At 59.5% G+C, this 56,470-nt stretch carries 52 protein-coding genes, 4 tRNA genes and 1 riboswitch (1 of these 57 cut by a window edge); of the genes, 22 read left to right on the forward strand and 34 right to left on the reverse strand.

The window, feature by feature from the left end; all coding sequences use genetic code 11:
* The first annotated feature begins 279 nt into the window (after window positions 1-279).
* From ACZRMS_RS08165 to ACZRMS_RS08175, 3 genes are all read left to right on the forward strand, one after another.
* On the forward strand, window positions 280-798 hold the full coding sequence (locus ACZRMS_RS08165) for a sigma-70 family RNA polymerase sigma factor (RefSeq protein ID WP_463994902.1): 519 nt from the start codon (window positions 280-282) through the stop codon (window positions 796-798).
* 7 nt (window positions 799-805) lie between these two features.
* Window positions 806-1,792 (forward strand): FecR family protein, encoded by a 987-nt coding sequence (locus tag ACZRMS_RS08170; protein WP_463994903.1) that lies wholly within the window; start codon window positions 806-808, stop codon window positions 1,790-1,792.
* Between the two features lie 76 nt (window positions 1,793-1,868).
* A complete protein-coding gene (locus ACZRMS_RS08175; RefSeq protein WP_463994904.1) occupies window positions 1,869-4,307 on the forward strand; it encodes a TonB-dependent siderophore receptor in 2,439 nt (812 codons plus the stop codon).
* A gap of 215 nt (window positions 4,308-4,522) precedes the next feature.
* Here the strand turns inward: ACZRMS_RS08175 and ACZRMS_RS08180 are convergent.
* From ACZRMS_RS08180 to ACZRMS_RS08195, 4 genes are all read right to left on the reverse strand, one after another.
* Window positions 4,523-4,599, reverse strand: a tRNA-Asp gene (locus ACZRMS_RS08180).
* Window positions 4,600-4,618: 19 nt separating this feature from the next.
* Window positions 4,619-4,694: transfer RNA gene (locus tag ACZRMS_RS08185), tRNA-Val, on the reverse strand.
* 217 nt (window positions 4,695-4,911) lie between these two features.
* Window positions 4,912-4,988 (reverse strand) — tRNA-Asp (locus tag ACZRMS_RS08190).
* A gap of 19 nt (window positions 4,989-5,007) precedes the next feature.
* Window positions 5,008-5,083: transfer RNA gene (locus ACZRMS_RS08195), tRNA-Val, on the reverse strand.
* A 160-nt stretch (window positions 5,084-5,243) separates the two neighbouring features.
* Between ACZRMS_RS08195 and rdgC the strand changes: the two genes are divergently transcribed.
* The 3 genes from rdgC (at window position 5,244) to sugE (ending at window position 7,712) form a co-directional block, all read left to right on the forward strand.
* Window positions 5,244-6,164 carry a recombination-associated protein RdgC gene (gene rdgC, locus ACZRMS_RS08200; RefSeq protein ID WP_463994905.1) on the forward strand — a complete coding sequence of 307 codons (921 nt, stop codon included), beginning with the start codon at window positions 5,244-5,246 and terminating at the stop codon, window positions 6,162-6,164.
* Between the two features lie 149 nt (window positions 6,165-6,313).
* A complete protein-coding gene (locus ACZRMS_RS08205; RefSeq protein WP_463994906.1) occupies window positions 6,314-7,279 on the forward strand; it encodes a bile acid:sodium symporter family protein in 966 nt (321 codons plus the stop codon).
* Between the two features lie 118 nt (window positions 7,280-7,397).
* On the forward strand, window positions 7,398-7,712 hold the full coding sequence (gene sugE, locus ACZRMS_RS08210) for a quaternary ammonium compound efflux SMR transporter SugE (protein WP_048358856.1): 315 nt from the start codon (window positions 7,398-7,400) through the stop codon (window positions 7,710-7,712).
* Between the two features lie 99 nt (window positions 7,713-7,811).
* Here sugE and ACZRMS_RS08215 read toward each other — a convergent pair whose 3' ends face one another.
* The gene (locus tag ACZRMS_RS08215; protein ID WP_463995075.1) at window positions 7,812-9,686 is read right to left on the reverse strand and encodes an MFS transporter; all 1,875 of its coding nucleotides are present in this window, start codon (window positions 9,684-9,686) and stop codon (window positions 7,812-7,814) included.
* A 134-nt stretch (window positions 9,687-9,820) separates the two neighbouring features.
* Entirely contained in the window at window positions 9,821-10,972 is a 1,152-nt protein-coding gene (locus ACZRMS_RS08220) for a TDT family transporter (protein ID WP_463994907.1), read from the reverse strand.
* Window positions 10,973-11,212: 240 nt separating this feature from the next.
* Here ACZRMS_RS08220 and ACZRMS_RS08225 point away from each other — a divergent pair, with 240 nt between their 5' ends.
* Window positions 11,213-14,683 carry a hybrid sensor histidine kinase/response regulator gene (locus tag ACZRMS_RS08225; protein ID WP_463994908.1) on the forward strand — a complete coding sequence of 1,157 codons (3,471 nt, stop codon included), beginning with the start codon at window positions 11,213-11,215 and terminating at the stop codon, window positions 14,681-14,683.
* Between the two features lie 21 nt (window positions 14,684-14,704).
* Here the strand turns inward: ACZRMS_RS08225 and ACZRMS_RS08230 are convergent, their stop codons facing one another.
* On the reverse strand, window positions 14,705-16,069 hold the full coding sequence (locus tag ACZRMS_RS08230) for a DNA recombination protein RmuC (protein ID WP_463995076.1): 1,365 nt from the start codon (window positions 16,067-16,069) through the stop codon (window positions 14,705-14,707).
* 172 nt (window positions 16,070-16,241) lie between these two features.
* Window positions 16,242-16,565 carry a sel1 repeat family protein gene (locus ACZRMS_RS08235; RefSeq protein ID WP_463994909.1) on the reverse strand — a complete coding sequence of 108 codons (324 nt, stop codon included), beginning with the start codon at window positions 16,563-16,565 and terminating at the stop codon, window positions 16,242-16,244.
* A 992-nt stretch (window positions 16,566-17,557) separates the two neighbouring features.
* Here ACZRMS_RS08235 and ACZRMS_RS08240 point away from each other — a divergent pair.
* From ACZRMS_RS08240 to ACZRMS_RS08250, 3 genes are all read left to right on the forward strand, one after another.
* Window positions 17,558-17,782, forward strand: coding sequence for a hypothetical protein (locus tag ACZRMS_RS08240; protein ID WP_048358860.1), 225 nt, complete (start codon window positions 17,558-17,560; stop codon window positions 17,780-17,782).
* 265 nt (window positions 17,783-18,047) lie between these two features.
* Complete coding sequence (locus tag ACZRMS_RS08245) at window positions 18,048-18,527, forward strand: hypothetical protein (protein WP_463994910.1); 480 nt, start codon at window positions 18,048-18,050, stop codon at window positions 18,525-18,527.
* 146 nt (window positions 18,528-18,673) lie between these two features.
* Window positions 18,674-19,954, forward strand: a complete 1,281-nt coding sequence (locus ACZRMS_RS08250) for an OmpP1/FadL family transporter (protein WP_463994911.1) — start codon at window positions 18,674-18,676, stop codon at window positions 19,952-19,954.
* A gap of 86 nt (window positions 19,955-20,040) precedes the next feature.
* Here ACZRMS_RS08250 and ACZRMS_RS08255 read toward each other — a convergent pair whose 3' ends face one another.
* The 13 genes from ACZRMS_RS08255 to cobO form a co-directional block, all read right to left on the reverse strand.
* Window positions 20,041-20,592: a glutathione peroxidase gene (locus ACZRMS_RS08255; RefSeq protein WP_463994912.1), complete on the reverse strand. Its 552-nt coding sequence runs from the start codon at window positions 20,590-20,592 to the stop codon at window positions 20,041-20,043.
* Between the two features lie 173 nt (window positions 20,593-20,765).
* Complete coding sequence (locus ACZRMS_RS08260; RefSeq protein WP_463994913.1) at window positions 20,766-21,974, reverse strand: MFS transporter; 1,209 nt, start codon at window positions 21,972-21,974, stop codon at window positions 20,766-20,768.
* Window positions 21,975-22,026: 52 nt separating this feature from the next.
* Window positions 22,027-22,440 carry a MarR family winged helix-turn-helix transcriptional regulator gene (locus tag ACZRMS_RS08265; RefSeq protein WP_463994914.1) on the reverse strand — a complete coding sequence of 138 codons (414 nt, stop codon included), beginning with the start codon at window positions 22,438-22,440 and terminating at the stop codon, window positions 22,027-22,029.
* A 31-nt stretch (window positions 22,441-22,471) separates the two neighbouring features.
* The gene (locus ACZRMS_RS08270) at window positions 22,472-23,233 is read right to left on the reverse strand and encodes an adenosylcobinamide-GDP ribazoletransferase (protein WP_463995077.1); all 762 of its coding nucleotides are present in this window, start codon (window positions 23,231-23,233) and stop codon (window positions 22,472-22,474) included.
* Window positions 23,233-23,811 carry an alpha-ribazole phosphatase family protein gene (cobC, locus tag ACZRMS_RS08275; RefSeq protein ID WP_463994915.1) on the reverse strand — a complete coding sequence of 193 codons (579 nt, stop codon included), beginning with the start codon at window positions 23,809-23,811 and terminating at the stop codon, window positions 23,233-23,235. Before cobC ends, ACZRMS_RS08270 begins: the two co-directional genes overlap by 1 nt.
* Window positions 23,808-24,863: a nicotinate-nucleotide--dimethylbenzimidazole phosphoribosyltransferase gene (gene cobT, locus ACZRMS_RS08280; RefSeq protein WP_463994916.1), complete on the reverse strand. Its 1,056-nt coding sequence runs from the start codon at window positions 24,861-24,863 to the stop codon at window positions 23,808-23,810. Before cobT ends, cobC begins: the two co-directional genes overlap by 4 nt.
* Window positions 24,860-25,381 (reverse strand): bifunctional adenosylcobinamide kinase/adenosylcobinamide-phosphate guanylyltransferase, encoded by a 522-nt coding sequence (gene cobU, locus ACZRMS_RS08285; RefSeq protein ID WP_463994917.1) that lies wholly within the window; start codon window positions 25,379-25,381, stop codon window positions 24,860-24,862. Before cobU ends, cobT begins: the two co-directional genes overlap by 4 nt.
* Window positions 25,382-25,474: 93 nt before the next feature.
* Window positions 25,475-26,926 (reverse strand): cobyric acid synthase, encoded by a 1,452-nt coding sequence (locus tag ACZRMS_RS08290; RefSeq protein WP_463994918.1) that lies wholly within the window; start codon window positions 26,924-26,926, stop codon window positions 25,475-25,477.
* Window positions 26,923-27,915 (reverse strand): threonine-phosphate decarboxylase CobD, encoded by a 993-nt coding sequence (cobD, locus tag ACZRMS_RS08295; protein ID WP_463994919.1) that lies wholly within the window; start codon window positions 27,913-27,915, stop codon window positions 26,923-26,925. Before cobD ends, ACZRMS_RS08290 begins: the two co-directional genes overlap by 4 nt.
* Window positions 27,908-28,816 (reverse strand): adenosylcobinamide-phosphate synthase CbiB, encoded by a 909-nt coding sequence (gene cbiB, locus ACZRMS_RS08300; RefSeq protein WP_463994920.1) that lies wholly within the window; start codon window positions 28,814-28,816, stop codon window positions 27,908-27,910. The genes cobD and cbiB overlap by 8 nt, the downstream gene beginning before the upstream one ends.
* Window positions 28,813-29,463, reverse strand: a complete 651-nt coding sequence (gene bluB, locus ACZRMS_RS08305) for a 5,6-dimethylbenzimidazole synthase (protein ID WP_463994921.1) — start codon at window positions 29,461-29,463, stop codon at window positions 28,813-28,815. Before bluB ends, cbiB begins: the two co-directional genes overlap by 4 nt.
* On the reverse strand, window positions 29,460-30,773 hold the full coding sequence (locus tag ACZRMS_RS08310) for a cobyrinate a,c-diamide synthase (RefSeq protein WP_463994922.1): 1,314 nt from the start codon (window positions 30,771-30,773) through the stop codon (window positions 29,460-29,462). The genes bluB and ACZRMS_RS08310 overlap by 4 nt, the downstream gene beginning before the upstream one ends.
* Window positions 30,774-30,783: 10 nt before the next feature.
* Window positions 30,784-31,395: a cob(I)yrinic acid a,c-diamide adenosyltransferase gene (gene cobO / locus ACZRMS_RS08315; protein ID WP_463994923.1), complete on the reverse strand. Its 612-nt coding sequence runs from the start codon at window positions 31,393-31,395 to the stop codon at window positions 30,784-30,786.
* Window positions 31,396-31,477: 82 nt separating this feature from the next.
* Window positions 31,478-31,722: riboswitch (cobalamin riboswitch) on the reverse strand.
* A gap of 130 nt (window positions 31,723-31,852) precedes the next feature.
* On the opposite strand from cobO, the gene ACZRMS_RS08320 reads away from it, so the two are divergent.
* Window positions 31,853-33,160: a PQQ-dependent sugar dehydrogenase gene (locus ACZRMS_RS08320; RefSeq protein WP_463994924.1), complete on the forward strand. Its 1,308-nt coding sequence runs from the start codon at window positions 31,853-31,855 to the stop codon at window positions 33,158-33,160.
* 52 nt (window positions 33,161-33,212) lie between these two features.
* Here ACZRMS_RS08320 and ACZRMS_RS08325 read toward each other — a convergent pair whose 3' ends face one another.
* The 5 genes from ACZRMS_RS08325 to ACZRMS_RS08345 form a co-directional block, all read right to left on the reverse strand.
* On the reverse strand, window positions 33,213-33,752 hold the full coding sequence (locus ACZRMS_RS08325; RefSeq protein ID WP_463994925.1) for a C40 family peptidase: 540 nt from the start codon (window positions 33,750-33,752) through the stop codon (window positions 33,213-33,215).
* A 145-nt stretch (window positions 33,753-33,897) separates the two neighbouring features.
* The gene (locus tag ACZRMS_RS08330; protein ID WP_463994926.1) at window positions 33,898-34,524 is read right to left on the reverse strand and encodes a C40 family peptidase; all 627 of its coding nucleotides are present in this window, start codon (window positions 34,522-34,524) and stop codon (window positions 33,898-33,900) included.
* Window positions 34,525-34,749: 225 nt separating this feature from the next.
* On the reverse strand, window positions 34,750-35,454 hold the full coding sequence (gene hda, locus ACZRMS_RS08335; protein WP_463994927.1) for a DnaA regulatory inactivator Hda: 705 nt from the start codon (window positions 35,452-35,454) through the stop codon (window positions 34,750-34,752).
* Window positions 35,455-35,678: 224 nt separating this feature from the next.
* Complete coding sequence (locus ACZRMS_RS08340; protein WP_463994928.1) at window positions 35,679-36,752, reverse strand: AI-2E family transporter; 1,074 nt, start codon at window positions 36,750-36,752, stop codon at window positions 35,679-35,681.
* Window positions 36,753-36,787: 35 nt separating this feature from the next.
* Entirely contained in the window at window positions 36,788-37,822 is a 1,035-nt protein-coding gene (locus ACZRMS_RS08345; RefSeq protein WP_463994929.1) for a DUF2066 domain-containing protein, read from the reverse strand.
* A 383-nt stretch (window positions 37,823-38,205) separates the two neighbouring features.
* Between ACZRMS_RS08345 and purM the strand changes: the two genes are divergently transcribed.
* The 4 genes from purM (at window position 38,206) to ACZRMS_RS08365 (ending at window position 41,090) form a co-directional block, all read left to right on the forward strand.
* Window positions 38,206-39,264: a phosphoribosylformylglycinamidine cyclo-ligase gene (gene purM / locus ACZRMS_RS08350; protein WP_019827729.1), complete on the forward strand. Its 1,059-nt coding sequence runs from the start codon at window positions 38,206-38,208 to the stop codon at window positions 39,262-39,264.
* The gene (gene purN / locus ACZRMS_RS08355) at window positions 39,264-39,914 is read left to right on the forward strand and encodes a phosphoribosylglycinamide formyltransferase (protein WP_463994930.1); all 651 of its coding nucleotides are present in this window, start codon (window positions 39,264-39,266) and stop codon (window positions 39,912-39,914) included. The genes purM and purN overlap by 1 nt, the downstream gene beginning before the upstream one ends.
* A gap of 8 nt (window positions 39,915-39,922) precedes the next feature.
* Window positions 39,923-40,636: a DUF3108 domain-containing protein gene (locus ACZRMS_RS08360; protein ID WP_463994931.1), complete on the forward strand. Its 714-nt coding sequence runs from the start codon at window positions 39,923-39,925 to the stop codon at window positions 40,634-40,636.
* A gap of 271 nt (window positions 40,637-40,907) precedes the next feature.
* A complete protein-coding gene (locus ACZRMS_RS08365; RefSeq protein WP_019827733.1) occupies window positions 40,908-41,090 on the forward strand; it encodes a hypothetical protein in 183 nt (60 codons plus the stop codon).
* A gap of 132 nt (window positions 41,091-41,222) precedes the next feature.
* Here ACZRMS_RS08365 and ACZRMS_RS08370 read toward each other — a convergent pair whose 3' ends face one another.
* The 5 genes from ACZRMS_RS08370 to cysM all read right to left on the reverse strand — a co-directional run bounded on the left by ACZRMS_RS08370 (window position 41,223) and on the right by cysM (window position 47,367).
* A complete protein-coding gene (locus ACZRMS_RS08370; protein WP_048358883.1) occupies window positions 41,223-41,768 on the reverse strand; it encodes a DUF2058 domain-containing protein in 546 nt (181 codons plus the stop codon).
* 22 nt (window positions 41,769-41,790) lie between these two features.
* Window positions 41,791-42,624: a nucleoside triphosphate pyrophosphohydrolase gene (gene mazG, locus ACZRMS_RS08375; RefSeq protein WP_463994932.1), complete on the reverse strand. Its 834-nt coding sequence runs from the start codon at window positions 42,622-42,624 to the stop codon at window positions 41,791-41,793.
* 116 nt (window positions 42,625-42,740) lie between these two features.
* Complete coding sequence (gene relA, locus ACZRMS_RS08380) at window positions 42,741-44,993, reverse strand: GTP diphosphokinase (protein WP_463994933.1); 2,253 nt, start codon at window positions 44,991-44,993, stop codon at window positions 42,741-42,743.
* A gap of 119 nt (window positions 44,994-45,112) precedes the next feature.
* A complete protein-coding gene (gene rlmD / locus ACZRMS_RS08385) occupies window positions 45,113-46,465 on the reverse strand; it encodes a 23S rRNA (uracil(1939)-C(5))-methyltransferase RlmD (protein WP_463994934.1) in 1,353 nt (450 codons plus the stop codon).
* Window positions 46,465-47,367 carry a cysteine synthase CysM gene (cysM, locus tag ACZRMS_RS08390; RefSeq protein WP_463994935.1) on the reverse strand — a complete coding sequence of 301 codons (903 nt, stop codon included), beginning with the start codon at window positions 47,365-47,367 and terminating at the stop codon, window positions 46,465-46,467. The genes rlmD and cysM overlap by 1 nt, the downstream gene beginning before the upstream one ends.
* A gap of 153 nt (window positions 47,368-47,520) precedes the next feature.
* Between cysM and ACZRMS_RS08395 the strand changes: the two genes are divergently transcribed.
* Window positions 47,521-48,276 carry a hypothetical protein gene (locus tag ACZRMS_RS08395; protein WP_463994936.1) on the forward strand — a complete coding sequence of 252 codons (756 nt, stop codon included), beginning with the start codon at window positions 47,521-47,523 and terminating at the stop codon, window positions 48,274-48,276.
* Here ACZRMS_RS08395 and ACZRMS_RS08400 read toward each other — a convergent pair.
* Complete coding sequence (locus ACZRMS_RS08400) at window positions 48,271-49,626, reverse strand: histidine kinase sensor domain-containing protein (protein ID WP_463994937.1); 1,356 nt, start codon at window positions 49,624-49,626, stop codon at window positions 48,271-48,273. The two genes, ACZRMS_RS08395 and ACZRMS_RS08400, sit on opposite strands and share 6 nt — an antisense overlap.
* The gene (locus tag ACZRMS_RS08405) at window positions 49,616-50,344 is read right to left on the reverse strand and encodes a response regulator transcription factor (RefSeq protein WP_463994938.1); all 729 of its coding nucleotides are present in this window, start codon (window positions 50,342-50,344) and stop codon (window positions 49,616-49,618) included. Before ACZRMS_RS08405 ends, ACZRMS_RS08400 begins: the two co-directional genes overlap by 11 nt.
* Window positions 50,345-50,546: 202 nt before the next feature.
* On the opposite strand from ACZRMS_RS08405, the gene ACZRMS_RS08410 reads away from it, so the two are divergent.
* The 4 genes from ACZRMS_RS08410 to ACZRMS_RS08425 all read left to right on the forward strand — a co-directional run bounded on the left by ACZRMS_RS08410 (window position 50,547) and on the right by ACZRMS_RS08425 (window position 55,269).
* On the forward strand, window positions 50,547-53,312 hold the full coding sequence (locus ACZRMS_RS08410; RefSeq protein WP_463994939.1) for a response regulator: 2,766 nt from the start codon (window positions 50,547-50,549) through the stop codon (window positions 53,310-53,312).
* A 77-nt stretch (window positions 53,313-53,389) separates the two neighbouring features.
* Window positions 53,390-54,379: a 2-hydroxyacid dehydrogenase gene (locus ACZRMS_RS08415; RefSeq protein WP_463994940.1), complete on the forward strand. Its 990-nt coding sequence runs from the start codon at window positions 53,390-53,392 to the stop codon at window positions 54,377-54,379.
* A 51-nt stretch (window positions 54,380-54,430) separates the two neighbouring features.
* Complete coding sequence (locus ACZRMS_RS08420; RefSeq protein WP_463994941.1) at window positions 54,431-54,868, forward strand: hypothetical protein; 438 nt, start codon at window positions 54,431-54,433, stop codon at window positions 54,866-54,868.
* Window positions 54,865-55,269 (forward strand): META domain-containing protein, encoded by a 405-nt coding sequence (locus ACZRMS_RS08425; RefSeq protein WP_463994942.1) that lies wholly within the window; start codon window positions 54,865-54,867, stop codon window positions 55,267-55,269. The genes ACZRMS_RS08420 and ACZRMS_RS08425 overlap by 4 nt, the downstream gene beginning before the upstream one ends.
* 76 nt (window positions 55,270-55,345) lie before the next feature.
* Here the strand turns inward: ACZRMS_RS08425 and ACZRMS_RS08430 are convergent, their stop codons facing one another.
* On the reverse strand, window positions 55,346-55,810 hold the full coding sequence (locus ACZRMS_RS08430; RefSeq protein WP_463994943.1) for a redoxin domain-containing protein: 465 nt from the start codon (window positions 55,808-55,810) through the stop codon (window positions 55,346-55,348).
* 126 nt (window positions 55,811-55,936) lie between these two features.
* Here ACZRMS_RS08430 and arsC point away from each other — a divergent pair, with 126 nt between their 5' ends.
* Both arsC and wrbA read left to right on the forward strand, forming a co-directional pair.
* Window positions 55,937-56,290, forward strand: a complete 354-nt coding sequence (gene arsC / locus ACZRMS_RS08435) for an arsenate reductase (glutaredoxin) (RefSeq protein ID WP_463994944.1) — start codon at window positions 55,937-55,939, stop codon at window positions 56,288-56,290.
* A protein-coding gene (gene wrbA, locus ACZRMS_RS08440; RefSeq protein ID WP_463994945.1) for an NAD(P)H:quinone oxidoreductase crosses the window boundary here: on the forward strand, window positions 56,287-56,470 show its 5' portion. It continues 422 nt past the right edge of the window; the window shows 184 of its 606 coding nt (coding positions 1-184); the start codon lies at window positions 56,287-56,289; its stop codon lies off the right edge, out of view. Before arsC ends, wrbA begins: the two co-directional genes overlap by 4 nt.

The following is a 56,470-nucleotide window of genomic DNA, read 5'->3' on the forward strand; positions in this document are numbered from 1 at the left end:
CAGGCGCCACAGCTACAACGGATACCACTCTCCAGTAGCAGCGGAAAAGATGGCGGCGTGAGAACCGAAAAGAATGTCCGAAATTACTGGACCAGTTCAGCTTGCTCGCGATAACGTCACCCGGTTTACCTGACAGGCCGCGTCGATATCATCGCGAGCAAGCCCGCTCCCACGGCTGGCCAAGGTGCCACCTCCTGCTTTTCATCGCCCAACTTGCGTTTACCCCGGACTTTCGTTAAGAATTGGTAATTATTCTCAATAACGTTTAGGCAAAGTCCTATGTCATCGGGTGAACCCTCCTACCAGACAGCTATCACCGAGCTGTACTGCGAGCACCACGGCTGGCTGTTTGGCTGGTTACGCAGAAAGCTCGGTTGTGCGCACAACGCCGCCGATCTGGCGCAGGACACCTTCACCCGAATCCTCAATGCCCGCGAATCCGTGGCTACCCTGCGTGAACCCCGGGCCTTTTTGAGCACCACTGCGCGCCGGCTGATTATCGACCAGGTACGCCGCAAGCAGATTGAAAACGCCTACCTGCAAGAGCTTGCCCTCACCGCGCAAGCGCTCGAGGGCTTTCAATCGCCCGAGCAAATCCTCACCACCCTGGAAGCCCTGGAACAGATCGCCTTTATTCTCGAAGGCATGCAGGACAAGCCGCGCCAGGCTTTTGTGCTGTATTACCTGGACGGCCTGACCCAGAGCGAAATCGCCCGGCAACTGGAGCTGTCTGACCGCACGGTGCGCAAGTACCTGATCCAGGCTCTGCTGCATTGCAGCCACAGCCTGGACACCTGACCGAGCCATGTCCGAGCAGCCCCAAACGATAGATGAACAAGCCGCCGACTGGATTCTTCGCCTGCATGAGGAAGGTTTCAATGACGGGCTGCGCCTGGAATTCGAGCACTGGAAACGACAAAGCCCGCAGCACGCGGCTTCAGCCCTGCGCATGCAAGATGTCATCAGCCGCCTGCAGTCCCTGCGCGAACACTCTGCCCCGGCAAAAGCGGCGCTCAACGCAGCATTCCGCGGGCGAAAGGCTGCACCCTCGCGCAAACACCACTTGCGCGCCCTGCTGATTGCCGGTTGCCTGGCCTTGCCGCTCACGTTGCTTCTGAAAAGCCATTACCCCGAGCGGTGGCTGGCCGATATCAGCACCGGCCCCACCGACTGGCAAACCCGGCGCCTTGCCGACAACTCAAGCATCACCCTCAGCGGCACCAGCGCAGTCAATGTGCATTTCGACGGCAAGGAGCGCCGTATCGAACTGCTCCAGGGTGAAGTACTGGTCGACGTCGCCCACGACAGCACCCGCCCGTTTTTTGTGCAGACGGACCAAGGCAGCATGCGCGCACTGGGCACCCGCTTCGTGGTCAAACGCCAGGGCGACACCACGGTGTTGAGCATGTTGCAGTCGCGTGTTGCCGCGCAAAGCGTAGACGAACAACAGACCCTGGAAGTGGATGCCGGCTCGCAGGCACTGATCCGCCGCGGCTCGGTCGTGCTCAGCGGCAGCGTCTCCCCGGCCAGCATTGATGAGGCCTGGCGCCGTCATCAACTGGTGGTTGAAAACCAGCCCCTGACCCGGGTGCTCGATGAGATTTCACGCCATCGACGCGGCCATCTGCAGTTTGACCGTACCGCCCTGGCCGGCTTGCGCGTCTCGGCCGTGCTCCCCCTGGACGATACCGACTGGGCACTGCAACTGATCGCCGAAACCCTGCCCCTGCAGATCAAAACCTACACCCCGTGGCTGATTGTGATCAGCCAGCTGCAACAATCTAAAAAATAATAATTCGCATTCGTTCCGCTTTTTTCGAGTCAGCCGTCAAGGTAGATACAACGACTCATAAAGGACTGCGCTCTTCATGTCGACCTCCTACAACCTGCGCCGGCGCTTTGGCCCGCGCACTTGCACGCCTCTGGCCCTGGCCATTCACCTGATTGCAGCATCGGCGACTGGCGTGTTCTGCACCTCGATCGCTCAGGCGCAATCGGCGGCCGTGCAAACCTATGACATTCCCCCAGGCCCATTGAGCAGCGCGTTGAATCGCTTTGCGCAACAGGCCGGCGTGGCAATCATCTTTCAGTCGAACAATCTTGACGGGCTGAGCACCCCCGGGCTGCACGGTGCCTACAGTGAACATGAGGGCTTCGAGATGCTCTTGCGCGGCAGCGGTTTTACTGCGGTCAAAAGCGCCAACGGCTACATGCTCGATGCTCTGCCTGCCGCGGGCGGCGCCATGGAACTGGGCGCCACACAGGTGAGCGCCAACCAGTTGGGGACCATCACCGAAGGTACTGGCTCATATACCCCGGGCTCCATCGCAACCGCCACCCGGATGGTGCTGACACCGCGTGAAACGCCGCAGTCCATTTCCGTGGTGACACGCCAGGCCATGGACGACTTCGGCCTCAACTCGATCGATGACGTGATGCGCCACACCCCCGGCATCACCGTGGCTACCTATGACAGTGACCGCACCAGCTATTACTCCCGTGGTTTTGCGATCAAAAACTTTCAGTACGACGGCATCCCGATCCTGCAAGACCCGCAATACTCGGCCGGGCACACCCTCACCGACACGGCCATTTACGACCGGGTCGAGATCCTCAAGGGCGCAACCGGATTGCTCACAGGCGCAGGCGGCCCGGGCGGCACCATCAATATGGTGCGCAAAAAACCCACTCACGAATTCAAGGCTCATATCGATGTGGGTGCAGGTTCATGGGACAACTATCGCTCCGAAATTGATGTCAGCGGGCCATTGACCGAGAGCGGCAATGTGCGTGGTCGCGCCGTGGCGGCGTATCAGGACAAGCGCTCGTTCATGGATCACTACAAGCGTGACAGCGAGGTCTACTACGGCATTCTCGAGGTAGACCTGAGCCCCGACACCCTGCTGACCCTCGGCGCCGACTATCAGGACAACAACCCCAAGGGCTCCAGCTGGTCGGGCAGTGCCTCGCTGTTCAACTCTGCAGGCGACCGGATAAGCACCCCGCGCTCATTCAACAATGGCGCCAAGTGGAGCAGCTGGGAGCAATACACCCGCACGCTGTTCTCGACCCTGGAACACAACTTTGACAATGGTTGGGTCGTCAAAGGCCAGTACAACCACCAGATCAACGGCTACAACGCACCGCTGGGCGCCCTGCTCGACCCGGACGCGACCACCGGCCTGGCGAAAATGCTCGCCCGCAAGTACACCGGCGAATACGTCAGCGACAGCGGCGACCTGTTTGCCACCGGCCCGTTCAGCCTGCTGGGGCGCGAACATGAACTGGTCATCGGCGGTTCTGTGTCCAAGTCCCACTGGACCGGCAAGGACTACACCAACGCCAAAATGGTCAACAACGCCTACGACTACTACAACTGGAATGGCGACAGCCTCGAGCCGGACTGGGGCAGCGTCACCTCATACAACGACGAAACCACGCGCCAGACCGGTACCTACATGACCGGGCGCTTCAGCCTGACCGATGACCTGACCCTGATGCTCGGCACCCGGGTGGCCAACTACACCCTCACCGGCACCAGCCACGCCAAAGACACGGGCAAGGTCTTGCCTTACGCCGCCGTGATCTACGACCTCAACGACAACATTTCTGCCTACACCAGCTACACGGAGATTTTCCTGCCGCAGTCGTACTACCGCGATCGCGACAACAAGATGCTTGAACCCGATGAAGGCACCAACTATGAGGTGGGCCTCAAAGGCGAGTTCTTTGACGGCCGCCTGAATTCAAGCCTGGCGTACTTCGAAGTGCATCAGGACAACCGCCCTGAAGCGGATACGGCCTACAACGGCAATCCGACCAACCCGGACATCGACTATGCCTACAAAGGCATCAAGGCCAAGACCAAAGGTTACGAAGCAGAGATTTCTGGCGAGCTGATGCCCGGCTGGCAACTGCAAGCGGGCTATACGCACAAGGTGATCCGCGACCAGACCGGCAAAAAGGTCTCGACCTGGGAGCCGGAAGACCAGATCAACCTGTACACCAGCTACAAGTTGACTGGCGAACTCGACAAACTGACCTTGGGCGGCGGTGTTCGCTGGCAGGGTACGGGATGGCAGATGCTGACCAACTGGAACAAAGGGGGCGTGGAAGAAAAGTTCTCTCAAGACCCGTACTGGCTGGTTGATCTGATGGCGCGCTACCAGATTTCGAAAAACCTCTCGACCACCGTCAACCTCAACAACGCGTTCGACAAGTCGTATTACACCAACATCGGCTTCTACAACTCGTCGTATTACGGTGATCCGCGCAATGTGATGGTCAGTACGCGCTGGGATTTCTAAGAAAACCTCTCTAGCCGCTGCCGCAGGCCGCGATAAGGGCCGCAGGACCTTCGCTTTTTGTTGAATAACAGAAGCGGGTCGCTACGCAACCCATCGCAGCCTGCGGCAGCGGCTACAGGTTTTGATAAACCACAAAACACACGCGCACAAAAAAACCTGCACAAGGCAGGCTTTTTTGCGTATCACAAGCGTTCAAGGGGCTTGTGACTCTAATATGGCGCAGCGGACGGGACTCGAACCCGCGACCCCCGGCGTGACAGGCCGGTATTCTAACCGACTGAACTACCGCTGCGCGTAACACTGATAGCGAATGGTGGGTGATGACGGGATCGAACCGCCGACCCTCTGCTTGTAAGGCAGATGCTCTCCCAGCTGAGCTAATCACCCTTTCACTTCACTCTCATTGCGGGGCGCATTCTCTCACACTTTTTGTGTAAGTGGTTGTTTTTATTTAAGTTTTTTTCAAAACCCTTAAAAACTACCGTTTCCAGCACCCTGCATCTTTGATTTCACAGAGAACTGCAAAATCGAAGCCTTCAGGAAAAACCTGCATTCAGCGGGCTTATCCAACCACAACCGTTCAAGGGGCTTATGGTACAAAAAATGGCGCAGCGGACGGGACTCGAACCCGCGACCCCCGGCGTGACAGGCCGGTATTCTAACCGACTGAACTACCGCTGCGCGTAACACTGTGAGCGAATGGTGGGTGATGACGGGATCGAACCGCCGACCCTCTGCTTGTAAGGCAGATGCTCTCCCAGCTGAGCTAATCACCCTTTCACTCTCGGTGTGGCGCGCATTCTACGTAGCGACCTATAGTCTGGCAAGCACTTTTTAAAATAATTTTCCTAGGCATGACAAAGGCTTAGCTCAGGGTTGGCCTAAGCCGCCATGAAGCGAATAATGCCTTCTTTGTATATAGGAGTGATTCACCCCATGTGGTTCAAAAACCTGCTTATCTATCGCCTGACCCAAGATCTGCCTTTTGATGCGCAGGTGCTGGAAACTGCACTGGCCACCAAACCGGCCCGCTCATGTTCAAGCCAGGAACTGGCCACCTACGGTTTCGTTGCCCCGTTCGGCAAAGGCGAAGACGCACCGCTGGTTCACGTCAGCCAGGACTTCCTGCTGATCGCCGCCCGTAAAGAAGAACGCATCCTGCCAGGCAGCGTTGTGCGCGATGCATTAAAGGACAAGGTCGAAGAGATCGAAGCCGAACAGATGCGCAAGGTCTATAAGAAGGAGCGTGACCAGCTCAAGGATGAAATCATCCAGGCCTTCCTGCCACGTGCCTTTATTCGCCGCTCGGCGACCTTTGCCGCCATAGCGCCTAAACAGGGCCTGATCCTGGTCAACGCTTCCAGCCCGAAACGCGCCGAAGACCTGCTGTCCACCCTGCGCGAAGTCATTGGCTCGCTGCCGGTACGCCCCCTGGCGGTGAAAGTTGCCCCGAGCGCGATCATGACCGAGTGGGTCAAAACCCAGAAAGCCGCCGACAACTTCTTCGTCCTCGACGAATGCGAGCTGCGCGACACCCACGAAGACGGCGGGATTATCCGCTGCAAGCGCCAGGACCTGACCAGCGACGAAATCCAGCTGCACTTGAGCACTGGCAAAGTGGTTACCCAACTGTCACTGGCCTGGCAGGACAAACTGTCGTTCGTGCTGGACGACAAGCTGGTGGTCAAACGCCTGAAATTTGAAGACCTGCTGCAAGACGAAGCAGAACAGAACGGCGGTGACGACGATCTGGGCCAGCAGGACGCCAGCTTCACTCTGATGATGCTGACCTTCGGCGAGTTCTTGCCGCAGCTGTTTGAAGCACTGGGCGGCGAAGAGATTCCGCAGGGGATCTAAACACCGCTGCAATTTTCTTCTTGTGGGAGCGAGCCTGCTCGCGAAGGTCTCACTGCGGTCATACACACCGCGCCGATCCTTTCGCGAGCAGGCTCGCTCCCTCGGAGGGGGCGGTTGGCAATACTCCATAATCACAATAAAGGACCACCATGCGCGCACTCGCTGCCTTAAGCCGCTTTGTCGGTAATACCTTTGCTTACTGGGTACTGATCTTCGCCGTACTGGCGTTTCTGGAACCCGCCTGGTTTGTCGGCCTTAAAGGCTACATCGTGCCGCTGCTGGGTCTGGTGATGTTCGGCATGGGCCTGACCCTCAAACTCGATGACTTCGCCGAAGTTGCCCGCCATCCTTGGCGCGTGGCACTGGGCGTGGTTGCTCATTTCGTGATCATGCCCGGTGTGGCCTGGTTGCTCTGCCAGGTGTTCCACCTGCCGCCTGAAATCGCCGTCGGCGTGATTCTCGTAGGCTGCTGCCCAAGCGGCACCTCATCCAATGTCATGACCTGGCTGGCTCGGGGCGACCTGGCGCTGTCCGTTGCAATTGCCGCCGTAACCACCCTCCTCGCCCCCTTGCTGACCCCGGCCCTGATCTGGCTGCTGGCGTCTGCCTGGCTGCCGGTTTCATTCATGGAGCTGTTCTGGTCGATCCTGCAGGTGGTTCTGCTGCCGATTGTGCTCGGCGTACTGGCCCAGCGCCTGCTGGGCGCACGGGTGCGTTTTGCCGTCGACGTGCTGCCGCTGGTCTCGGTCGTCAGCATCGTGATCATCGTTGCCGCCGTTGTAGCCGCCAGCCAGGCACAGATCGCCAAGTCCGGCCTGCTTATCATGGCTGTCGTCATGCTGCACAACAGCTTCGGTTATTTGCTCGGCTACTTTACCGGCCGCCTGTTCAAGCTACCGCTGGCCCAGCGCAAATCTCTGGCACTGGAGGTCGGCATGCAGAACTCCGGGCTGGGCGCCGCTCTGGCCAGTGCACACTTTTCACCTCTGGCCGCCGTACCCAGCGCACTGTTTAGCGTGTGGCACAACATTTCGGGCGCGCTGCTGTCGACGTATTTCCGTCGCATGAGCGAGAAGGAAGATCGCCTAGCAGCAGCTAAACCTGCGACTGAGTGAAAGTTCGGGGTTGCCTGCCAGACAAATAATGTGCAATATACTGCGCACTGCGAAGACGACTTCGCGACTCTTCGAGTGATTATTCTGGGGACGACCCCATCAATTGATGGAGCTAGATATGCCTTGGATCATTCTGTTTTTCGCAGGTCTGTTTGAAGTTGGCTGGGCCGTCGGCCTGAAATACACCGACGGCTTCACCCGCCCGATGCCGACAATCCTGACCGTCGGCGCGATGATCATCAGCCTTGGGCTGCTTGGTCTGGCCATGAAGTCGCTGCCACTGGGCACCGCCTACGCCATCTGGACGGGTGTCGGCGCTGTCGGTACGGTCATCGCCGGGATCATCCTGTTTGGTGAGTCCATGGCACTGTTCCGGCTGGCCAGCGTTGCACTGATCATTGCCGGCCTGGTAGGCCTCAAGATCAGCGCGTAATGCATAAAATTGTGGGAGCGAGCCTGCTCGCGATTGGGCCGACGTAGTATCCACGTCCCCCCCCTTCGCGAGCAGGCTAGCTCCCACACTGCCTTTGATTTACTGCACAGACCCGCGCAACTCCATCACCCGCTCACGCAACACCTTCTGCGTAGCCTCATCAGCCGCTATCGGCGCGCCTGCAACCAGGGTTACCCGCGACCACAATCGACGCAAAAAGCCCTTGTTCGGATCTCGGCTAAAGAAACTGCCCCACAACCCCTGCAACGCCATCGGAATCACCGGTACCGGCGTGCGCTCCAGAATCCTGGTAACACCTGCCTTGAACTCGTCGATCTGGCCATCGGTGGTCAGCTTGCCTTCAGGGAAGATGCACACCAGCTCGCCCTCGCTCAGATACGTGGCAATCTTGTTGAAGGCCTTCTCGTAAATCACCTCATCTTCACTACGCCCGGCAATCGGAATCGTACCCGCCGTGCGGAAGATAAAGTTCAGCACTGGCAGGTTGTAGATTTTGTAATACATCACAAAGCGAACCGGACGACGGACCGCGCCGCCTATGAGCAACGCATCCACAAACGACACGTGGTTACACACCAGCAGGGCCGCACCTTCATCCGGGATCAGTTCCAGGTTTTTATGCTGCACGCGGTACATGGAGTGGCTGAGCAGCCAGATCATGAAGCGCATGCTGAACTCGGGAACGATTTTGAAGATGTAGGTATTCACCGCGATGTTCATCAACGACACCACGAGAAACAGCTCGGGAATCGTCAGTTTGGCCACGCTCAGCAGCAGGATGGTGAGCAGCGCAGAGACCACCATAAACAGCGCATTGAGGATGTTGTTGGCCGCAATCACCCGTGACCGCTCGTGCTCCGCAGTACGCGACTGGATCAATGCGTACAGCGGCACAATATAGAAGCCGCCAAACACGCCGAGCCCGAGAATATCGAACAATACCCACCAGGCCTGACTGAACCCCAGCACGCCCAGCCAGTCGTTGGCCTGGATGTTCTGCGGCATATGCCCCGAATGCCACCACAGCAGCAAGCCAAATACCGTCAGACCAAATGAGCCAAAGGGCACCAGGCCTATCTCGACCTTGCGCCCCGAAAGCTTCTCGCACAGCAGCGATCCCAGGGCGATACCCACCGAGAACACGGTGAGAATCAGCGTCACCACGGTCTCGTCGCCATACAGCCAGTCTTTGGCATACGCCGGGATCTGCGTCAGGTAAATAGCACCGACAAACCAGAACCACGAGTTGCCCACTACAGAACGCGACACCGCAGGCGTCTGATTCAGACCCATGCGCAAGGTAGCCCAGGACTCGCTGAAAATATTCCAGTTCAAACGAAGCTGCGGCGTGTCAGCCGGGGCGGCCGGAATGGCGCGGCTGGCTACATAACCCAGCACCGCCACCGAAATGATCACCCCCGAGACGATCACCGTGTAATTGCCAGACGAGAGCATGATTCCCGCACCTATGGTGCCCGCCAGAATCGACAGAAATGTGCCCATTTCCACCAGACCATTGCCCCCGACCAGCTCATCCTCATGCAGGGTTTGCGGCAGGATCGAATATTTCACCGGCCCGAACAGGGCTGAGTGAGTGCCCATGGCAAACAGCGCGACCAGCATCAACGCCAGATGATCAAAGGCAAAACCTATAGCCGCGACGATCATGATCGCGATTTCACCCAACTTGATCAGACGTATCAGGCGATCCTTGGCGTACTTTTCACCGAACTGACCTGCCAGCGCCGAGAACAGAAAAAACGGCACTATAAAGAGCAACGCACACAGATTGACCCAGATCCCCCGATCACCCTCGATATTCAGCTTATAAAGGATGGCCAGAATCAGCGATTGCTTGAACAGGTTGTCATTGAGCGCGCCCAGGGACTGGGTCACGAAAAAGGGCAAGAAGCGACGTTTGCTTAACAAGTTGAACTGCGAGGAGTGACTCATCATCCATGTACTCACGTTGCGCCGATGGCTTTCTCATTGGAGGGCCGTTGTAACACTCAGGGCACAACCTTGCTCGGGTTCTGTCGGCGAACACGCCATGTCAGGCGTTTTCGTGCAGAACCCGAGTGCACGTTTTACTTCTTCAAGCCTGCAATACACGGCGACACAAACAGCTCGCCGCGATAAGCCCCTTGCACGGTGCGGGTGCCGACCAGCAGCCACATCAGCGCCAATGCCACCACCAGCACACAACCGGCCACATCAAAAAAGCTCAGGTGCAACATGCTGCCCAGGCGCAAGGTGGCCAACGAGTAAACCCCCAGCGGGAAGGTAAAGCCCCACCAGCCCAGGTTGAACGGGATGCCTGCGCGGAAGTAGCGAACCGTGATCAACGATGCCATCACAATCCACCACAAGCCAACACCCCACAAAATGACCCCGGAGATCAGCCCCAGCCCCTCGGCAATTTCACCGATTCGTGCCAGACCATTGGCCGCAAAGATCGCCGGAGCATCAGCCCCCAGCAACAGCAAGCCCAGGGCGCCAGTGCCGATGGGCCCCAGGGCCAGCCAGCTGGACGCGGCCATGCTCTCGTGCGGCAACTTATGCAGCGCCATGCGCAGGATCAAAATGGTCAGGATGCTGAACGCCACCGGCACCGAAAACGCCCACAGCACATAGCTGGTAATCAACACATGGAACTGCGCGACGGTATCGCTCAGATAGGGCGCCAACAGCCCGCCACTGGCCGCCGCGACTTCGGCCGCCACCACCGGCAACAGCCAGACCGCGGTCATCTGATCGATGCTGTGGTCCTGACGGGTGAACATCAGGTAGGGAATGATCACCCCGAAGCCCAGCGCCATGGCCACATCGATCCACCACAGCACTTCGGCCACCTGCACCATGTCGCTGCCCCAACGCGGCACACCGAACACCAGAAAGCCGTTGATGATGGTCGCCAGCCCCATGGGGATGGTGCCAAAGAACATCGATACCGTGGAGTGCCCGAAAATACGCCGCGCTTCATCGAAGTACATCACCCAGCGCGCGCCATAGAGCACGGCAAACAGAATGAACAACCCGATATTGAACAGCCACAAACCTTCGGCGAAGGCGTGTACGCCAGGTATATGCACCGGTAACTGAGCCAACGCCAACGCCAAAACCCCCGTGCCCATAGTGGCGGCAAACCAGTTCGGGGTGAACTGGCGGATCACTTCACGCGGGTGCTGCAAGTGGCTAAATGGCCGAAAACCGGCTTTGGCTTTGTTTGGGCAAGTCATGGGTTCCTCCTGATCCTCATATGAGGTGGCACTAGAGTAGAACCAAATCGAATATCTATATAACGGGTAATTTCTCTAACTGTTATCTACTACGCCTATATATGGCTTTTCCGGCTCCATCCAAACCCTGCGACACCAAACCACGCTCAGACCATGGTCGACACTGACGCGCCCCGAACATCATGCGAGACTAGCTTCCCGCAGCCGGATTGCTCGGGTCTTACACGCTCAGGAGTGTCCATGTCGTTGTCCAGCGGGCTTATCGCCGCCGTCGCCCTGGCCTATATGGCCATTATGTTCGCCATTGCCTTCTATGGTGATCGACGCAGCAAACCGCTGCCGCCGCGGGTTCGCGCATGGGTCTACAGCTTGTCGCTGGCGGTGTATTGCACCAGCTGGACGTTCTTCGGCGCCGTTGGTCAGGCGGCCGAGCAACTGTGGGCATTCTTGCCGATCTACCTGGGGCCCGTGCTGCTGTTGGTGTGCGCGCCCTGGGTGCTGCAAAAAATGGTGATGATCAGCAAGCAGGAGAACATCACCTCGATTGCCGACTTTATTGCCGCCCGCTACGGCAAGTCCCAGTCGCTGGCGATTGTGGTAGCGCTGATCTGCCTGGTGGGTGTGCTGCCTTATATAGCCCTGCAGCTCAAAGGCATTGTGCTGGGAGTTAACCTGCTGATCGGCGCCGGAGCCGATGCCACCGGCACCCGCGTCGAGGACACGGCACTGATTGTGACGCTGGTGCTCGCGCTGTTCACCATCTTGTTCGGTACGCGCAACCTCGACGCCACTGAGCATCACCGGGGCATGGTGCTGGCGATTGCATTCGAGTCACTGGTCAAACTGTTCGCCTTTCTGGCCGTCGGCGCCTTTGTGACCTACGGCCTGTATGACGGTTTCGACGACCTGTTCAATCAGGCCATGCTCGCGCCACGGCTTGAGGAATACTGGAAAGAAACCGTCAACTGGCCTTCGATGGTGGTTCAGACCGGCGTGGCGATGATGGCGATCATCTGCCTGCCACGGCAGTTCCACGTCACCGTGGTTGAAAACATCGACCCCCAGGACCTGCAACTGGCCAAATGGGTGTTCCCGGCCTACCTGATTCTGGCGGGGCTGTTCGTGGTGCCGATTGCACTGGCGGGGCAAATGCTGCTGCCCAGTTCTGTATTGCCGGACTCGTTCGTGATCAGCCTGCCCCTGGCGCAAGCCCATCCGGCGCTGGCCTTGCTGGCCTTTATTGGTGGCGCATCGGCGGCCACGGGCATGGTGATCGTTGCCAGTGTTGCGCTGTCGACCATGGTCTCCAACGACATGTTGCTGCCGTGGCTGCTGCGGCACAAAAACGCCGAGCGCCCGTTCGAAGTGTTCCGCCACTGGATGCTCTCCGTGCGGCGCGTGTCGATTGTGGTGATCCTTCTGCTCGCCTACGTCAGCTACCGCCTGCTGGGCTCCACCGCCAGCCTTGCCACCATTGGCCAGATCGCCTTCGCCGCCGTTACGCAACTGGCACCCGCCATGCTCGGTGCCCTGTACTGGAAGCAAGCCAACCGCCGGGGGGTTTTCGCCGGGCTGGCTACCGGCACCTTTATCTGGTTTTACACCCTGGTTCTGCCGATCATCGCCCACAGCTTTGGCTGGCACCTGAGCCACTTCCCGGGGCTTGCGTGGCTACACAGCAACCCGTTGGGCCTGTCGATCACCCCCCTGACCCAAGGCGTGGTGCTGTCCCTTGCCGGCAACTTCACCCTGTTTGCCTGGGTCTCGGTACTGTCGCGCACCCGTGTATCTGAACACTGGCAAGCCGGACGCTTTATCGGCCAGGAGCTGAGCAGCCACCCCAGCGGTCGCTCAATGCTCTCGGTACAGATCAACGACCTGCTGGCCCTCGCGGCACGCTTTGTCGGGGAAGAACGCGCCCACCAGAGCTTTATTCGCTTCGCTTACCGCCAGGGCAAAGGCTTTAACCCCAGCCAGAATGCCAACGGCGAGTGGATCGCCCACACCGAGCGGTTACTGGCCGGGGTACTCGGCGCGTCTTCTACCCGAGCAGTGGTAAAAGCGGCCATTGAAGGCAGGGAAATGCAACTCGAAGACGTCGTACGCATCGCCGACGAAGCGTCTGAAGTATTGCAGTTCAACCGCGCATTGCTGCAAGGCGCAATCGAGAACATCACCCAGGGCATCAGCGTAGTCGATCAATCGCTCAAACTGGTGGCCTGGAATCGCCGCTATCTGGAACTGTTCGACTACCCCGAAGGACTGATCAGTGTCGGCCGCCCGATTGCCGACATCATTCGCCACAATGCAGAGCGCGGCCTGTGCGGCCCCGGGGAAGCGGAAGTGCATGTGGCCCGCCGCCTTCACTGGATGCGCCAGGGTCGGGCACACACGTCCGAGCGCTTGTTCCCCAATGGGCGAGTGATCGAACTGATCGGCAACCCCATGCCGGGCGGCGGTTTCGTGATGAGCTTCACCGACATTACCGCGTTCCGCGAGGCAGAACAGGCCCTCACCGAGGCCAACGAGGGCCTGGAGCAAAGGGTCGCCGAACGTACATTTGAACTGTCCCAGCTCAATCAGGCATTAACCGAGGCCAAAGGCGTGGCCGAAACGGCCAGCCAGTCGAAAACCCGCTTCCTGGCCGCCGTCAGCCATGACTTGATGCAGCCCATGAACGCTGCACGCCTGTTCTCGGCCGCTCTCTCCCATCAGGAAGAAGGCCTGAACGCCGAAGCGCAGAAACTGGTGCAGCATCTGGACAGTTCCTTGCGCTCGGCCGAAGACCTGATCAGCGACTTGCTGGATATTTCGCGCCTGGAAAACGGCAAAATCACCCCGGACATCAAACCTTTCGCCATTAATGATCTGTTCGAAACCCTGGGCAATGAGTTCACCGCCCAGGCCCAGGAACAGGGTCTGAGCTTCAGGGTTCGCGGCAGCCGTGTGCGGGTCAACAGCGATATCAAACTGCTGCGCCGCATCTTGCAGAACTTCCTGACCAACGCCTTTCGTTACGCCAAAGGCCCGGTATTGCTGGGCGTACGTCGGCGCGGCGGCGAGTTGTGCCTTGAAGTATGGGATCGCGGGCCGGGTATCCCTGAAGACAAACTGCAGGTCATATTTGAAGAGTTCAAACGCCTCGACAGCCATCAGACCCGGGCCGAAAAAGGTCTGGGCCTGGGCCTGGCGATTGCTGACGGCCTCTGCCACGTACTCGGGCACACCTTGCAAGTGCGTTCCTGGCAAGGGTTTGGCAGTGTGTTCAGCGTCAGCGTGCCCATGGCCAAGAGCCAGGCTGCACCGCAGCCAGTGGTTGCCGAACAGAACGGCCAGCCCGTGACGGGCGCCCAGGTGCTGTGTATCGATAATGAAGACAGCATTCTGATCGGCATGCAGAGCCTGCTGACCCGCTGGGGCTGCCGCGTCTGGACTGCGCGCAACCGCGAAGAATGTGCGGCATTGCTCAATGAAGGCGTACGTCCGCAACTGGTGCTGGTTGACTATCACCTGGATGACGGCGAGGTCGGCACCGAACTGATGGGCTGGCTGAGGGCGCAGTTGGGTGAGCCGGTACCGGGGGTTGTGATCAGCGCTGACGGGCGCCCGGAAATGATCACCGAAGTGCATGCGGCCGGCCTGGAGTACCTGCCCAAGCCGGTGAAGCCCGCAGCACTCCGTGCACTGCTGAGCCGACATGTGCCGCTTTGATTTTCGGCTAAAAGCGCTGCTTTACTCGGCCGGGTGCGCCACGCCGTCGATGTCGGTCATGGCCCGCTCCAGCAGGTCGGCCGGCAAGCTTTTGCTGGCCCGGGCGCCCAGGAGCTTGAGCTGCTCGCTACGGCTGACAAGATTGCCCCGACCTTCAGTCAGCTTGTTACGCGCTGCTGCGTAGGCTTTATCCAGCTGTTGCAGGCGGTTACCCACTTCATCCAGATCCTGGATAAACAGCACAAACTTGTCGTAGAGCCAGCCGGCGCGCTCCGCGATTTCACGGGCATTCTGACTCTGGCGCTCCTGCTTCCAGAGGCTGTCGATCACCCGTAACGTGGCAAGCAAGGTGGTCGGGCTCACGATCACGATATTGCGATCAAAGGCCTCCTGAAACAGGTTCGGCTCGGCTTGCAATGCCGCCGAAAATGCCGCCTCGATCGGTACAAAAAGCAGCACAAAATCCAGGCTGTGCAGCCCTTCCAGACGCTTGTAGTCTTTGCCGGCAAGGCCCTTTACATGATTGCGCAGCGACAGCACATGCTGCTTGAGCGCCGCCTGCCCGATCACGTCGTCATCGGCACCGACATATTGTTGATACGCCGTCAGGCTGACCTTGGAGTCGACGACCACCTGCTTGTCACCCGGCAACATGATCAGAACGTCTGGCTGAAAACGCTCGCCATCCGGGCCCTTGAGGTTAACTTGGGTCTGGTATTCGCGGCCTTTCTCAAGCCCTGCATGCTCCAGAACCCGCTCCAGAATCAGCTCGCCCCAGTTGCCCTGGGTTTTCTGGCCTTTCAAGGCTCGGGTCAGGTTGGTCGCTTCATCACTCAGGCGCAGGTTCAACTGCTGCAGGCGCTCCAGCTCTTTACCGAGGGAAAAGCGTTCGCGGGCTTCCTGCTGATAGCTTTCTTCGACGCGCTTTTCAAACGACTGAATGCGTTCTTTGAGGGGGTCGAGCAATTGCCCCAGGCGCTCATTGCTGGTTTCGGCGAAGCGTTGCTCGCGCTCGTCAAAGATCTTGCCCGCCAGTTCGGCGAATTGTGCGCGCAACTCATCCCGTGAACCCTGCAGGTCGCTGAGGCGCTGCTGGTGACTGTCCTGCTGTTCACGCAATTCGGCAGCCAGGGCGGACGCATGGGCGTCCAGGCGACGCAACTCGACTTCTTTCTGGTTACGCTCAAGGTTCCAGGCATGGGCAGCATCACGCCCATTGTCGCGCTCCAGCTGCAACAACTCGACTTCCCGGCGCAACGCAGCCAGTTCGGCCTGTTTGGCCGCGTTGGCCTGGCCCAGATCGCTGACTTCATCGCGGCAGGCATCCAGCTGGGCACTCAGGCCTTCCTGGGCCAGCTGCGCCATGCTCAGACGCTCATTGAGCAGTGCAAGCTCGGCGTGATGGGCGCTGGCACGGCGCTGCAATTGCCAGATAAACGCCAACAGCGGTACGCCCGCTACTGCCAGGCCAAGCAACAGACGGCTCAGATCCAGAGCCATAAGCCCTCCACACGAGGTAAAAGAGCAAGGTTAACCAAGAGACGGCGTCGAAGACAGTTCAGTCTGCGATCTTGTTCAGTTCCTGCTGCGCAAGACGGTCACCGGCACGGGCAGCCTGACGCAACAATTCATGGCCGATTCGCTGATCACGGGCGCTGCCGCATTCGCGGCACATCAATTGCCCCAGACGGCTTTGAGCGAGCACTACGCCTTGGCGGGCAGGCTGTTTCAGCAAATGGCCGGCCACGTGTTTGACGCTCGGGTTAGCCCCCAGACGAGGGTTATCCAGCAACCAGATAGCGACCCGCAAAGAAAAGCGTTTGGGAGCTTCGGTGGGCGTATTGAGGCGAGTAACAGAGGAAGTAGCTGTGCGGAACTTCATACGACACTGTAGGGCAGAACGGAAGGCGCGCCACTCTACTCCTTTTTTCGTTTGGGTAAAGTCGAAAAAAGTCTACACCCTTGATCTAGAGCAAGCGCACGGGACAATCCACAGATCCTGTGGATAAGTCAGTGGACAACCTTGCTTTAACCCTCGCAAACGCCCACCCAGCGGGGCCTCGGGTCAAACTGACGATTTTTTCACCAATTAAAAAAAACGATGTTTTTCATTGACTTAAATTTACCGGACAGGCTAAGAGCACTAGCGCACGGGTATTTGTGCTGATTTTGTCATCAGCACTGCAAATGTGCACAAGTTCACATTCAGCGCAAGAATACGGACCGCTAACGGGCAAAATTGGTGGCTAAACGCACCGCAACGGCGCGTAGTTGAAGGCGCTCCCTGATAGCCATGGGCTTTTTGGAGGGTGCTGGCGAATTGTCAAAAATCGACTAGGGCTTTCCCTTCCAGGGCCGCACAACCCTCCGGTTACATGAGCGCCTGCATAGGGCTACATAAAGTATTTTTGCTAACACACTTGCGTTTAAAAATTCAACCCGTTAGTATCCTCGGCGTTAGTACCAAGCTGAAAGTCAATTCGGGCCGAACAAATCCCCCCAGCCACCTTCCCTAAAGCGAAGAAGCGCTGATAAAACGGGATCGACCCCCTCGATGGTTTCCAGGTAAATCTTGCGACGATACGGCCTCTGCAAAAACGCACAGGGTATCGCGAAGTTCTTTTACTCTGACCGAACCAACCTGCAAATTGATCAGGATCTTCACCCGGAGCACGGAACCTTAGCTCCTGTTGTGATTGCCTGCCCTCCTAAGTACCTACCTGCCAGCCCAAGCGCCACATAATTAATGCGCTCCAACTGGCGGCTTTGTTCCAGTCAGGTTCTTCGTCCAGCCAAAGAATGGCTCGACGTCACTGGAACGTTTTAACGCAGCACGGATCTTATCCGTGTCATTTGTAGGAACACCTAATAACTATGTCTACTCAAATCCATACTCAGGATGCCATTCGCACCCTAACCAACGCCTTTGCCCCAATGAACTGCCTGATTATGGCCGCTCGCAAAGGATGCTTCAGCTTCACTCTGGTCAACGAACACGGTATCGCCCGCCACAGCGAACGCCTGTACCCCGATCAATACTCCAGCGCAGCACCGCTGCAAGCTGTGATCGAGCGTACTCGTCAGGCCCTCGTTGCCTGAAAGCTTGAGCGTTACACAACAAGCCCTGCCTGATCCGCAGGGCTTTTTGTTGGCTGCTATTTAAGAAACATTCGGCATTGCTTAAGTCCTTGCGGATATATAGGCAACAGGTCGAAGCTTTAAATGTTTTAAAAACATACCGTTACAGCAAAGATATGACACTACACTTCAACTTAAGCGGCACAACCCGCTTCCGGCGATCCCTTTCGATTCACTGCTGCCAAGCTCTGGGTATCGCTGGTCATTTTCAGGCCTCGAGGACTTTATGGGTATCGCTGCCAGGGAGTTGAGCCTTTACGTGATTCGGCCAACGCTTCTTTATCTGGGTCAGGACAATCCGGATGCGGAAGCTTTGTTGCTAGGTATTGCAGCCAGCCAGTCAAATTTGGGGTCGGCCCTGCATGACCGTCGAGGTCACGGCCTTTACTGCATACGCGAACCACGCCATGCCGCCCTGTGGGATGAATATCTGGCCCACGACCCGGACTTGGCGAGTCTGGTTCGCGGACTGGCCAGTCAGCATGCGTTCCTGTGCAGCCCCCACCTGGAGCTCACAGTTAATTTACGTTACGCCACCGCTATTGCCTGGCTGCTGGTCGAGCAGCAGAAAATAGCCATTCCTGCAGCCGACGACCTGTTGGGCATGGCAAGAATCTGGCGCCAAGCCTTTGAACCACATGGACGTTTGCGCGATTTCGCCCATGCTTGGCGCACCTGTGTTTCACCTCTCAACCAAGTTGCTTGAGATTTCCACCAACTGCAACAATCCAAAAATAGCCTGAAACCGGTCGGATTGTCCTACAAAACATCGCTATCTTCTGCGATTTAGCCTATAGCGCTTCAACAAAAATGTTGGTAGTTTTCGTCCGGTGATCAAAAGGAGTTCTAATAATGAAAAAAGTAATGCTCAAGACCACACTTGGCCTCGCCGTCACTTTGGCTTCCAGCCAGATTTTCGCTAGTGGCTTCGCCCTCAACGAACAAAGCGTTAGCGGTATGGGGACCGGTTTCGCAGGTCGCTCATCTTCTGCCGATGATGCAAGCACCGTTTTTGGTAACCCTGCCGGTATGTCCCGCCTCAGCGGCCAGCAAGTAACTGGCGGTATCGCTGTTATTGATGCTTCGACCAACATCAAGGATGCAAGCGGCAAATACCCTGGCACCAACAAAGGTGACATGGTTCCGTTCACTGGCGTTCCGATGGGCTTCTACACCAACAAGCTCAATGATCAGTGGGCTGTAGGCTTTGGTGTTTATGCACCTTTCGGCCTGGTCACTGACTACGAAGGCGGCTTCCAGGGTCGTGCCTTCGGCAAGAAAAGCGAAGTTAAGGTTGTCACCCTGCAACCTACCGTCAGCTATGCATTCAACGACAAGGTTTCGGTGGGCTTCGGTCCAACCTTCAACCGCATCAGCGGCACCCTGGAGTCCGACCTGACTGTTAACCCAGCATTTGGCGACACCAATGTAAAAGTCAAAGGTAACGATACGGCTCTGGGCTTCAACGCCGGTATTTTGGTGCAAGCGACCGACACCACCCGCCTTGGCCTGACCTATCACTCCAAAGTGAGCTACAAACTCGAAGGCCACACCAATGTCACGGCAGGGACCGGTATCCCTTCGTCATTGATGAAAAGCAATCGTTATGACGCCTCGCTGAAAATCGACACTCCAGAGTCCTGGGACCTGTCCGTCACTCAAGACCTGTCTGACGCCTGGAAGCTCTACGCCGGTACCACATGGACCCGCTGGAGCCGCCTGAAAGACATCACCATCAACAACGAAGGTGTTAGCCCGGGCGCTTCGGGTGGAGTTGGCGCACAACTGTTCGGCACCATCAAGGAAGAACAAAACTGGCACGATACCTGGGCATACGCCATTGGTACCTCTTACCAGTTGAACAAGCAGTGGGTACTGCGTACCGGTCTGACCTGGGACCAGTCGCCTACCAACAATGAAAATCGCTCGCCTCGCATCCCAACAGGCGACCGTACGATTTTCAGCCTGGGTGCCGGTTATGCCGTCAACGAGAACCTGACCATTGACGCTGCTTACTCCTACCTGAAGGAAGAGTCGGTCAAGGTTCACGACAAGAACCAGCTTAACGAATACAGCGCCAAGTACGAAAACAGCGCTAACGGTTTCGCTGTAGGTGCAACCTACAAGTTCTGATTCTCCGCGAGGCTAAACCCCTCGCCTGCTGAATCAAAAAAATCCCCGCTCTCGTTACCGAGGCGGGGATTTTTAATGGCTGCGATTCAGGGCTTTGAAGCAATGGCTTTATCAATAGCCTCGATCAATTCCGGGTTATCCGGCTTGGTCAAACTGGAAAAGCTGGCAATCACATTGCCCTTGCGATCCACCACGTATTTATAGAAGTTCCATTTCGGCGCACTGCTCTGCTCGGCCAGCACCTTGAACAGGTGTGTCGCATCAGGTCCGCGCACATGCTGCGGATCGATCATGGTGAAGGTCACGCCATAGTTGACGTAACACACTTTGGCCGTCTCTTCGCCATCTTTGGCCTCTTGCTTGAAGTCATCCGAGGGCACGCCGATCAGCTCCAGCCCCTGGCCCTTGTAGCGCTGATTCAACGCTTCCAGGCCCTTGAACTGCGGGGCAAAGCCGCAAAAACTCGCGGTATTGACGATCAACAGCGGTTTACCGGCAAAGCGCTGGCACAGATCAATCGATTCCTTGGCGCGCAACTTGGGCAGCGAGCCCTCCAGCAAGGGCGGGCAATCCGCCGCCCAAACCGGACCTGCGCAGGCCAACAGCAGTACAGGCATCGCAATCCAGCGCTTAAGCATCATAAATGTCCTTCAAAAATAGGCAGGCACAGAACTTACTAACCCGGTGCCGCACTAGCAAGCACCCATACCTAACTGCATCAAAGCCAGTCCGCCCTGATGCCAGCCCCACCAGATCAGGGCCAGCAACAAAGCACCGGCACTGGCTACACCGAGCCATATCCAGGTTGAATTCACCCCATACTCCCCTGCGCCTGCAAACGCGCCACCGGGCGCTCGTGCACCGGCCAGTTCAAGGCAGCCGCCAACAGGCTCAACAGAATCGAAACCTGCCAGATCAGATCGTAGCTGCCGGTTTGATCATAGACCACGCCGCCCAGCCAGCCGCCCAGGAAAGCCCCCAGTTGATGGAAGAGAAACACAATCCCGCCCAGCATCGACAAGTTACGCACGCCAAACATGGTCGCCACCGTGCCATTGGTCAGCGGCACTGTCGACAGCCACAAAAAGCCCATGGCCATGCCAAACATATACGCGCTTAACTGGGTCACCGGCGCCCACAAGAACAGCACGATCACCACTGCCCGCGCCAGGTACAACCCGGTCAGCAGGCGCGGTTTTGACATACGCCCACCGAGCCAACCCGCGGTGTAAGTGCCGAAGATATTGAACAGACCGATCAGTGCCAGAACGGTCGTACCCACTGTTGCAGGCAAGTGCTGATCCACCAGATAAGCCGGCAGATGAATGCCGATAAACACCACCTGGAAGCCGCAGACAAAAAAACCGAAGGCCAGCAGCCAGAAACCGGAGTGCGAACAGGCCTCGCGCAGCGCCTCCTTGAGGGTTTGCTCCCCGCCAAGACTTGGCATCGGTCGATCCTTGAGCATGCTCACCAGCGGCACGATCAGCGCCACCAACACGCCCAACACCAAAAGCGCCGCCGACCAGCCGAGCCAGCCAATCAGGCCAAGTGTGCCGGGCAGCATCGCAAACTGGCCGAAAGAACCTGCCGCGCTGGCGATCCCCATGCCCATGCTGCGTTTTTCCGCTGGCAATGCGCGACCGACCACACCCAGGATCACCGAAAACGATGTGCCCGACAGGCCGAGACCGATCAGCAGCCCCGCGCTCAGCGACAGTGACAAAGGTGAGTCAGACATCCCCATAAACAACAGCCCCACGGCATACAGCACGCCGCCGACGATCACCACCTTCGCGGCGCCAAAACGGTCCGCCAGTGCTCCGGTAAAGGGCTGGGCCAGGCCCCAGATCAGGTTTTGCAGGGCGATAGCAAACGCGAACACCTCGCGCCCCCAGCCAAACTGCGCACTCATGGGCGGCAGAAACAGCCCGAAACCATGCCTGACACCTAAAGACAACGCCAAAATAAGCGCGCTACCAAGAAGCACCCAACCGCTGTTGCGCCACACCGTTGTCATTGTTGTTCTCCGGGAGCGGGTATATACCCATTTATAGTCGAACGACTGACCTTCAGTCAGTACCCGCCAGTTCATCCAAAAGTTGTAGCAGTTGTGTGCGCTTGGCTTCCCCCAAACGATCCATCAAACGCTGCTGTGCAGCCTCCCAGGCAGGCAAGGCGGTCGCCAGACAGTCCTCGCCGGCCTGGGTCAGGCAGAGCAGACGATTACGCTGGTCAGCCCCTTCAGTCATCTTCAGCAGGCCTGCGCCCTCAAGTACCCGCACATTGCGCCCCAACGTACTGCGATCCAGCCCCATGGCTTGCGCCAGGCTGGAAATACTCGGCTGGTCAAGACGCTTGAGATTGCAGAGCAAAGAATACTGGGCAACGTTGATCCCGAAGCCATCGAGAGCGTCGTCGTAATGCCTGCTTACGCCGCGTGCCGCACGTCGCAGATTGGTACATAAACACTGAGTTGGTAACATTTCGTATGTATATACCCGCAATAAAACAGAATCAAGATTTAAAAGAGAACTGACTTATTAGTGGGAGCAGCGCCAACCCCACCAGCATCAACACTTCAAGCAACTCCAGCAACGCCCCTGCCGTATCCCCGGTGGTGCCGCCCAATCGGCGCATCATCACCCGGCGCAGCCAGACAAAGCCCACAGCTGCCAGCGCCAATGCCCATAACCCGGCATACCCAAGCAACAACACACAAGCCAGAGCACTGAGCCCCAACACCCACCAGCCCGCCTTGCGCGGCAGATGGTCGGCCAGCGACTGGCCCAAACCGCCAGCGCGCACATAGGCGGTGGTCAGGAACACAGCCAGCAAGGCACTGCGCCCGATCAGGGGCACGATCAGCAACACAGCGCCATTGTGCTGCTCAAGCAACGCCAGCAGCGCACAAAATTTAAGCAACAACACCAGCACCAGCGTCACCACCGCGATCGGCCCACTGCGGGGGTCTTTCATGATGGTCAGGGTGCGTTCGCGATCGCCAAAGCCTCCCAACCAGGCATCGGCACTGTCCGCAAGACCGTCCAGATGCAGCCCGCCACTGAGCAATACCCACAGCGTCAGCAGCAAGGCGGCGTGCAGCATCAAGGGCGCACCCGCTAGCAGGGCATTGGCGCCCCACAGCAGCAGACCGAACAACAACCCCACCAGCGGATAAAACAGCAACGAACGCCCCAGTTCCTGAGGCTTGGGCATACCCGACAGGCGAATCGGCAGGCTGCTTAAAAACTGCAAGGCAATCCAGAACGGCAACATCACGCAACGACCTCGTTCAACTGGCCATCTGCACCGACCTTCAAGCCAAACAGCGCACCGTGAATGACCGGCACTTGCAGCAACTGTTCGCGAGGCAAGCCACGGGCCTGGGCCAGCAGCAGTTTCATCACCCCGCCGTGACAGACCACCAGCACCCGCTCGCCGTCATACAACGCCTGCAAACGACCGACAGCTGCTACAACTCGTTCAGAAAAATCCAGAACAGGCTCACCCGCAGGCGGTGTGAAGCCATAGGGGTCAGACCAGAATGCCCCGAGATCCTCGGCATTGGTCTCCATCAACGCGGCGGTGCTGCACCCTTCCCACGCGCCAAAATGAAGTTCTTGCAGGTCTTTGTCGAAAGACACCGGCAGACCGAGTTGTGCACTCAACTCCCGTGCAAACAGCGCACAACGTTGCAGCGGCGAGCTGACAATACGATCCCACGGCCCGCGGCCCTTGACCGACTCGCGCATTTGCGTCCAGCCCAGTGCCGTCAGGGCGTCATCCAGGCTGCCGCGCAAACCGCCACCCAGCTCGGTTTCGCCATGGCGCAACATATCCAGTAGCACTGTCATGCCGGACGGTCTGCCACAGCAGCTTCGGCAAACGTCGCCATCTGGCCGTGAAGGTCGCACGCCAGACGTATCAGCGGCACAGCCAGCGCCGCGCCGCTACCTTCGCCCAGGCGCAGGCCCAGCTCCAGCAACGGCTCGGCCTGCAAGCTTTGCAGCACTTGGCGATGCCCCTGCTCCGCTCCGCGATGGCTGAATATCAGCCACTGACGGCACTCGGGGTTCAAGCGCACGGCAACCATGGCCGCGACAGTGCAGATAAAGCCATCGACCACGGCCACGATGCCTTCCTGGGCGCAGGCCACGTAGGCACCGACCAGGGCTGCAATCTCAAAACCGCCCAGGCGGAACAGTGTTTGCAGCGGATCGTCGAGGTGACCGGCATGTAACGCCAGCGCCCGGTCAATCACCTGCGCCTTATGGCTGACGCCAGCCGCATCCAGCCCCGTACCGGGCCCGGTCAACTGCGAAGCCGGGCAGTCAAGCAACGCACTGGCCACGGCACTCGCAGACGCCGTGTTGCCGATGCCCATTTCGCCGCCAATAAACAGTTCACTGCCCGCTGCCCGAGCCCGCAACACACTGTCGCGCCCCGCCTGCAGGGCCTTTAAACCCTGGCTGTCGGACATCGCAGGGCCCGTCGCAAAATTGGCCGTACCCGCACCCAGCTGCAAGTGACGCACACCCGCCAGCTCCAGCATCGGCGTCACCGTGCCCAGGTCCACCACATCCAGCTGCGCGCCCAACTGACGGGCCAGCACACTGATCGCCGCGCCGCCGCTGACAAAGTTGTGCAGCATTTGCCCGGTGACCGCTTGCGGGTAGGCCGAAACACCTTCGGCGACTACGCCATGATCACCGGCGAAAATGGCAATCCACAACTGATCGACCCGGGGTTTGAGCCGCCCCTGCAAACCGGCCAGTTGCACCGCCAGCGCCTCAAGCTGCCCCAGCGCGCCTGCAGGCTTGGTCAACTGCTGCTGACGCTCGACCGCTGCCGCCTGCATGTCACGATCTACGGCCTTGCATGGGTTCAGCCACCACGGAGTATTCATAGTGCAGTTCCTTTCAACGTCAGGGGCAGGCCCGCCACCGTCAGCACCACTCGCTGACAGCGCTCGGCCAGGGCTTGATGCAACCAACCGGCTTCATCGACATAGCGGCGAGTCAATTCGCCCAGCGGCACGACACCCATTCCGGTTTCGTTGCTGACAAACACAATTTCGCCCGGCAGGTCCGCCAGGCACTGCAGCAGCGCGTCGCGCTCGGCGTTCAGGCGCTGCGGGTCTTCCAGCATCAGCAGGTTGGTCAGCCACAGGGTCAGGCAGTCCACCAGCAGGCAGGTATCGGTGCGGGCGTTTTCACGCAGCACGCGGGCCAGCTCGATCGGTTCTTCAATCAACGCCCAATGGACGGGGCGGCGCTCGCGATGATGTCGCACGCGCTCGCTCATCTCGCCGTCCAGCGGCTGGCTGGTGGCGACATAGGTAACAGTGCAGCCAGACTCGGCCGCGAGTTTTTCAGCCAGGCGACTTTTGCCCGAGCGGGCACCACCCAAAATCAGTTGCAGCATTTTGTTAAACCTCTAGAGATGCAGCGAAACTCCTGTGGGAGCGAGCCTGCTCGCGAAATCGCGCTGTTCGCGAGCAGGCTCGCTCCCACAGTTTTAAATCCCGCAGAGTTCGCGCAAATAAGCCGTATCCAGGTGGTTTTCCACCAGATCCGCCAGCCGCTCGATATCCCGTTCGCGCAGGGCGTGATAGTCCACTTCTTGCACATCCTGCAGACCGGCCCATCGCAACAGCGCACTGCAAGCCGCAGGTGACTCGAACAGACCATGCAGGTAAGTGCCGAGAATTTGCCCGTCGGCACTCTGCGCACCATCACAACGCCCGTCGTCCAGGCACACCGCCGGCTGCTCCAGAGCCACACCGGTGGTCACGCCCGCGTGGATTTCGTAGCCGCTGACTGCGGCGTTTTCCAGGGTCAAATGCCCGCGCACATTACGCAGCTGCTTCTCGGCCGCAAGCTCGGTACTGAACGCCAGCAAGCCCAGGCCGGCACTGGAGCCCGCAGCGCCTTCAAGCCCCAGCGGGTCGTGAACCTGCTCGCCCAGCATCTGCAAGCCGCCGCAAATCCCCAGTACCTTGCCGCCGTAACGCAGATGACGGCTGATGGCCGCATCCCAGCCATTGGCACGCAAGTACGCCAAGTCGCTGCGCACGCTCTTGGAGCCGGGCAGGATGATCAAATCAGCAGCCGGAATCGGCTGACCCGGCCCCACAAATTGCAAGTCCACTTGCGGATGCAGGCGCAGCGGGTCGAAGTCGGTGTGATTGCTGATACGCGGCAGTACCGGCACGACCACCTTCAGCACCTGCTCAACCTTGTCGGTCTGGCGCTGGTCGATACCGTCCTCGGCCTCCAGGTGCAGGTCCATCACATAGGGCAGCACGCCGATCACCGGCTTGCCGGTACGCGCTTGCAGCCAGTCGAGGCCGGGCTGGAGCAAGGCGATATCGCCGCGAAAACGGTTGATGATGAAACCCTTGACCCGCGCCTGCTCGGTTTCGGACAACAGTTCCAGGGTGCCCACCAGATGCGCAAACACGCCGCCGCGATTGATATCGGCGATCAACACCACCGGGCAATCCACGGCTTCGGCAAAGCCCATGTTGGCAATGTCACCGGCCCGCAGGTTGATCTCGGCCGGCGAACCGGCGCCCTCGACCATGACCACCGGATACGCGGCACTCAAACGCTGGTGCGAGGCCAGTACCGCCTGCATGGCGATAGCCTTGTAGTCGTGATACGCCACCGCATTCATGCTGGTCACGGCGCGACCGTGAATAATCACCTGGGCGCCGGTGTCGCTATTGGGTTTGAGCAGCACCGGGTTCATGTCCGTGTGCGGCGCCAGCCCGGCCGCCTGGGCCTGAACCGCCTGGGCGCGGCCGATCTCGCCGCCCTCGGCGGTCACCGCGCTGTTGAGCGCCATGTTCTGCGGTTTGAACGGCACCACGCGTACGCCCTGACGGGTCAGCCAGCGGCACAGAGCCGTGACCAGCGTACTTTTACCGGCATCGGACGTAGTGCCTTGCACCATCAACGTGCTCATGAAACTTCCTTGGAATACGCCAGCAACGCCTGCTCCAGCCGCAGCCAGTGCGCCTCATTGGCGGGCAGCCCAAACCGCACGCTGCTGTTGTGGGTAAACAGGCGCAGCAAAATGCCACGCTGCGCCATGAATTCATACAGAACGTCCGCGTGGGGCGTGATCAGCCACTGGAACAGCGCACAGCCGCCTTGTGGCGGTAAATCATGCAGCTCCAGCAAGCGCTCCAGGCGTCCGCTGGCCAGCTCGCTGCGCTCACGCTGACGGGCATGGCCTTCGGTGTCGAGCAGGCAGGCCAGCCCCACGATCCGTGTCGGCCCGCTGACCGCCCAGGGCCCGACCTGCTCGGCCAGCAGCTTGAGCAGCTTCAATTCAGCGAGCACAAACCCCAGGCGCACCCCGGCCAGACCAAAAAACTTGCCGAAGGAGCGCAACACAATCAGTCCGGTACGCTGGCTCTGTGCGGCCAGGCTCAGCTGTGGCGTGTTGTCCATGAAGGCTTCGTCCACCACCAGCCAACCACCGCGCTGCACCAGCCGCGCATGCCACTCCAGCAAACGCTCGGGCGACAGGCTCGCCCCGGTGGGGTTGTTGGGGTTGACCACCACCAGCACGTCCAGGGTGTCGAGATAGAAGTCGACCTCCTGTTCCATGATTTCACGCACGATATGGCCACTGCGCCGCCAGGCATGGGCATGCTCGGCGTAACACGGCGACAGCACGCCGACCTTGCCACTGCGGCGCAAACGCGGCAGCAGCTGGATGGCGCACTGTGAACCCGGCACCGGCAATACATTCAGCGCGCCGTAATAATTGCAGGCTGCTTGCTCGAGGCCATCGTCGGTTTCGGGCAAACGCGCCCAGGCACGTTCGGGAATCGGGGGTGTCGCAAAGGGCCATGGCGCCAGCCCGGTGGACAGATCCAGCCATTGGTCCTCGGCAATCCCGTAATGCAACGCGGCCTTGCGTAACCGCCCGCCGTGCTCAAGCATAGAATTCACTCCACACGCACAGGACCAGCAGCCACAGCCACACGCCCCGCTGCACCAGTTGCCAGCCACGACCAATCGAATCGGCATCCGCCGGCACACCTTCACCCAGTTGCGGGCGCTCGTGCAGTTCGCCGTGATAGATCGCCGGCCCGCCCAGCTGTACACCCAGCGCACCGGCGCCCGCAGCCATGACCGGGCCCGCGTTGGGGCTGTCCCACTGCGGTGCCTGTTTACGCCAGCACTTCAAGGCCAGTCGGGTTTTACCCAGCAGGGCGTAAGTCAACGCCACCAACCTTGCAGGGAAGTAGTTAAGAACATCATCGATACGGGCGGCAGCCCAGCCAAAACGCTCAAAGCGTTCGTTGCGGTAGCCCCACATCGCGTCCAGCGTATTGCTCAATCGATAGAGCACAACACCCGGCGCACCGGCCACGACAAACCAGAACAAGGCGGCGAACACCGCATCGCTGCCGTTTTCCAGCACCGATTCGGTGGCGGCACGAGCCACTTCGGTCGAGTCCAGCTCGCTGGTCTGACGGCTGACCAGGTAACCGACCCGCGTACGGGCTTCGTCCAGGTCGTTGCTGCGCAAGGCCTCTGCGACCGGTTTGACGTGTTCACCGAGGCTGCGCATGCCCAGTGCGCAATACAGCGCCAAAATATCCACCAGCCAGCCGAGATAGGGCATCCACGACAACGCGGTGGCCAGGATCGTGAGCGGCAACACCGCCAGCACCCAGGCCGTCACGCCATGGCTGCGCCAGCCACGACCACCCGAATTGAAGCGCTGCTCGATGCGCTCGGCCATGCGGCCAAACGCGACCAGCGGATGCCAGCGCCTGGGTTCGCCGAACAACGCGTCCAGCGCCACCCCGGCGACGCACAGTAACGCCACACTCATGGACTTACTCCCCAATAATTCTCATACACCAATTCACTCAGCGGGCGCGCTTGCGCCCACCCTTCCAGCACCAGCATGGGCGCCGGATAAAAGGCTTCAACCGGGCCCAGACACAATACCGCCAGAGGTTTGGCCCCGGCGGGCAAACCCAGCAGGGCGGCCAGTGCCTCAGGCTCGAACAACGACACCCAGCCCATGCCCAAACCTTCGACGCGGGCGGCCAGCCACAGGTTTTGAATGGCACAGGACAATGACGCCATGTCCATTTCCGGCAGGGTACGGCGGCCAAAAATGTGCTTTTCGCGGTCATCCATCAACGCCGCCACCAGCAACTCGGCACAGTCGTTGATGCCTTCGACCTTAAGCGTCATGAATTCATCGGAGCGCTGGCCCAGCGCTTCGGCTGTGCGTATGCGCTCGGCTTCGACCAGACCTTGAATCTTGCCGCGCAGCTCACGGTCAGTGATGCGGATAAACCGCCACGGCTGCATCAGCCCCACACTCGGAGCCTGATGCGCCGCTTCCAGCAACCGTGACAACAGCTCGGGCGCCACGCTGCCGCCGCTGAAGTGCCGCATGTCGCGGCGCTCGGCAATCGCGCGGTAGACGGCCGCACGCTCCTGAGGGCTAAACGCGTTGTCGGTCATGGCGCCTTCACGGCGCAAGGCGCCAGTAACGCGGCAATGGCCGGGGGGTTGGACGGGAAATAAAAGTGCACGTAAGACGCGGTCATCCGCCCCTCGCGATACACCGCTTCAGCGCCGCGCCCGCCGTTGGGGCTCAGCCCCCGTGCAATGGGCTCAAGTTCTGTGCTGGTCAGCGAGTGATGGTAGGTGTGACCGCGCAACAGCCCTTCGGGCATTTCCACGGCCTGCAAGGCTAATGCGGCCAGACGCTTTTGCATCGTCGCCTCCCCTGCCAGCAAGCCCACCAGTTCGGCACGCTGCCCCCCGACATCGGTCAAGGCATCCAGCAAGTAGAGCATGCCGCCACATTCGGCCAGCAGCGGTTTACCGACTGCGTGGTGAGCACGAATCGCCTCAAGCATCGGCGTATTGCGCGACAGTTCAAGGTGATGCAGTTCGGGGTAGCCGCCAGGCAAGTACAGGCTGTCTGCCTCTGGCAAACAGGTGTCGCGAATCGGCGAGAAAAACACCAGCTCAGCGCCCATCTCCCGCAGCAGGTCAAGACTCGCACCATAAGTGAAGGCAAACGCCTCATCCCGGGCCACGGCAATCCGCACCCCGGCCAGCAATGGCTCGACCACGACCGGCGCAGGCGCCGAAAACTCGACCGCCGGTGGCAGCGCTACCTCACAGGTGCTGGCCAAGGCATTGGCTGCCGCATCGAGGCGTGCATCCAGATCGTTCAGTTCGCTGGCCTGCACCAGGCCCAGGTGCCGGCTCGGCAGCTCGATCCCGGTCTCGCGGGACAATGCACCGTACCAGCGCAAACCTTCGGTCAGGCTGCCTTCGAGCAACTGCGCATGGCGCACGGTGCCGACCCGGTTGGCCAGCACCCCGGCAAACGGCAGGTCGGGCTGATAACGCGCCAGGCCCAGGGCCAGCGCACCAAAGGTCTGGGCCATTGCAGTGCCATCAATCACGCCCAGTACCGGGACGCCAAAATGCCGCGCCAGATCTGCACTGGACGGCGTGCCGTCGAACAGGCCCATCACGCCTTCGATCAGGATCAGGTCAGCTTCACCGGCGGCTTCCCACAGTAGACGGCGGCTTTCATCCGCGCCCACCATCCACAAATCCACTTGATAAACCGGCGCACCGCTGGCGCGCTCCAGAATCATGGGGTCGAGAAAATCCGGGCCACATTTGAACACCCGCACCTTGCGCCCCTGATTGCGATGCAATCGGGCCAGGGCGGCGGTAACGGTGGTCTTGCCCTGACCGGAGGCCGGTGCGGCGATCAACACCGCCGGGCAATGACGTGACGCTCTCATACTTCAACACTCACAATTCGATGCCTTTCTGGGCTTTGATCCCGGCCTGGAAGGCGTGTTTGACCACACCCATTTCGGTCACGGTATCGGCCAGATCAATCAGTTCGGGTTTGGCGCCGCGCCCGGTGACCAGCACATGCTGCATCAAAGGGCGGGCTTGCAGGTCGGCGAGCACCTGCTCAAGGTCGAGGTAGCCGTGCTTGAGCGCGATGTTCAGCTCATCGAGCACCACCAGCCCGATTGACGGGTCACGCAGCATCTCGCGGGACACTTGCCACGCGGCTTCGGCGGCGGCGATATCGCGCTGGCGATCCTGGGTTTCCCAGGTAAAGCCTTCGCCCATCACGTGGTAACGCACCTGCTCGGGGAAGCGGCGGAAGAAAACCTCTTCACCGGTGCTGTTGCGACCCTTGATGAACTGCACCACGCCGCACTGCATGCCGTGGCCCATGGCCCGGGCCAGCATGCCAAACGCCGAGCTGCTTTTGCCTTTGCCATTGCCGGTCAATACCAGCAGCAGCCCGCACTCATTGGGTGAACTGGCGATACGCTCATCCATGACGGCTTTTTTGCGCAGCATGCGCGCCTGATGACGTTCGTCGCGTTCGGGGGATTCGTTCATGGCAGCTCTCCGTTGGGGCTCAAAAATGCACACGGGAGGCGGGGGGATACTCAATAAAACGGCACGCCCTCGCCCGCCGCGAGGATGCTGGATGGATCAGGCCGGTCTCCGGGCTCATGAGCGGTTTAGTCCCTTGCGGGACACACCCTGACCACGCGCCTTCCCGTGAAGAAACACAGTGGCACTCAGCGTGGCGTTGACTCATTTACCGTTGCGGGGGCAGCGCCGGGATCATGGCGGTTGTGTGGGTCAAACACGCCCTCACCGGCTTCCCTGTTTCACTCTATCGGCCTATGGCCATAGAGCACCTGAAACAAGCCGCGAAGGTTAGAGGGTTGGGGGTGGAGCGTCAATTAAAGGTGGCACCAGCCGGTTTTATAGAAGACTCGGAGTCTGAACCTTTAGACAGCTACGCTTCTCTATGACTAAACAAGACCAGAACCCTATGGAGATTCACATGCTCAAGCGTCAGCACGCGGCTGTCATCGTACTTGCGGCAGGTTTGGCCGCCTGTGGCGAAACCTCGACCTTGCAAGTGAGCGATGGCACGGGGCCCTCGCCGAAACTGCCCGAACCCAACAAGACGCTGATCCCCACCGTCAATATCGCCCCCGCCGTAGGCTGGCCGGCCGGTTCCACCCCGGTTGCCGCCCAGGGCTTGAAGGTCGCCGCCTTCGCCGAAGGCCTGGACCATCCGCGCTGGCTCTATGTATTGCCCAATGGCGATGTGCTGGTGGCCGAAACCAATGCGCCGCCCCAACCGGATGAGGGCAAGGGAATCAAGGGCTGGATCGCTGGAAAAATCATGGGCCGCGCCGGGGCCGGGGTGCCAAGTGCCAATCGGATCACGCTGCTGCGCGATGCCGACCACGACGGCGTCGCTGAAACCCGCACGGTATTTCTCGACAACCTCAACTCACCTTTTGGCATGACTCTGGTGGGCAACGATTTGTATGTTGCCGACGCCGACAAGCTGCTGCGCTTCCCCTATCAGGCGGGCGAGAACAGCATCAGCGCCGGGCCTGTCAAAGTTGTCGATTTGCCGGGCGGCCCGCTGAATCATCACTGGACCAAAAACGTCATCGCCAGCCCCGACGGCACAAAGTTGTATGTGACCGTAGGCTCCAACAGCAACGTGGGCGAGAACGGGATGGACAAGGAGCAAGGCCGCGCCGCGATCTGGGAAGTTGATCGCGCCACCGGCAAGCACAGGATCTTCGCCTCGGGCCTGCGCAACCCTAACGGCATGGACTGGGAACCCAAGACCGGCAAACTCTGGACAGCGGTCAACGAACGCGACGAAATCGGCAGTGACCTGGTGCCCGATTACATCACCAGCGTGCAGGACGGCGGCTTCTATGGCTGGCCCTACAGCTATTACGGGCAGCACGTGGATGTGCGGGTCAACCCGCAAAACCCGGAGCTGGTGGCCAAAGCCATTGCCCCGGATTACGCCGTGGGCCCGCACACTGCGTCCCTGGGCCTGAGTTTCGCCCGGGGCAGCAAGCTGCCCGAGTTTACTGAAGGCGTCTTTATTGGCCAGCACGGCTCCTGGAACCGCAAGCCGCACAGCGGCTACAAGGTCATTTTTGTGCCCTTCGCAGACGGCAAACCTGCCGGTATGCCAATCGACGTGCTGACAGGCTTCCTCAACCCGGACGAAAAAGCCATGGGCCGGCCAGTGGGCGTGGTCATCGATAAACAAGGGGATTTGCTGGTGGCCGATGATGTCGGCAACAAGGTTTGGCGGGTGTCAGGCAAGTAAACAGGCGGGGTCATCAACTGCGCAAGCGAGCTTGCGCAGGTTTGAATCTGCTTTACGGGTTGTGCGCCAGATGCTGCTCGGTGGGCAGCACGCGCTTGGCGTTGAGGTAGGCTTTTTGCCAATAGGCCTTGTTCAGGCTGTCCAGTTTGACCGTACCGCCCGTGGCCGGGGCATGTACAAAGCGGCCTTCACCCACGTAGATCCCGGCATGGCTGACCTGAGAACCGCCATTGGTGGCAAAAAATAGCAAGTCGCCGGTTTGCAGCTTGTCCTGACCGACACTTTGCGCCTGCATCACAATCATTTCGCGGGTGGTGCGCGGCAATGAAATGCCCGCCGCGTCGTTGTACACGTACTTGATCAGACCACTGCAATCAAAACCTGAATCCGGGGTGTTGCCACCCCAACGATAAGGCGTGCCAACCAAACCCAAGGCGCGAAAAAGCACATCAGCCGCTATGGGCGAAAACTCTTCACTGGGATTGACGAACACCGCCGTTTTTTTCACCACAGGGGGTGGCGGGGTATGGCTGGCGCAAGCACTGAGCAGTGCTGCTAAAGTCAAAAGTGCAACGCGGGCCATGGTCGACATAAACAGAATGTTCCTGATTCTGGATACGGCAACTCTGGCCGCGAAACCCGAAACCGCGTCAGGGGGCACCTTCGCGGTTTCAGGAATTTAACAATGCGACTGAATTCTAGCTGTTAGCAACAGAACTTCAAGTAAGACATTAACTTTACTTGCGGGCTACTACGCTCGAAGGAGCCATCGCCAGGGCGCGTTTGGCCTCGATAAAGGTCTTGCTCCAGTAGCTGTCACCCAGGTTATCAATCCGGACACCCCCGCTGCGGCGGCTGCTGGAGTGGATAAACTGGTCATCACCCAGGTAAATCCCGGCATGGCTGACACGGCCACGACCATTGGTGCTGAAGAACAGCAAGTCACCCGGCTTGAGGTTGTTTCGTGCGACCAACGGTGCTTTCACGTTGATCATTTCACGGGTCGAGCGTGGCAGCTGCATGCCCGCTTCTTCTTTGAACAGGTAGCCGATGAAGCCGCTGCAATCGAAGCCAGCCTCAGAGGTGCCGCCAAAACGGTAACGCGTACCGATCAAGGACATGCCGCGCTCAAGAATGCTGTCAGCCAAAGCCGGCAATTCGTAAGGTTTGCTGTTCTCGGAAAACTGAGCCAGTTCTTTTTCGGTTGCCAGTTCTTCCTGATAAAGAGCGGAAGATTGCGATACCGAAGATGACTTTTGAACCTGCTGATCGACAACTTGTTGCGACACAGGAGTGTGGGCAGCACAGCCAAACAACAGGGTAACGAGTGCGAGGGGCACGAGGGGTGCGAAGCGCTTTAGCATGGGCACGACCGTGGCTTGTAAGAAAAGTAGCCGAGACTATGCCTTCTATGATCCTCATTTGCAAATTCAATCGATCTAAATGTGACTCGGGGGGTTTCCCAATACATCTAAGGCTTTACACCCCTGACAATCGATTTTGCGCGCCCAACCACGCTGGCGCGCGGGTTTTCTGGCGCCTGAAAACCGCCAAAAAAGATCTGAGGCCTGCGATTTTAAAGGCGTGAACTACCAGCCCAGGGTTTCTTTCAGGAACGGAATGGTCAGCTTGCGCTGCGCTTGCAAGGACGCCTGATCGAGCCGCTCAAGCAAATCAAACAGCGCGCTCATGCTGCGCGTACCACGGGTGAGAATGAAGTGCCCGACTTCGTCGGTCAGGTGCAGGCCGCGACGGGATGCACGCAATTGCAAGGCTCGCAGCTTGTCTTCATCAGACAGCGGGCGCATCTGGAACACCAGCGCAAGGGTCAGGCGGGACTTGAGGTCCGCCAGCTTGATTGGTAGCTCGCGGGGCGAGGCGGAGGCCGCGATCAGCAGGCGACGGCCACTGTCACGCAGGCGATTGAACAGATGGAACAGCGCCTCTTCCCAATCAGCCCGACCGGCCACCGCCTGAAGATCATCCAGGCAAACCAGTTCGTACTGTTCAAGGTTATCGAGGATTTCAATGCCGCGATCCAGCAACTCGGCCAGTGGCAAGTACACTGCCGGCTCACCCATCTGTTCAAAGCGCAGACAGGCGGCCTGTAGCAAGTGTGTACGGCCCACGCCTTGTTTGCCCCAGAGGTAAATCAGGCTTTCTGTCCAGCCGGCGTCGGCTTCGCACAGACGCTCGACATAGCCGAGTGCAGCGGCATTGGCGCCTGGATAGTAGTTTATGAAGGTAGCGTCATCACGCAGACGCACACCTAGGGGCAGCTGAATCGGTTTCATGCTGACTGAACAGTTCAAGCGAACCGTTAGTGGCCTCTGTGTAAAGTATTAAAAGTTTATACCCGTGTAGCCGGGCACACAATGTAACAGACCACGAGCAAAATCAAAGGTTTGCATTAACGTCTTGGATTGATTGGTCTTTTTCTTCCTGTCCGGGGCCCTGGTGCGCAAACAAAAAAGGCGGGCTCACCTCACGATGAGCCCGCCCCTTCAAACCGCCAGTGCTACAGCTGCGGGTCTTCGCTGCCTTTATAGACCTGAGACTCCTTGTACAGATCCTGCACATGGCGCACCAGCACCATGATCACCGCAGCCACCGGCAGCGCCAGAAGCACCCCGGTAAAGCCAAACAGCTCGCCGCCCGCCAGAATCGCGAAGATCACTGCCACCGGATGCAGACCGATGCGGTCACCCACCAGCAACGGGGTCAGCACCATACCCTCCAGCGCCTGCCCGACCATAAATACCGCGACGATACCGATCATGGGGTACAAATCGCCACCGAACTGGAACAAGCCGGCAACCAGGGCCGCACCAATGCCGATAATGAACCCCATGTACGGCACGATGGCCGCAAGCCCCGCCATCAGACCGATCAACAGCCCCAGCTCAAGCCCGACCAGCATCAAGCCGGCGGAATAGATCACCCCCAGCGCCAGCATCACCAGCAACTGACCTCGGACAAACGCGCCGAGTACGTCGTGACATTCCTTGGCCAGCGACACAATCTGATCGGCGCGAGCACGGGGCAACAGGCCGCGAATCCTGGCCATCATGATGTTCCAGTCCCGCAGCAGGTAAAAAGCTACCACCGGGATCAGTACCAGATTGGCCAAAAGGCCGATCAGCGCCAGGCTGGATGCCGTGGCCTGAGACAGAACCACACCGACGATGTCTGTGGCCTGCCCCATGTGCTCGGTGATGGCCGCCTTGATCTTGTCGAATTTCCAGAAGCTGTCGCTCAGACCCAGCTTGGCCTGGACCCACGGCATTGCAGTGTGCTGCAACCAGTCGAGTACCTGCGGCGCCAACTGGTAGAGCTTCAGCAACTGCTTGGCCAGAAGCGGCACCAACACCAGCAGCAATGTCATCAAGATGAGCGTGAACAGCGTAAAGACCGCGACCACGCCCCAGGTTCTTGAAAGCCCGGCCCTTTCCAGCCGGTCAACCACAGGGTCGAACATATAGGCCAGAACGATCGCGACCAAAAAGGGCGTGAGTATCGGATGCAGGAAGTACACGAACAAGGCGAACCCCAGCGCTACGCCCCACCACACCCACCGTCGCGAATCTGCCATGAATCACCCCATCCTTATATAAAGAAGATAAAACCCTACCAACGGAACCGTAGCTGAGGGGCAGGCGCTGCCACCACTCCGGGCGCCTGCCCTGCATCGGCCACAGGAGACACCTGACCTGCAGGCACTTCCTGCAACTGCGCCAGCCCCAACTGCGAACGCAGCTGCTCGGCGCTGCCATTTACCTGATAAACGATACGATCCCCGTCGACGCTTTTAAGTTTCGCGCCAAAGGGCTCCAGCAAATGCCCCAACTGCGCATAGCGCGCCAGGGTCATGCCCTGCACTTCGAGCAACTGCTCGGTGGAAACGCCCGGCTTGACCGCGTAACGCGGGGCCAGACGCTGGCTCACCGCAAGCATCACGGCATCGGCCAGCGCCGCCTGATCAGGGGCCTGGGCGTTGCCCTGCTCCTGCTGATCGCCAACCCACAAACGCCACTTGGCAGTCCACTTCCCGTCATCTTCACGGGCATGCACCGCCAGCAACGCATCCGCCCCGTAACGCTCGGAAGCATCCTTCAAAGGTGCAGGGTTGCTGCCTTCAAGGTTGTCAGCCGTGCCCACCAGCTGCTCGCTCAGGTCCGCCAGCGGCAGACGCAACGGCAACCCGCGATGTTGCGCCGCACGGCGCAGTGGCTCAGCGACAGACTGACCGTCACCCACCAGGCTCGACCCGTCGACCGAGTCATTCAACCACCAGCCCAGCAACGCGGGCCGGTTGGCGCCCCACAACGACAAACCCGCCTGACGCAACGCGCGGTCAGTGCTCACAGGGTCGAATTCCACCTGCAGGCTTTCCGGCGGACCCGCGTCATAGCCGTACTGGCTGATGATTTGCTGCGGATCCTTGCGAATCGCCTCAAGGCCGGGGTTCTGGATTGCCTTGGCATCCCCTGTAAGGCGCAGCACCAGGGTTTCCAGGGCTTTTTGCGTGGCCTGGGTACGCTCTTCAGGCGATTGACTGGTAACCGGCTCGCGCACTTGGTAAAGACCGGTCAGGATTTCGGCATGACTCGCCAGGCTAAAAAATGACAAACAGCCCACTGCTAAAAATTGGCTCAGACGCATGAAAGATTCCCGATGACAAAAAAGCAGCCTGATAAGGACGCCATAAAAACACCCGAACAAGCTTCAGACACGGCCGCAGCCAAATCATTCAAGCCCGTCACGCAGTTTTCATTCGGTCATAAAAACTCAAAAGTTATTCGCTATACCTTATACAGGGCCGCACGCAGACCCAAGTACGACTAAAAAAGGTTTTTTTCGACAGATATAACCCTGCCTGTCGGCCCGAGGATGGCCGCTGCCCTTCAAGCCTGATAAAATCGCGCGCCTTCGCAGACCGGCAACAGCCGGGCACCCTGCAAATGCTTTTCGCCATCGACGAGCACTTGCAAGCCTGCCCCCTGAACTCGGTCGATACCCCCGAATCCCCCCTAAAGGCCTGGATTATGAGCAAGCAACCATCCCTGAGCTACAAAGACGCCGGTGTAGACATCGACGCCGGTGAAGCATTGGTCGAACGCATCAAGAGCGTGGCCAAGCGCACTGCACGCCCGGAAGTGATGGGCGGCCTCGGCGGTTTTGGCGCCCTCTGCGAAATTCCGGCTGGCTACAAGCAGCCTGTTCTGGTTTCCGGCACCGACGGCGTAGGCACCAAGCTGCGCCTGGCACTGAACCTGAACAAACACGACAGCATCGGTATCGACCTGGTTGCCATGTGCGTTAACGATCTGATCGTATGCGGCGCAGAGCCTCTGTTCTTCCTCGACTACTACGCCACCGGCAAGCTCAACGTAGAAACCGCAACCCAGGTGGTTACCGGTATCGGCGCTGGCTGCGAATTGTCCGGCTGCTCGCTGGTAGGCGGCGAAACCGCTGAAATGCCGGGCATGTACGAAGGCGAAGACTATGACCTGGCCGGCTTCTGCGTCGGCGTTGTAGAAAAATCCGAAATCATCGACGGCTCCAAGGTTGCTGCCGGCGACGCCCTGCTCGCCCTGCCTTCTTCGGGCCCGCACTCCAACGGTTACTCGCTGATCCGCAAGATCATCGAAGTGTCCGGTGCCGACATCGAAAACATCCAGCTCGACGGCAAGCCGCTGACCGATCTGCTGATGGCCCCGACCCGTATCTACGTCAAGCCGCTGCTCAAGCTGATCAAGGAAACCGGCGTTGTCAAAGCCATGGCCCACATCACCGGTGGTGGCCTGCTCGACAACATCCCGCGCGTTTTGCCAAAAGGCGCTCAAGCGGTAGTTGACGTTGCCAGCTGGCAGCGCCCTGCAGTCTTCGACTGGCTGCAAGAAAAAGGCAACGTGGACGAAAACGAAATGCACCGCGTGCTGAACTGCGGCGTTGGCATGGTGATCTGCGTAGCCCAGGCTGACGTTGAAACCGCGCTGAACGTACTGCGTGAAGCAGGCGAGCAACCGTGGGTCATCGGCCAGATCGCAACCGCCGCTGAAGGCGCTCCACAAGTTGAGCTGCAAAACCTCAAGGCGCACTAATGCCTGATACCTGTGATGTAGTAGTGCTGCTTTCCGGCACCGGCAGCAACTTGCAGGCCTTGATCGACAGCAATGACGTCAAGGACAGCCCGGCCAGGATTCGCGCGGTAATCTCCAACCGCGCAGATGCCTACGGCCTGCAACGCGCCAAAGACGCGGGTATCGAAACCCGCGTACTGGATCACAAAGCATTCGAGGGCCGCGAGGCCTTCGATGCTGCACTGATCGAAATCATCGACACCTTCAACCCGCAACTGGTGGTTCTGGCCGGATTCATGCGCATCCTCAGCGCTGACTTCGTGCGTCACTATCAGGGTCGCCTGCTCAATATCCACCCTTCGCTGTTGCCCAAATACAAAGGCTTGCACACGCATCAACGCGCGCTGGAAGCGGGGGATCGCGAACACGGCTGCAGCGTGCACTTTGTGACCGAGGAACTCGACGGCGGGCCTCTGGTCGTACAGGCAGTGATACCGGTAGAGTCAGATGACTCGCCACACAGTCTGGCACAACGGGTTCACGCCCAGGAACACCGGATTTATCCGCTTGCAGTGCGCTGGTTTGCCGAAGGTCGCTTGTCTCTTGACGAGCAAGGCGCATTATTGGACGGTCAATTACTCGCGGCCAGCGGCCACTTGATACGAATCTAGGAGAAATTATGCGTCGTGCCCTGCTTCTCGCCCTCAGCCTGCTGGCTATCCCAGCAGTGCAGGCGGCCGAACTCCAGCCATTCAAAGCCAGCTACACCGCCGACTGGAAACAGTTGCCGATGAGCGGTTCTGCCGAGCGTAGCCTGACCAAAAACGACAAAGGCATCTGGACCTTGAACTTCAAGGCCTCGATGCTGGTGGCCAGCCTGAACGAAGAAAGCACCCTCAAAATTGAAAAGGACGCGCTGATCCCGCTGACCTATCATTTTGAACGTGGCGGCCTGGGCAAAGCCAAGAAGATCGATCTGGATTTTGACTGGGCCACCAAAATGGTGACCGGCACTGATCAGGGCGATCCGGTTAAAGTGCCACTGCTCACGGGCATGCTCGACAAGTCCACCTACCAGCTGGCTTTGCAGCGCGATGTGGAAGCCGGCAAGAAGTCCATGAGCTACCAGGTGGTTGATGGTAACGACGTAGACACCTATGACTTCCGTGTTATCGGCCCTGAAGTGGTCGAAACCAAGGCCGGCAAGGTAGATGCGATCAAGGTTGAGCGCGTACGCGATCCGACACAGAACAAGCGCATCACAGAAATGTGGTTCGCCAAGAGCTGGGGTTCGCTGCTGGTCAAACTGCGTCAGGTCGAAAAAGACGGCAAGGAATACAACATCATGCTGCTGGACGGCACGGTGAACGGCAAAGCGGTCAAGGGCAACTGATCGGTAAGCCCTGAGCTGCAAGCTGCAAGACAAAAACCTCGCTTCGGCGGGGTTTTTTTGGGCCTGAAAACAGCCCCGAAACATGAAACTTTTGTCATAAAACTATCGACCAAATCCGTAAACACCACGTGATTCAAGGGCTGCAGGGTTTGACGGTTTTTAACAAGATGACAGCGCGACAATCAGCTATTTACTTAGGAAGCTAACAGATTCTATAAAGGAGTCCTGCGACGCCTTGCCGCAGGCCCTTATCAGAATTTGGAGCAAGCAGATGACTATCAAAGTAACTGAACGCGACGATTCACGTATGTTCCACCAGCTTGTAGCCCACGGTGTGCACCTGTGGGACGTGCATCAGGAAGACGTGCTGGTTGGCATGTTCCACCGCGAAAGCGACGCTCACAGCTACAAGGCTGAGCTGGAAAAGCTGGAAGCGCAAAAACGCCAGGCCTGAACGACAGCAACTACAGACTTGAAAAACACAAACCCCGCCGAAGCGGGGTTTGTTTTGTACGGGGTACCGTAAACCCTGTGCGAGCAGGCTTGCTCGCGATGGCAGCAGCCCGGCTTACCTGTCAGTTTGCGGTTACCACATCAGATCGTCGGGGATCTGATAGGCCGCGTACGGATCGTCTTCTTCCGGCGTTTTTGACTCCACCAGGATGTTGAGCTGAACAATCCGGCGCGGGTCGCGCTCCTGGATCTTCAGCGCAGCTTCACGGGGGATCACTTCGTAACCGCCCTGATGCTGCACGATCGCCAGCGAGCCATTGGCCAGCTTGTTGCGCATCAAGGTGTTGACCGACAGGCGCTTGACCTTCTTGTCGTCAACAAAGTTGTAATAGTCCTCGGTGTTGAGCTTGGGCAAGCGCGAGACTTCGATCAATTGCTTGATCTGCGCGGCACGGGCCTTTTGCTCGACCTTCTCCTGTTGCTGACGGTTCAGCTCCTGATCGCGCTTGACCTTCTCGGCCTTGGCTTCGGCGGCCAGACGCTGCTGGGTGTCGTCCAGCTCGATCTGACCTTTATGGGCCAGACGCTGCTGCTTTTGCTTTTCTTTGCCGGCCTGTTTGGCCTGCTTCTCGTTGACCAGTCCGGCTTTGAGCAACTGGTCGCGTAGGGAAATGCTCATCTACTTACTCACTTAGGCAAACTCAGCCGCAGCTGGGTAAATTCTTTTCCTGGCGCTTGGCTTCGCCCCACAGGGCGTCCAGGTCTTCAAGGGTGCAGTCTTCAATGGGACGCAGGGTATCGCGCAATGCCTGCTCGATAAACCGGAAACGTCGGTCAAATTTGGAATTGGCCCCGCGCAAGGCGGTTTCCGGGTCCACTTTGAGATGGCGGGCCAGGTTGACCACCGAAAACAGCAGGTCACCGATCTCGTCATGAATCGCCGCCGAATCGTTGTCCGCCATGGCTTCCAGCACTTCATCCAGCTCTTCACGGACCTTGTCCAGCACCGGCAACGCGGCTGGCCAGTCAAAGCCGACCCGGGCAGCACGCTTTTGCAACTTGGCTGCACGGGACAAGGCAGGCAATGCCACCGGCACGTCATCGAGCAGGGACAACTGCTCGGGGGCTGAGGATTTTTCCGCGCGCTCCTCGGCCTTGATCTCATCCCAGCGCTGCCTGACCTGCTCTTCGCTCAGGCGCGGCACGTCCAGCGGCGCATACAGATCGCCGGTTGGGAACACATGGGGATGACGACGAATCAGTTTGCGGGTAATGCTGTCAATCACCCCGGCAAATTCAAAGCGGCCTTCTTCACGGGCCAGCTGGCTGTAATACACCACCTGGAACAGCAAATCGCCCAGCTCGCCCTGCACATGCTCGAAGTCACCGCGCTCAATGGCGTCGGCGACCTCATAGGCTTCTTCCAGGGTGTAAGGCACGATCGTTGCCCAGGTTTGCTTGATATCCCATGGGCAACCGTACTGCGGGTCGCGCAGACGGGCCATGAGGTGCAGCAGGTCGTCGAGGCTGTACATCAATAATCCTTTTACACACCGCCTTGCGGGAACGGTCTTGCTCGCGATGGCATCACCTCGTCAAACCAGATGTACCGAGTTGTCTGCATCGAGAGCAAGCCCGCCCCCACAAGTGGTCAGCGTGGTTCGCTACGCCCTATTCGGCGGGTTTCGATAATGTTGGGCAACTGCGAGATACGCCCCAGCAAACGCCCCAGCGCATCCAGGCCCGGGATCTCGATGGTCAAGGTCATCAACGCGGTGTTGTTTTCCTTGTTCGAGCGGGTGTTGACCGCCAGTACGTTGATCCGCTCGTTGAGCAGCACCTGGGACACGTCACGCAGCAAGCCCGAACGGTCGTAGGCGCGGATCTCGATGTCGACCGGATAGGTTGACACCGGGATCGGTCCCCAGTTGACCTGGATTATCCGCTCCGGCTCCCGGCTGCCCAGTTGCAGCACCGAGGCGCAGTCCTGACGGTGAATGCTCACGCCACGGCCCTGGGTGATGTAACCGACAATCGCATCCCCCGGCAGCGGCTGGCAGCAGCCGGCCATCTGGGTCAGCAGGTTACCGACGCCTTCGATCTGGATATCCCCACGCTTGCCCGGTTTGTAACCCGTGGCCTTGCGCGGTATCAGCTCCATCTGCTCGCTGCCGCGCTCCGGCTCGACCTGTTGCTGCGCCAGGTTGATCAGTTGCGCCAGGCGCAAATCACCCGCACCGAGCGCCGCATACATGTCCTCGGCGGTTCTCATGTTGGCTTTGTCGGCGAGCTTCTCGAAGTCCACCGTTGGCAGGCCCAAACGCCCCAGCTCGCGCTCAAGCATGGTTTTGCCGGCAGCGACGTTCTGGTCACGGGCCTGCAATTTGAACCAGTGAACGATCTTGGCCCGCGCGCGCGACGTGGTGATGTAACCCAGGTTCGGGTTCAGCCAGTCGCGGCTCGGCGTACCGTGCTTGCTGGTGATGATCTCGACCTGCTCACCGGTTTGCAGGCTGTAGTTGAGCGGCACGATGCGCCCGTTGATCTTGGCGCCGCGGCAGTTATGGCCGATTTCGGTGTGTACCCGATACGCGAAGTCCAGCGGTGTTGCACCTTTGGGCAGGTCGATGGCATGCCCGTCCGGGGTAAAGATGTACACCCGGTCCGGCTCGATATCGACCCGCAACTGATCGGCCAGGCCACCAATGTCGCCCAGCTCTTCGTGCCATTCCAGCACCTGGCGCAGCCACGAGATTTTCTCTTCGTACTGGTTGGACCCGGCCTTGACGTCGGTGCCCTTGTAGCGCCAGTGCGCGCACACCCCCAACTCGGCCTCTTCGTGCATGGCGTGGGTGCGGATCTGCACCTCAAGAACCTTGCCTTCAGGGCCGATCACGGCAGTGTGCAGTGAGCGGTAGCCGTTCTCCTTGGGGTTGGCGATGTAGTCGTCGAATTCTTTGGGGATGTGACGCCACAAGGTGTGGACGATGCCCAGCGCGGTGTAGCAATCGCGCATTTCCGGCACCAGCACCCGCACCGCACGCACGTCATAGATCTGGCTGAAAGCCAGGCCCTTGCGCTGCATTTTGCGCCAGATGGAGTAGATGTGCTTGGCCCGACCGCTGATATCCGCGTCAACACCGGTGGCCACCAGCTCAGTACGCAACTGGTTCATCACATCACTGATAAAGCGCTCGCGATCGAGACGGCGCTCGTGCAGCAAGGTGGCAATCTGCTTGTACTGCTCGGGCTCCAGATAGCGGAAGGACAAGTCCTCCAGCTCCCATTTGATATGGCCGATGCCCAGGCGATGCGCCAATGGCGCATAAATATCGAACACCTCACGGGCGACGCGGTTGCGCTTCTCGTCCGGGGCATTCTTGACTGCGCGAATGGCGCAGGTACGTTCGGCCAGCTTGATCAGTGCAACACGCACGTCATCAACCATGGCAACCAGCATCTTGCGCAGGTTTTCGACCTGACCCTGGGTGCCCAGCACCATGGATTGGCGGGGGCTGAGGCTGGCGCTGATGGCCGCCATGCGCAGTACGCCATCAATCAGCTTGGCCACCACCGGGCCAAAGCGCTGACTGACCGCAGGCAACAATACCTGCCCTTCGCGCACGCAACGATAAAGAATCGCGGCAACCAGAGAGTCTTGATCCAGTTTCAGATCGGCCAGTATCTCGGCGATTTCCAACCCGGTGCGAAAGCTGGATGTGCCTTCGGCCCACAGGTTTTTCGCCGCATTGGCTTGCTGCTCGACCTCGCGCGCAAACTCACACGCTTCTTTCAAGGCTTCACGGTCAAGCGCCACATCGACACTCACCGCATGATCGAGCCATGCCTCGAGGTTGAGACTGCCGTCGGTGTTGATCGGCTGGTGTGCTCTGACCTGTACCATCTTGCTTACCTTCCCTACAGCGCAGATTCAATGCGCCGAAATCACAGGCCCTAATCCCGACCGCGCGCCACAGGGCATATCTGCGCGGGTCGCGGGCCTGTCGAAATAGACAGACCGTCCTAGTCTGCTTCGAATAACGCCATCGCCTCGACATGTGCTGTTTGCGGAAACATATCGAGGATTCCGGCACGTTTTAACCGATAACCCTGTTTCATCAACTCAACCGTGTCGCGCGCCAGCGTGGCCGGGTTGCACGACACATACACCAAACGTTTGGCACCCAGGCCAGACAGCTTGCGTACCACTTCATAGGCGCCGTCGCGGGGCGGGTCGAGCAGTACGGCACAAAAACCCTCTTTGGCCCAGGCTGCATCCACCAGCGGCTGCGACAAGTCAGCCTGAAAGAACGCTACATTATGCAGGTTGTTACTGACCGCGTTTTGCGCCGCGCGTTCGACCATGGTCGCAACACCTTCAACTGCCACCACCTCGCGCACCTGACGCGACAGCGGTAAAGCGAAGTTACCCAGCCCACAGAACAAGTCAAGAATCCGTTCGTCAGCTTGTGGAGCAAGCCACTTTATTGCCTGAGCCACCATGGCTTCGTTGACGCCGGCATTGACCTGGACAAAATCACCGGGGCGATACGCCAACCCCAGGTCCCACTGTTCCAGACGGTAGCCCAGGGTCCCGGTCAAATCGACCGGCTGTGGTTCTCCTTCACCATGCAGCCACAATTGGGCGTTATGGGTCAGGCAAAAACCCTGCAGAACCTGCATGTCGGCATCGTTGAGCGGTGCCATATGACGCAGCAAAACCGCAATCGCCGAACCGCTGAACAACTCGACATGGCCCAGGGCCTTCGGGTTGCTCAGTTGTCGCAACATGGCCGGCAGGCCGGTCATGATAGGTTGCAAAGCCTGTACCAGAACCAAACAGTGATCGATGGCCACGATGTCCTGACTGCCGGCAGCCCGGAACCCCACATCCAGACGCTTGGCCCGCGCATCCCAACGCACGGCAATGCGCGCCCGGCGGCGATAGCCGAACTCTGGCCCGGTCAGCGGCGGCGCCCACTCCAGGGGTTCGACACCGGCCACACGGGACAGTTGCTCGGCCAGCATGCGCTGTTTGAGTGCAAGCTGCTCCTCATGGGGCAAATGCTGCACGCTGCAACCGCCACATTTGCCCGCATGGGCGCACGGTGCCACGCGGCGAATGTCGCTGGCCTTGAATACACGCTCGGTGCGGGCCTCAACGACTTTGCCGTGAGCCCCCAACACCCGGGCTTCAACCTCTTCGCCGGCCAGGGCTCCCGACACAAACCAGGTACGCCCTTCGACAAAGGCGATGCCACGGCCGTCGTTGGCCAGCCGCTCGATGCTCAAACGCTGCTTTTTGCCCGTGGGCACTTGCGGGGCCTTGGTGCCGCCAGCAGGCTGGAAGCGCAGACCTCTTTCTTGCTTAGCCATCAATTAGGCTCATCGTAAATACCAGTCGACAAGTAACGATCGCCCCGGTCGCAAATGATCGCGACCATCACCGCGTTTTCAACTTCCTGGTTCAAGCGCAGCATCGCTGCCACCGCTCCACCCGAGGACACACCACAAAAAATGCCTTCTTCACGGGCCAGACGACGGGTGACGTCTTCGGCCTCGCGCTGGGCCATGTCGACAATCCGGTCAACCCGGTCGGCCTGGTAGATCTTGGGCAGGTATTCCTGCGGCCAGCGGCGAATGCCCGGAATGGCGGAGCCTTCCATCGGCTGCAAACCGACGATCTGCACGCCCGGGTTTTGCTCTTTGAGGTAGCGCGACACGCCCATGATGGTACCGGTGGTGCCCATCGAACTGATGAAGTGGGTGATCGTACCGTTGGTCTGACGCCAGATTTCCGGGCCGGTGCCGGTGTAGTGCGCTTCGGGGTTATCACCGTTGGCGAACTGGTCGAGTACCTTGCCCAGACCCTGGGCCTGCATCTTGTCGGCCAGGTCGCGGGCGCCTTCCATGCCCTCTTCCTGACTGACCAGGATCAGTTCGGCGCCATACGCGGTCATGGCCGCCTTGCGCTCGGCACTGGAGTTGTCAGGCATGATCAGGATCATCTTGTAGCCCTTGATCGCAGCAGCCATGGCCAGTGCAATCCCGGTATTGCCCGAGGTGGCTTCAATCAGGGTATCGCCGGCCTGGATCTGCCCGCGCCCTTCAGCGCGTGCAATCATCGACAGAGCCGGGCGGTCCTTGACCGAGCCGGCAGGGTTATTCCCTTCGAGCTTGAGCAACAAGGTGTTTGTGGTGTCTCCGGCCAGGCGCTGCAAGCGCACCAGCGGAGTGTTGCCGACGCAATCGGCGATAGTTGGGTACTGCAATGTCATGGCGTATTCGCAATCCAGACCGCGGGGCCGCACATCATACCGACAAACGCCGACAGCCCATATCACGCAAAGTGCGGTGCTTATGGCGAATGGTTATAAATGGAATCACTTGCGTAACTTGCAACCGCAATGGGCGCTGGAACCCGATGCGCCGTGACTTCCAATAAGCAATGGAAAACACAGGTAAACCGATGGAGAAAAACGCTCTTGAGAACCGAATCAATTGCATCACCCACCGCCCATCCCTCTGGTGACATTACTCATATTGCCCCCTCAGCGCCTGCTCAACACCTGGCCAGGGAGCAGTTCTACAAAACTGGCTGTGGCGCTGTCAGTCTGCTGTGTGCCGCAAAAGAGCTGGGAGTAACACATTTACCGGCATACCGTGGCTCACTGTCGGAACGAAAGGGCATCAATACACTAGAGCTGAACTTACGCTGCGAAACTGACTTATTGAAAATAACCAGCGGCAGTACCACCTATCCAAAACAACAAAGTGACATGGATCTGGTGGGCTTCACGATGCCAGATGGCATTGTCACAGCCGCCAGGATGCTCGGGCTTGATGTAAGAGCAGAGGAAAACCCGGGAGTATTTTCAAAAGCGCTGAACTGGATTTACCCGGATGCCCGAATGAAACTTTCCGGCATGGGCTGCCCCATAGAACACTGCCCCATAAAAATCGAACCCAACCAGATCAAGATTGAAGCACTGGCCGTTTCCATTGTCGGGGTTCCCGTTAGTTTGCATTGGGTGGTCCATAGAAGTGACGGCAGCTATATGAACCCGGATACGGGCACCAACCATAAGAACTTCGAACAATTGAACGCGGACGCCAAACAAGCCATCTGCAAAATGCTGGGATACTACAAAACCGGCATATCCCTCATTGTTTCCAGGCCTTCATAATCGGCCCATCAATTTAATATTCACCCGCAAGCCTCGATCCGTATTCGAGGCCCACAAACTCCCGCCCTGCAACCGCAGCGCATTGCGCGCAATGCTCAGGCCCAGGCCAAAACCGCCATCCCCGGGGCGCGACCCGTCCAGCCGGGTAAAGGGCGCGAAAATCCGCTCCAGCTCTTCGGGCGCCACGCCGCCGCCCTCGTCGTCGAGCCACAGGTGCCATTCGTCGCCTTCACGCTGGCCATTCAGACTGACGATGCCCCCTGGCGGCGAGTGGCGGATGGCGTTGCGCAAGATGTTCTCCATAGCCTGGGCCAGGCCATTGAGATGCCCGCGCACCCAGCAATCGGCGTCCACAAAACACGGCAACCGCGATTGCGCCCAGCCGCTTTCAAAACCGGCATTCTCGGTCAGCATCTCCCACAACGCCTGAACCTGAATGTCTTCCACGGGCAACTGCCCGCGCTCGGCATCCAGCCAGGCCAGTTGCAGGGTGTCTTCGACCAGCCGTTGCATGCCGTCAACTTCACGGCTCAAGCGCTCGCGCAGGGCTTCGAGATCCTGTTCGCTGTCACAGGCCACCCGCAAACGGCTCAAGGGCGTACGCAGTTCATGGGACAAGTCCCGGAGCAATTGCTGCTGTTGCGAGACCGTGCTTTGCAGGCGTTCGGACATTTGATCGAACGCCCGCGCCAGTTCGCCCAGCTCGTCCTGACGCCCGGTGGTCTGGCTCGACAGCCGGGCCCCCAACTGGTCGGCCCGCCACGCGTTGGCCTGTTCGCGCAAATGATTCAGCGGCACGATCAGCACGCGGTACAGGCCCACGCACAACAGCAGCGTCAGCAAGCCGGGGATCACGCCGTTAGTGACAATCCGCCACATTATCTGCGAGCGCCCCGGCATGAAACGCTGCGGCAACTCGATCACCAGACTGCCCGCCGACGGGTCCCTGGGGAATGGCACCTTGAGCCAGGGACGCGCCGTCTTGATGTGGCTGATGGGCCAGTCCAGACCGCGTAAAAAGGTCAATCGCTCATTTTCGCGGTCGCTCAACGGGTAGCTGCTCAGCGATTGCAAATCCTGGCCAATGACCCCTACCCAGCCGGGCTCTCTTTGCCCCATCGTCTGCAACCACTGGTCGACACCCGTTTGCTGGCCGGTCTCCCAGGCGTGCTCGGCCTCACCGGCATAGCGCACCAGCGTGGCGTGGGCCTGCTCCGACAAAAAGCCGGTGCGCTTGTCCATGTAACGGCCCCAGGACCAACTGAGCCAGATCATCAGCAAACAGAAGACCACCAGCAGGCACGCCAGCTTCCAGAACACCGAATTTTTGCCGGGCACCCTACAAGGCATCGCTGGCACTCAGGACATAACCCTTGCCCCACACCGTGCGCACTTCGCGCTGGTGGTAGCCGATGGTTTTGAGTTTTCGCCGGATCTGGCTGATGTGCATGTCCAGGCTGCGGTCGTGGGCCGCATAGCCACGCTGCAGCACCTGCTGATAGAGGAAAGCCTTGCTGAGCACTTCGTCGGCACTGCGCTGCAGGGTATCGAGCAGGCGGTACTCGCTGCGGGTCAACCCCGCCCAAAGCTGTTCATGACACACGTCGCAGGTGTCTTCATCGAAATACAGCCCGGTGCCGGCCACCGGCTGATCCTGCGGCACCCGGGCGCCGGGCATGCGATCCAGGGCCACGCGACGCAAGATGGCCTGGATGCGCACTCGCAGCTCGGCCATGCTGAACGGCTTGGGCAGGTAATCATCCGCTCCCAGCTGAAACCCGCTGATGCGGTCGGCCTCGGCACCCAGCGCGGACATCAGGATCACCGGCAAGGCATGGGTCCGGCGCAATTGCGTCAATACCTGCAGGCCGTTCATGCCGGGCAGCAGAATGTCCATCAGCACCACGTCAAAGTGTTCTTGCCGGGCCAGGGCCAAACCCTCCTGGCCGTTCTGGCACCAGATAACGTCAAACCCGCACCGCAGCAACTGCTCGTGCAGGTAGGCACCCAGGACAGGGTCGTCTTCAATGGTCAAAAGGCGCGACGGGCTAACAGGTACGGGATTCATTAGCGTCTGCAAGTCATTCTCAATCGGCGATTATTCAAGATTGAGCCACTGCGGGCAACCGGCGCAGGCTTTAACGGTGCCGATAAACCGAAATTGATGGCAAATTTACAAAGATTTGCCATGCACCATATGGCTACACTGCCACCTGGCCCGAGCGGGATGCCCGGGTCACTCTTAAAAGAATGCAGGGCTGGAGAGTTGCGTGCTTAAAAACCTCGGTATCAAAGGCCGCGTATTGCTGCTCACACTATTGCCCGTCAGCTTGATGACCTGCGTACTTGGCGGCTACTTCACCTGGCTGCAACAGTCCGAGCTGCAATCACAGTTGCTGCAACGCGGTGAGATGATCGCCGAGCAGCTCGCGCCCCTGGTAGCCCCTGCCATGGGCCGGCATGACACCGCACTGCTGGCGCGCATCGCCACCGAATCCCTGGAACAACAGGATGTGCGGGCCGTCGCGTTCCTCAACGCCAACCATGAGCCTCTCGCCCATGCCGGGCCGATCATGCTCAACCAGGCCCCCCTGGGGAGCAGCACGCACCTGCAACAACGCACCGACAACGATGCCACCCGCTATTTGCTGCCGGTGTTTGGCCGTCATCGCAACCTGGCCGGGGATGTGATCCCCAATGAAGCCCATCGCCTGCTGGGCTGGGTCGAGCTTGAGCTGTCCCACAACGGCATGCTGCTGCGCAGTTACCGCAACCTGTTTGCCAGCTTGCTGCTGATCGTCACCGGGCTGGTGCTGACCACCCTGCTGGCCCTGCGCATGAGTCGCACGATCAATGCCCCCATCGGTCATATCAAACAGGCCGTGGCGCAACTCAAGGACGGGCACCTTGAAACCCGCCTGCCGCCCTTGGGCAGTCATGAACTGGATGAGCTGGCGTCGGGCATCAACCGCATGGCCGAAACCCTGCAAAATGCCCAGGAAGAACTGCAACACAGTGTCGACCAGGCCACCGAAGACGTGCGCCAGAACCTGGAAACCATTGAAATCCAGAACCTGGAGCTCGACCTGGCCCGCAAGGAGGCCCTGGAAGCCAGCCGCATAAAGTCCGAATTCCTGGCCAACATGAGCCACGAAATCCGCACGCCGCTCAATGGCATCCTCGGGTTTACCCACTTGCTCCAGAAAAGCGAGCTGACTCCACGCCAGTTCGACTACCTCAATACCATCGAGAAATCGGCCGACAACCTGCTCGGGATCATCAACGAGATTCTCGACTTTTCGAAAATTGAAGCCGGCAAGCTGGTGCTCGACAGTATCCCGTTCAACCTGCGCGACCTGTTGCAGGACACCCTGACCATCCTCGCCCCTTCGGCCCACGACAAAGGGCTGGAGCTGGTCAGCCTGGTCTATCGAGACACCCCGCTGTCGCTGATTGGCGACCCGCTGCGACTCAAGCAGATCCTCACCAACCTGGTCAACAACGCCATCAAGTTCACCCGCGAAGGCACCATTGCCGTGCGGGCCATGCTTGAAGACCAGGATGAAAACGAAACCGACGGCAGCGTGCAACTGCGTATCAGCGTGCAGGACACCGGCATCGGCCTGACCGCCCAGGATATCCGGGCACTGTTCCAGGCCTTCAGCCAGGCTGACAACTCGCTGTCCCGCCAACCCGGCGGTACCGGGCTGGGGCTGGTGATCTCCAAGCGACTGGTCGAGCAGATGGGCGGCGAAATCGGCGTTGAAAGCACGCCGGGCGAAGGCTCGGTGTTCTGGATCAGCGTCAAGCTGCCCAAGGCCCGCGATGATGTCGAGGACCTGCCAGGTGCCCCGCTGCAGGGCCGTCGCGTGGCGATTCTGGAAAAACACGACCTGGCGCGCCAGGCCTTGCACCATCAGCTCGAAGACTGCGGGCTGGACGTGACGCCCTGCACCACCCTTGAGAACCTCACCAACTGCGTGACCGGCGCCCATCAGACTGCGCAGGCTATTGAGCTGGCGGTACTGGGGGTCACGGCCAATGACACCCCGCCCGAGCGCCTCAGCCAGCACATCTGGGACCTGGAGCACATGGGCTGCAAAGTGCTGGTGCTGTGCCCGACCACCGAGCAGGGCCTGTTCAACACCGCCGTGGCCAACCCCCACAGCCAGCTTCAGGCCAAACCTGCCTGCACCCGTAAATTGCGCCGGGCCCTGGCCGACCTGATCAACCCGCGCCAGCCCCGGGCCGAACCCGGCGAGCTGCTGGCCAGCCGGGCGCCGCGTATCCTGTGTGTCGATGACAACCCGGCCAACCTGCTGCTGGTGCAGACCCTGCTTGAAGGCATGGGCGCCAAAGTCACGGCCGTGGACAGCGGCTATGCCGCCATCGACGCGGTCAAGACCGAAGACTTCGATCTGGTCCTGATGGATGTACAGATGCCCGGCATGGACGGCCGCGAAACCACCGAAGTCCTGCGTCAGTGGGAAAGCGAACGTCACTGCACGCCGCTGCCGATTGTCGCGCTGACCGCCCACGCCATGGCCAACGAAAAACGTGCCCTGCTGCAAAGCGGCATGGATGACTACCTGACCAAACCGATCAGCGAACGCCAACTGGCCCAGGTGGTGCTGAAGTGGACGGGGCTGGCCTTGCGCAATCAGGTCAGCGAAAGCCACCACGAACCTGCCCGCCACAGCACCAAACTGCCCGTACTCGACCACGAAGAAGGCCTGCGCCTGGCCGCCGGCAAGCCGGACCTGGCCATAGACATGCTTGCCATGCTGCTGGCCTCCCTGGAAGCTGACCGCGAAGCCATCCAGCAGGCCCGCAACGCCAAGGACAACAATGCGCTGATCGAACGGGTCCACCGCATGCACGGCGCCACGCGCTACTGCGGCGTCCCGCAATTGCGCGCCGCCTGCCAGCGCAGCGAGACATTGCTCAAACAAGCCAGCCCCAACGCCGGCGCCGCCCTCGACGAACTGGACCTGGCCATCACCCGCCTGGCCAAAGAGGCACGCAGTAGCGCTTGAAATCGATAAATCTGTAGCCGCAGCCTCTTACCTCGTCAGCGGCTACACAGTTCAGGCCCACCCACCAAGGAAGCCCCATGCGCACGATTCTTTTCAGCAGCCAGACCTATGACCAGGACAGTTTCACCGCGGCCTCGCAACCCGACGGCAATGAGCTGCACTTTCAGCCGGCGCGCCTGACACTGGACACGGCAGCGCTGGCCCATGACTACGAAGTCGTCTGCCCCTTTATCAATGATGACCTGAGCGCTCCGGTGCTGGAGCAACTGGCCGCTGGCCGTACACAATTGATTGCCCTGCGCTCGGCCGGGTACAACCACGTGGACCTGCCTGCCGCCAAACGCCTGGGCCTGAGCGTGGTACGGGTGCCGGCGTACTCCCCACACGCGGTGGCCGAACATGCCGTGGCCTTGATTCTGGCGCTTAACCGGCGCTTGCACCGCGCCTACAACCGCACCCGCGAGGGCGACTTCACCCTGCACGGCCTGACCGGTTTCGATCTGGTGGGCAAAACCGTGGGCGTGGTCGGCACCGGCCAGATTGGCGCGACGTTCGGCAAGATCATGGCCGGTTTCGGCTGCAAGCTGCTGTGCTTCGACCCGTATCCAAACGCCGATCTGCTGGCACTGGGCGCGCAGTACGTCAGCCTGCCCGAACTGCTGGCCGGCTCCCACATCATTTCCCTGCACTGCCCGCTGACCGCCAACAACAAGCACCTGATCAACAGCCGGTCGCTGGCGACGCTCAAACACGGCGCCATGCTGATCAACACCGGACGCGGCGCGCTGGTCGACACCCCGGCGCTGATCGATGCGCTGAAAAGCGGTCAATTGGGCTATCTGGGGCTGGATGTATATGAGGAAGAAGCCCAGCTGTTCTTCGAAGACCGCTCCGACCTGCCCTTGCAGGATGACGTGCTGGCGCGGTTACTGACCTTCCCCAACGTGATCATCACTGCACATCAGGCGTTTCTGACCCGCGAAGCGCTGAGTGCCATTGCCGGCACCACGCTGAACAATATCGAGGCCTGGAAAAACGGTACCCCGCAAAACCTCATTGAAGGTTGATCTTGGGGTTTGATGCCTGCGTGCTAGCATAGCGACTTATTTGGAGGACCCATGGTCGAACACGATTTTCGCTACAGCCTGCTTAACCCGCAGCACACCCTGATTGAATGCCGCGCCCTGGCGCCAGGCCTGTATCAAGTCACCGGCAACGGCGGCTCGATTCAGACCGGTGACGTGCTGATTGTGACCCTCAAAGGCAGCAAGGACTTGTCCATGCGCCTGACCGTCGACAAGGTCCGCCACCTGATCAACCCGCGCGGCCAATGGGTTGCCGTGACCAAAGGGCCTGTTTTCGGCGAGTTGGCGATTCATGAGTGGCAGGTCAACTGCGACGTTTGCGCCAAAGAGCTGAAGTTCGAGTTCGCGGTCGACGCCAAACTCGGCACCAAGGCGCAAAAACCGGCAGCGACCGCGCGTATTGCCGAACTGGGCTGGAGCACTGAAGGCAGCAAGCATGTGTGCCCTCAATGCCAAAAGGCCGCGCTATGAAACACCTGACCCTACTGGTATTGCTGGGCGCGAGCCTGGCAGGCTGCGCAGGTGATCCGGTCAAGTTGCAGCAGAACCACACCTACGTACTGGAGTGGATCGGCGAACGGCCCCTGATCGACAGCAGCCACCTGACCGTAACCCTGGACGATGCTGGCCGGGCCTACGGCAGTGGCGGTTGTAATCACTGGTTCGCGCCTTACACCCTGGACGGCGACAAGCTGACCTTCGGTGGCGTGGGCAGCACCCGCAAAGCCTGTGCTCCGGCGTTGATGGAGCAGGAGCATCGATTCTTCGAGGCCCTGCAAACCGTACAACGCTGGGACATCTCGCCGATCGAGCAGGTGCGTTTCTGGCCGGCCGAAGGCAAGCCGTTGCGGCTGTGGCCTGAAGAAGGCTGATTCAGCCGCATGCCCCCCTGCTCGCGAATGATCTTCGCGAGCAGGCTCGCTCCCGCAGCTACAAGGTTCAGGGCCCTCAAGCCCCCTTCAATTCCTTGATCTTGGCCAACACGCCGGCCGCCGTCTGCTCGCCCATCAACGTCGCACGCACCTTGCCCTTCTCATCAATGATGTAGGTCACGGGCAATGCTTCACTGCGCGGCAGATCAAACGCTTCAGCCGGGTCCTGCGCCAGCACGGTGAATGTGATCCCCAGCGCGGTGCTCGCGTCGCTCAGTTCCTTGCCCTGCAAACCATCGAAGTTCACCCCGAACACCCCGACCGACTGGCCCTGCAGCTGTTTTTCCAGCGAATTGAGCTCAGGGATTTCAATCCGGCACGGCCCGCACCATTCAGCCCAGTAGTTGATGACCTTCCATTGCTTGTCCAGACGCTCCGATGCGATCTTCTGTCCGTGCTGATCGACCCCATAATCATTCCCGCAGCCCGCCAGCAGCAAGGTGGCGGTGACGGCGGCTACTGCCATGAGTCGCTTTAACATGCATTGATCCTTCTTGGTGAATACAAACAAAAAACCATCAGACGGCGGCCATTTACCGCATACGGTTCAGGCGCGCCCGTCAGGCGGGTAGAATAGCCGCCACCTTACGCAAGATGCGACCCGCACATGACCGATCTGACGCTTTATCACAACCCGCGCTGCTCGAAATCCCGCGGTGCGCTCGAACTTCTCGAAGCCCGGGGCCTGACACCCACAGTGGTGCGTTACCTCGACACGCCGCCGGACGCCCCCCAACTGCGCGACCTGCTGGCCAAACTGGGCATCAGCGCACGGCAACTGCTGCGCAGCGGCGAGGAAGAGTACAAAACCCTCAATCTGGCAGACAGCAGCCTCAGCGAGGCGCAGCTGATCGACGCAATGGCCACGCACCCCAAGCTGATCGAACGCCCGATTCTGGTCGCCGGTGACAAGGCCGTCATTGGCCGCCCACCTGAAAAAGTCCTGGAGATCCTGCCGTGAGCGCGCCCTACATTCTGGTTCTGTATTACAGCCGCAATGGTTCGACCAGCGAGATGGCCCGGCAAATCGCCCGTGGTATCGAGCAAGGCGGCATGGAAGCTCGCCTGCGCACCGTACCCGCCATCTCCACCGAGTGCGAGGCCGTTGCCCCGGGCATTCCTGCCGAAGGCGCCATGTACG

It is taken from the genome of Pseudomonas sp. B424, from assembly GCF_055408345.1.

Bases quoted from the DNA above. Each gene is read 5' to 3' on its own strand.
- ACZRMS_RS08310 (WP_463994922.1), bottom strand. From the start codon at position 30,773: ATGAGAGCGTCACGTCATTGCCCGGCGGTGTTGATCGCCGCACCGGCC.
- bluB (WP_463994921.1), bottom strand. From the start codon at position 29,463: ATGACCGACAACGCGTTTAGCCCTCAGGAGCGTGCGGCCGTCTACCGC.
- ACZRMS_RS08400 (WP_463994937.1), bottom strand. From the start codon at position 49,626: ATGCCTTGTAGGGTGCCCGGCAAAAATTCGGTGTTCTGGAAGCTGGCG.
- ACZRMS_RS08345 (WP_463994929.1), bottom strand. From the start codon at position 37,822: ATGCGTCTGAGCCAATTTTTAGCAGTGGGCTGTTTGTCATTTTTTAGC.
- ACZRMS_RS08430 (WP_463994943.1), bottom strand. From the start codon at position 55,810: ATGTTAAAGCGACTCATGGCAGTAGCCGCCGTCACCGCCACCTTGCTG.
- ACZRMS_RS08205 (WP_463994906.1), top strand. From the start codon at position 6,314: ATGCGCGCACTCGCTGCCTTAAGCCGCTTTGTCGGTAATACCTTTGCT.
- ACZRMS_RS08215 (WP_463995075.1), bottom strand. From the start codon at position 9,686: ATGAGTCACTCCTCGCAGTTCAACTTGTTAAGCAAACGTCGCTTCTTG.
- hda (WP_463994927.1), bottom strand. From the start codon at position 35,454: ATGAAACCGATTCAGCTGCCCCTAGGTGTGCGTCTGCGTGATGACGCT.
- cobC (WP_463994915.1), bottom strand. From the start codon at position 23,811: ATGACAGTGCTACTGGATATGTTGCGCCATGGCGAAACCGAGCTGGGT.
- purN (WP_463994930.1), top strand. From the start codon at position 39,264: ATGCCTGATACCTGTGATGTAGTAGTGCTGCTTTCCGGCACCGGCAGC.
- mazG (WP_463994932.1), bottom strand. From the start codon at position 42,624: ATGTACAGCCTCGACGACCTGCTGCACCTCATGGCCCGTCTGCGCGAC.
- cobD (WP_463994919.1), bottom strand. From the start codon at position 27,915: ATGCTTGAGCACGGCGGGCGGTTACGCAAGGCCGCGTTGCATTACGGG.
- ACZRMS_RS08220 (WP_463994907.1), bottom strand. From the start codon at position 10,972: ATGACTTGCCCAAACAAAGCCAAAGCCGGTTTTCGGCCATTTAGCCAC.
- ACZRMS_RS08255 (WP_463994912.1), bottom strand. From the start codon at position 20,592: ATGCTTAAGCGCTGGATTGCGATGCCTGTACTGCTGTTGGCCTGCGCA.
- ACZRMS_RS08405 (WP_463994938.1), bottom strand. From the start codon at position 50,344: ATGAATCCCGTACCTGTTAGCCCGTCGCGCCTTTTGACCATTGAAGAC.
- ACZRMS_RS08415 (WP_463994940.1), top strand. From the start codon at position 53,390: ATGCGCACGATTCTTTTCAGCAGCCAGACCTATGACCAGGACAGTTTC.
- arsC (WP_463994944.1), top strand. From the start codon at position 55,937: ATGACCGATCTGACGCTTTATCACAACCCGCGCTGCTCGAAATCCCGC.
- ACZRMS_RS08225 (WP_463994908.1), top strand. From the start codon at position 11,213: ATGTCGTTGTCCAGCGGGCTTATCGCCGCCGTCGCCCTGGCCTATATG.
- sugE (WP_048358856.1), top strand. From the start codon at position 7,398: ATGCCTTGGATCATTCTGTTTTTCGCAGGTCTGTTTGAAGTTGGCTGG.
- ACZRMS_RS08370 (WP_048358883.1), bottom strand. From the start codon at position 41,768: ATGAGCATTTCCCTACGCGACCAGTTGCTCAAAGCCGGACTGGTCAAC.
- cbiB (WP_463994920.1), bottom strand. From the start codon at position 28,816: ATGAGTGTGGCGTTACTGTGCGTCGCCGGGGTGGCGCTGGACGCGTTG.
- ACZRMS_RS08235 (WP_463994909.1), bottom strand. From the start codon at position 16,565: ATGAAGTTCCGCACAGCTACTTCCTCTGTTACTCGCCTCAATACGCCC.
- ACZRMS_RS08250 (WP_463994911.1), top strand. From the start codon at position 18,674: ATGAAAAAAGTAATGCTCAAGACCACACTTGGCCTCGCCGTCACTTTG.
- ACZRMS_RS08265 (WP_463994914.1), bottom strand. From the start codon at position 22,440: ATGTTACCAACTCAGTGTTTATGTACCAATCTGCGACGTGCGGCACGC.
- ACZRMS_RS08360 (WP_463994931.1), top strand. From the start codon at position 39,923: ATGCGTCGTGCCCTGCTTCTCGCCCTCAGCCTGCTGGCTATCCCAGCA.
- ACZRMS_RS08420 (WP_463994941.1), top strand. From the start codon at position 54,431: ATGGTCGAACACGATTTTCGCTACAGCCTGCTTAACCCGCAGCACACC.
- ACZRMS_RS08270 (WP_463995077.1), bottom strand. From the start codon at position 23,233: ATGTTGCCGTTCTGGATTGCCTTGCAGTTTTTAAGCAGCCTGCCGATT.
- ACZRMS_RS08340 (WP_463994928.1), bottom strand. From the start codon at position 36,752: ATGGCAGATTCGCGACGGTGGGTGTGGTGGGGCGTAGCGCTGGGGTTC.
- ACZRMS_RS08240 (WP_048358860.1), top strand. From the start codon at position 17,558: ATGTCTACTCAAATCCATACTCAGGATGCCATTCGCACCCTAACCAAC.
- cobO (WP_463994923.1), bottom strand. From the start codon at position 31,395: ATGAACGAATCCCCCGAACGCGACGAACGTCATCAGGCGCGCATGCTG.
- ACZRMS_RS08170 (WP_463994903.1), top strand. From the start codon at position 806: ATGTCCGAGCAGCCCCAAACGATAGATGAACAAGCCGCCGACTGGATT.
- ACZRMS_RS08325 (WP_463994925.1), bottom strand. From the start codon at position 33,752: ATGTCGACCATGGCCCGCGTTGCACTTTTGACTTTAGCAGCACTGCTC.
- cobT (WP_463994916.1), bottom strand. From the start codon at position 24,863: ATGAATACTCCGTGGTGGCTGAACCCATGCAAGGCCGTAGATCGTGAC.
- purM (WP_019827729.1), top strand. From the start codon at position 38,206: ATGAGCAAGCAACCATCCCTGAGCTACAAAGACGCCGGTGTAGACATC.
- cobU (WP_463994917.1), bottom strand. From the start codon at position 25,381: ATGCTGCAACTGATTTTGGGTGGTGCCCGCTCGGGCAAAAGTCGCCTG.
- ACZRMS_RS08320 (WP_463994924.1), top strand. From the start codon at position 31,853: ATGCTCAAGCGTCAGCACGCGGCTGTCATCGTACTTGCGGCAGGTTTG.
- ACZRMS_RS08175 (WP_463994904.1), top strand. From the start codon at position 1,869: ATGTCGACCTCCTACAACCTGCGCCGGCGCTTTGGCCCGCGCACTTGC.
- cysM (WP_463994935.1), bottom strand. From the start codon at position 47,367: ATGACATTGCAGTACCCAACTATCGCCGATTGCGTCGGCAACACTCCG.
- ACZRMS_RS08165 (WP_463994902.1), top strand. From the start codon at position 280: ATGTCATCGGGTGAACCCTCCTACCAGACAGCTATCACCGAGCTGTAC.
- relA (WP_463994933.1), bottom strand. From the start codon at position 44,993: ATGGTACAGGTCAGAGCACACCAGCCGATCAACACCGACGGCAGTCTC.
- ACZRMS_RS08290 (WP_463994918.1), bottom strand. From the start codon at position 26,926: ATGAGCACGTTGATGGTGCAAGGCACTACGTCCGATGCCGGTAAAAGT.
- ACZRMS_RS08330 (WP_463994926.1), bottom strand. From the start codon at position 34,524: ATGCTAAAGCGCTTCGCACCCCTCGTGCCCCTCGCACTCGTTACCCTG.
- ACZRMS_RS08260 (WP_463994913.1), bottom strand. From the start codon at position 21,974: ATGACAACGGTGTGGCGCAACAGCGGTTGGGTGCTTCTTGGTAGCGCG.
- ACZRMS_RS08245 (WP_463994910.1), top strand. From the start codon at position 18,048: ATGGGTATCGCTGCCAGGGAGTTGAGCCTTTACGTGATTCGGCCAACG.
- rdgC (WP_463994905.1), top strand. From the start codon at position 5,244: ATGTGGTTCAAAAACCTGCTTATCTATCGCCTGACCCAAGATCTGCCT.
- ACZRMS_RS08365 (WP_019827733.1), top strand. From the start codon at position 40,908: ATGACTATCAAAGTAACTGAACGCGACGATTCACGTATGTTCCACCAG.
- rlmD (WP_463994934.1), bottom strand. From the start codon at position 46,465: ATGGCTAAGCAAGAAAGAGGTCTGCGCTTCCAGCCTGCTGGCGGCACC.
- ACZRMS_RS08425 (WP_463994942.1), top strand. From the start codon at position 54,865: ATGAAACACCTGACCCTACTGGTATTGCTGGGCGCGAGCCTGGCAGGC.